This is a genomic window from Acidicapsa dinghuensis (assembly GCF_025685685.1).
In the GTDB taxonomy this organism is placed as follows: domain Bacteria; phylum Acidobacteriota; class Terriglobia; order Terriglobales; family Acidobacteriaceae; genus Acidicapsa; species Acidicapsa dinghuensis.
On sequence record NZ_JAGSYH010000007.1, the window covers coordinates 230,687 to 288,357 of the forward strand.

Sequence of the window (57,671 nt, forward strand, 5' to 3'; positions counted from 1 at the left end):
AACTGACCCAAAGTGATCCTTACAGGGACCTTACAAATGCTAGACATTCCCTTTCCTTAATCTCGCGAACCACCCCGGCAAGATACTCTAAAACAAGATTGCGGCCACAGGCGTCGACGCTTGGAAAATCGTTTTGCCGCCGGATCGCTCAATCCACAAACGGAGGACACAATGAAGCATTTCGCGATCGCGGGGCTGTGCTTGGCCATGGCTTCTAGCGCCGCATTGGCGCAGGTCAACGCCGGAGAACAGAAGTCCGATCCCAACCTGCCTTTCACTGTTACCCAGATCACGACCCTGAAGCTCCCATGGAGAATCGCATTCCTCCCCGACGGCCGCATGCTCATCACCGAAAAGGTCGGCGGCCTTGAGCTTGTCACGCAGCAGGGAGCTCAAACCCCCGTGGCCAACGTCCCCGCCGTTCTCTGGAGAGGCCAGGGCGGCATGCTCGGCGTCTACCTCTCCCCGCACTACGCCGAGGACCATAACATCTACCTCACCTATTCCGAGCCCGGTGAGCCTGGCGGATCGAGCCTCGCCCTCGCCCGGGCCGAGTTGAAGATCGGCAACGGCACAGCCAGCCTGGAAAACCTCAAGGTCATCTGGCGCGACGGCGAGCGTGGCGAAGGCGGCCAATTCGGCGCAGCTGTAGCCTTCTCTCCCGACGGCAAGTATCTCTACCTCAGCTCTGGCGACCGTCAGCGCATGACCCCTGCTCAGGACCCCAATCAGCCTCTCGGCAAAATTCTCCGCCTTACTCTCGATGGCAAACCAGCCCCGGGCAATCCCATGGCCGGCAAAGTCGGCGCAGCTACCGTGCCCGTCATTGATCCGCCCGAGGACACCGAGAAGGCTAAAACACAGCCCGTCATTCGCACCTACTCCTTCCCCGGCCCGAACCTGACGCCTTCGGAAACATGGGCGAGCGGCTTCCGCACTCCCTACGGTCTGGCCTTCGCGCCTGACGGACGCCTCTGGGAGCTCGAGCACGGACCGCGTGGCGGCGATGAGCTCAATCTCATCAAGCCCGGCAAGAATTACGGCTGGCCGCTCGTCTCCTACGGACACAACTACAACGGCGTTCCCATCCCCTCGCCCGAAACGCGCCCTGACCTCACCGAGCCCGTCATCTACTGGGTTCCCGTCATCGCGCCCGGCAACCTCATGTTCTACAAAGGCTCGATGTTCCGGCAGTGGGACGGCTCAGCCATCGCCAGCGGCCTCGCATCCAAAGCCCTCATCCGCATCGTCTTCGACGGCAAAGGCGGAGCGCGAACAGCCGAGCGTTGGGACGTAGGCCACAGAGTCCGAGACATCGAAGTAGCACCTGATGGAGCACTCTGGATGATCGAAGACGCAAACCCCGGCGGTCTCTTCCGCATCACGCCACTTGGCATGGCCGTCTCGGCGCCAATGGCGGCTGCTTCCGCTCAACCCGCAACACCCGCTGCGGCAGCGCCCAGTGGCTCAGATAGCGACCACGCCAAGAGCATCATTGCCAACAACAACTGCCTCCTCTGCCATCGCGTCGGAAAAGAAGGCGGAGACATCGGCCCATCGCTCAACGGAGTAGGCACCCGCCGCACCGAGGAGCAGATTCGCGCAGCAATCCTCACTCCCCCGGCAAAAACGAGCACCGGCACTGCCAACCCCATGCCGCCCATGAAGGGTAAGCTCTCAGACGAAGACCTGAACGCCCTCGTCAACTACCTTCGCTCCCTCCCCGCTCAGCCCTGAGCACCGTCACACTATAGCGGGCATCTCGCCGGTGAAACATCCATCAGCGAGATGCCCACTTCATTAGATCCGGCATCCGCACTCACCGCCTTCATCGAACAATCCCTCCTGTCTATCACGGGGCGCTAAGATCACTGCGCCATCTCATACACATACAATCCAAGTAGTCCCATAGGACACCGAAATGAGGCGCGTCCTCCACGAGGAGTCCTGCCGCAAATCATAGGAGAAGCAACTTGAGCAGTGAGTCAAAAAGCAGTTTAGGCACCAGTCGCCGTTCCTTTCTAAAATCCTCAGGTTTCGCCGCCGCAGCGGTCATGACGCCTGCTGCGATCACCCTCGAAGCTGAGGGACCAACGGTCACGCAGCACGCATCCACCAAAGACGAGCGGCTCGCAAGCCCCGTCACGCTGGTAAGCATTCTCCAGGGCACCGACTCAACTCCCGCGTTCTCCCGTGGCAACACTCTGCCCATCGCCGCCCGTCCCTTCGGCATGGCGCACTGGACCCTCCAGTCCACGCCCAACACGCCATGGATGTTCCAGCCCGGCCAGCGCCGTATTCAGGGCTTCCGCTCCACGCATCAGTTGAGCCCATGGCTGAGCGACTACGGCCAGGCCACATTTCTGCCCATCTGCGGCGCACCCAATCTCGACTACGGGGCGCGCGCCACTTCCTATCGCCCGGAAGACTCCGTCCTTTCGCCCCACACCATGGCGATCAAGCTGCTGCGTTACGGCATTGACGCCGAACTCGTCCCCACCGAACGCGGCGCACTCATCCACGCCAGCTACAGCAAGTCTGAAACACCGGGCTTCGTCTTCGACGTACCCGGCGACAATCCGCCCATGCCGGAGCCCGACGCATCGCAGCGAATCATCCATTTCCGCTCCACAGCAAACTCCGGCGGCGTGCCAGACGACTTCGCCTGCTACTACGTTCTGCACTTCTCCGAGCCGTGGACAGCTTTGGAACACAAAGATCAGAAGCACTATCACACCACGCACGTGAGCTTTGCCGATAGCGTCCGCTCTATCGATGTGCGCATCGCAACCTCGTTCATCTCCTTCGAGCAGGCCGAGCGAAACCTGCAGATTGAACTCGGCAACAAATCCGCCGCCGATCTGCGCGCCGAGGCAGAAAAGGTGTGGAACGACAATCTGAAGCGCATCGAGATTGAAGGCGCCACCGAGACGCAACAACGCACTTTCTACTCCTGCCTCTATCGCACGCTCTTGTTTCCGCGCATCTGGCATGAGCCAGACGCAAGCGGAGCCATGCAGCACCGCAGCCCATACAACGGCAAAGTCGTCCCAGGCGTCATGTATGCCGACCACGGCTATTGGGATCTCTATCGCGCCTGGTATCCGATGATGACCATTCTCTTCCCCGAGCGCCTCGGAGAGATCCTGCAGGCCTGGGTCAACGCCTACCAGGAAGGCGGATGGCTGCCTCAGTTCCCTTGCCCCGGCTATCGCGCCTGCATGACCGGCAGCCTCATCGATTCGCTCTTCGGCGAAGCAGCCGTCAAAGGCATCAAGGGCTTTGATATGGCCACAGCCTACGAGGGACTGCATAAGCATGCCACGCAGCCCGGCAATCCAGACGCGGGCTACGGACGCCGCGGCATCGAGGAGTATCTCAAGCTCGGCTACGATCCCGCCGACAAAGTCGATCAGGCAGCCGCCGAAACCGTCGACGCAGCCTACGGCGACTACTGCATCGCGCAGGTTGCCAAGGCCCTCGGCAAAAACGACGACTACACCATGTTCATGAAGCGCTCTCAAAACTGGCGCAACATCTTCGATCCATCGGTAAATTTCTTCCGCGGCAAAAAATCGGACGGCAGCTATCTCGAACCCTTCAACCCCATCCGCTGGGGAGACCCCTACGTCGAAGGCTCAGCCTATCAGCATCGTTACGATGCGCCCCACGCCATGCCCGAACTGATTGAGGCCATGGGCGGCAAAGACAAAGTCGTCGCCGAGCTGGAAAAGTCGATCAAGATGTTTCCTGACTTCGACACCGGAGCCTACGGAGCCGAGATCCACGAGATGGCCGAGATGGCCGCCGTCGACTTCGGCCAGTACGGGCACAACAACCAACCCTCGCATCACATCCTCTACGTCTTCACCGTCGCAGGCCGCCAGGACCTCACCGCCCACTGGACCAAACGCGTGATGGACGAGCTCTACACTCCAGATCTCTTCGCCGGCGATGAAGACACCGGCTCCATGGCCGCCTGGTACATTCTCAGCTCGCTCGGCTTCTATTCACTTTGCCCCAGCAAACCGGAATACATGCTCGGAGCCCCGCTCTTCCAGCGAGCCACCGTCCATCTGCCCAACAACAAAACCCTCGTAGTAGAAAACGCCTACAAAGGCGGAGCCACAATCCACACCTCGCTCAACGGCAAACCACTGTCAGAAGGCAAAGTTCAGCACAACGAACTGATAGCAGGCGGCCACCTTCGCTTCGCCTGAACCTCAAGAGCCGCAACCGCGCATCTCGACGGGGAAACGTCCTGACGGGATGCGCAGTTTCCGGACGATTGCCCATTGTCTTTCGAGTTATTAGCGCAGTGCCTCCCCGGCTTCAACAGGCCATCGAATCATCTTCCTTCTCTGCTACAACGACAGAATGCGTACTGCCCTCTTCTGCCTGCTCCTGCTCATATCCTTCAACCCCCAATCAGTCTTTGCTGAGACAAACCCAGCGTGGACAACTCCAATCACTCCCTTCCGCATTGCTGACAACCTCTACTACGTCGGAAGCGAGGACCTCGCCAGCTACCTCGTCGTCACGCCAAAAGGAAATATCCTCATCAACGCAAACCTCGCCAGTTCACCGCCGCAAATCCGTGCAAGCGTTGAGAAGCTAGGTTTTCACTGGAGCGATACTCGCATTCTGCTGAACAGCCAGGCTCACTACGATCATGTGGGCGGCGCGGCAGAAGTGGTTCACGAGACTCACGCAAAGAACATGGTGATGGACGGCGACGTAAGCGTAATCGAAACCGGCGCACGAACAGACTTCTTATCGCCCTCTCCCAACATCGTTCGATACGGTCCTGTTCACGTGGACCGCGTTCTCCATGACGGAGACACCGTAAGCCTTGGAGGCGTAACACTGATCGCCCATAAAACCGCCGGCCATACGCGCGGCTGCACTACATGGACAATGCGCTCACACCTGCCCGGTGAGCCAGCAGGAACAATGCGGAATATCGTTATTGTGGGAGGCGTAGGCTTTTGGTCGGAGTATCACTTCGTCGCTACCTCCGCCCATCCCGTTAGCTACCCCGGCATCGTTCAGGACTTCCAGCATACGTTTTCGGAGTTGCGCGCTTTGCCTTGCGATGTATTTCTGGGAGCCCACGGCGGATACTTCGATATGCTCACCAAACTTAAGCGCTACCCGCAGACTGGTCCCCGCGTCTTTCTCGACCCGGCTGGTTATAAGGAGTTTGTCGCCGACGCTCAAGAGACTTTCAGGAAAGCTTTAAACAAACAGGAGTAGTTCCCTTCCATCTCCTGCCAGAATGATTACTTAAAGGCTTTACTTCAGGCGATTCGTGCCCCCAGTGTGATACTCTTCGCTGGTTCGAGCAGACCCTCTCGGGAGCACACCGTCATGTCAAAAAAGCTATCCCTGCTCATCGTCTTCGTAGCCCTTTCTTCGCTTGCCACTCCCCTTATCGCACAGTCCGACTACCCATTCCGTAATTCGAGTCTCCCTACCGAGCAGCGCATCACGAACCTGCTCAGCCTGCTCACCCTTCAGGAAAAAATCGACCTCATGTCCGGCGCACCCAAAGTGCCGCGCCTCGGCATTGCCTTCACCGGCCAGGTCGAGGGCCTCCACGGTCTCGCCCTCGGCGGCCCCGGCCATTGGGAGGGCAAAGGCAAGCAGCCACTGCCCACCACCACATTCCCGCAGGAACGCGGCCTCGGCAACACGTGGGACCCGGCTCTCATGCAAAAGATCGGCGCGCTCGAAGGCTACGAAGCCCGCTACTACTATCAGCGCCCCGTCGACAACCGCGGCGGCCTCGTTGTTCGCGCCCCTAACGTCGATCTCGCGCGCGACCCGCGTTGGGGACGCAGCGAAGAGTCAATGGGCGAAGACCCCTACCTCGTCGGCACCATGACCGTCGCCTTCCAGCACGGACTGCAAGGCCCCGATCCCGATCACTGGCAGGCAGCCTCGCTCATGAAGCATTTCCTCGCCAACGAGAACGAAGACACACGCGACTCCAGTTCCTCCGACTTCAGCGAGCGCCTCTTCCGCGAATACTACTCAGTCCCCTTCCGCATGGGCTTTGAACAAGGCGGCTCACGCGGCGTCATGGCCGCTTACAACTCATGGAACGGCGTTCCCATGATGATCAACCCCGTCCTCAAGGACGTCATGATCAAGGAGTGGCACAACGACGGCATCATCTGCACCGACGGCGGCGCGCTCGGCCTCCTCATCACCGCGCACAAGAGCTTTCCTGACAAGGAGCACGGCTCCGCTGCCGCAATCAAGGCCGGCATCAACTACTTCCTCGACACCTACAAGCCCGACCTGACCAAAGCCGTCACCGACGGCCTCGTCACCGAATCCGACATCGACTCCGTCCTGCGCGGCTGGCTGCGCGTCCTCGTCAAGCTCGGCGAATTCGACGCCACCTACAACGCATCCGGCCCAGCCACACCCGGCGCAAATGATCCTTACGGCCACATCGGCCGCGATAACACCCAGCCTCCGTACGAGCGCGACTCATCGAAACAACTAGCCCGCCAAGCTACCGATGAATCCGTAGTCCTTCTCAAGAACGACAACCACACCCTCCCTCTCGACTCCGCAAAGCTCAAGACCATCGCCGTCATCGGCCCCTACGCTGATGATGTTCTCCTCGACTGGTACAGCGGCACACCGCCCTATGGCGTCACTCCACTGCAAGGCATCCGCGAAACCGCACCCAATGCCAAGGTCACTTTCGACAAAGGTGCAGACCCAGCCGCGGCAGCCGCACTCGCGAAGCAGGCAGATCTCGCCATAGTCATTGTCGGCAACCATCCCTACTGCAACGCCACCCGCTGGAAGCAATGCGACACCCCCAGCAATGGCCGCGAAGCCGTCGATCGCAAGACCATCGTCCTCGAACAGGAAGACCTCGTAAAGCAGGTCTACGCCGCCAACCCGCACACCATCGAAGTCCTGATCTCCAGCTTCCCCTACGCCATCGTCTGGAGCCAGCAGCACCTGCCCGCCATCGTCCACCTCACCCAGAACAGCCAGGAACTGGGCCACGGCCTGGCCGACGTCCTCTTCGGCAACTACTCACCCGCAGGCCGCCTCGCCCAGACATGGCCCACCGGCGACGATCAGATCCTGCCCATCATGGACTACGACATCACGCACGGCCGTACCTACATGTACTCCAAGCTCAAGCCGCTCTACCCCTTCGGATACGGCCTTAGCTACACCAACTTCAACTACCAGCCATTGCAATCAAGCTCCAAAGAAATGCCCGCCGACGGCCAGGTCGAGATCACCATCCCCGTCAAAAACACCGGATCACGTGACAGCGATGAAGTCGTCCAGCTCTATGTCCAGCACATGCACTCAGCCGTCATACGCCCGCAGCTTGAGCTCGTCGGCTTCGAACGCATCCACATCGCCGCAGGCCAAACCGGCACGGCCCAGCTAACCGTCAAAGCCCGCGACCTCGCCTATTGGGATGAAATCCGCCACGCCTGGCGCGTAGAGAAAGAGCCCATCAAGCTCCTCGCCGGCGGCTCCTCCGATGCACTCCCCGTCTCCACGCAGATCAACATCACCACCACGCACGAATACAAACCATAACCCGCATCAAGAGATCTAAATGCCACGGGACGCGAAAACCCTTCAGATACAGGAAACCTCAGGAAACGCCAGAAGATCCAATTGATAACTGGAGCGGCCCATGGAAGAGCAACAGATACAAGAATCCTTGAATGCGCATTGGCAAGCATCAGCAGCCGGCGATGTAAACACAGAGCATGATATCTACGATGACGATGCTATCTGTGACTATCCCCAGTCAGGCGAGCGTATCTTCGGACGAAACAATTTGCAGGCCCTGCGAAGTCATCACCCCGGCAAGCCCTCAGGTTTCAACATCAGACGAATGCTGGGAAGAGGCGATCTTTGGATCACCGAATACACCATCGACTATAAAGGGCAGCCAGCATACACAGTGAGCATCATGGAGTTTCGCAACGGTAAGGTCGTGCACGAGACATAATATTTCTCCGATCCCTTCAAAGCCCCAGCCTGGCGAAGCCAATGGGTTCGGAAGGTCGAATAGCAGTCTCGCAAACCAGCGGGGGACAAGGCACGCGCTACCAATAGCGGCGGATCTGGTCTTGGATTATCCATCGCAAGGCGCGCCGTGCTTTTGCATCGTGGTGAAATCCGCGCAGAGAATGCCTCTCCCGGACTTCTGGTAAGTATCACGATTCCGCTAAATCCGATTCCCGCTCAAGATTAAAGAAGCCGCATAACCGAGTAGTGCGCAATATGAACACACATTATGATGCGGGGTCATCCATCATCCTATGAAAGAGAGTGAGACGATGGAGAAGCCTACCGAGAATCAAGTCAACCGCGACTTAAGTGAGTCTGACAGAGTGCCCGTCAAACTCAACGATGCAGTCTCAGGAGAATTCCTGACCGAAACGTTAGAGTACGACGGTGGGCGGCAGGTCACGGTGTACTATCCACCGGCTACTCCGGAAGGGATCGTCTTCGCAGGAGACGGTCAGCGAATTGCCAGGTGGGGCCAGCTGCTCGAGCGGGCTAAGCTACCGCCCACGATGATCGTCGGTGTCCATGGGCTCGTCGATGAGACACTACGTCTGCACGAGTACTCACCAGGCTTTGAGCAAGAGCGGTTCGCGGCACACGAGAAGTTTTTCGTCGACGATGTTCGCCAATGGACGAAGTCGCGGTTTGGCCTTGAACTGCCCGCTGAGCGCACCGCTGTCCTCGGCGTCTCCGCAGGTGGAGAATTAGCCCTCGCTCTCGGGATTCGGCATCCACAGGTTTATGGTGCAATCTTTTGCGCATCTCCAGGCGCCGGCTACAAACCACCCGCTGTTATACCGGGTCCACTCCCCCGCTCGTACCTCCTGGCTGGCACACAAGAGCCGTTCTTCCTTGAAAACGCAGCCAAGTGGGCGGAGGCATTGCGCGTTGCCGGCGCGGATGTGGTCATGAAAGAGCGAGCTGGATCGCACGGCGGCGCATTCTGGAGAGAAGAATTTCCGCTCATGGTGGCGTGGGCATTCGGATGATGAGCCGATATCGTAAACACGACTGACGCACAAAAACCATGCACTTACCGGTACGGAGCTTACTGGTACGGAGTTGGAACTGACAAGCCGGCTTGCGTGAAGTGATGAGTGATCTCATGTGGCAGATTGCCGTAAATCAAAAACTTCAAATTGACCCACTATCCATAGCAGCCCATCAAAACGCTCGCAAGATGCACAAAGCAAACTCAAGAATTCTTAAGTTTCGGCCTCGGACATCTCGTCTCTAGTTGTCCTCAGAGGGCCGGTGATATCGGCCAATCGGGGGCCAAGTGGCGGGCTTTAGTGTCGAGTGACGGACATCACAGATAAAGTCTCTCTTCATTGCTTAAATGGACTCAACACAGCAATCAAAGATGGTTTTCGTCAGAGGCTCTGGGGAGCAGACACCACACCTGCTCGGCTACCAGCTGATCACTTCTGCAACCCCGTATCCCACCTAAGATTTCTTAAGATTAAAGACGCTCGGCAGCGGGTCGCCTCTAACAGCAGGCTGTTGCCCATAGAGTTAAAGACGGTGTCGTTCTGCTGGGATTCAAGATCAATGGACTACTGATTTTGATCCACCCGGAAAGGCTACGTTGACGGCCTCTTCAAACAAACTCCCAGCAACGGCTCGCCCAGCTCGTTCTCTGCCTTCGTGATGACCGTCTTTCTTTTGTCGAAGCCGCGCCCCACAACCCCACAAAATGACAAGCGAACAGATCACCTGATCGATTACCCCTGCGGGCGTGTCTTGCATCTAAAAGAAAGACGCGAAAGGAGGATAAGACTCCATGATCGCTATTGGATTTCTCGCAATATCTCTGATCTTTCTCATGATTTTCTTCGTGGCGAAGCGGCGAGTTAAGCAGTGACTTTTGAGTTGCAGAGAAAAGTAATCGTCGCAACTCATGCGCACGTTTGAACCAAGCTCGCCAAACCAGACGTGTGCAGATCAGGAACGGCTTGACCTTCCGCGGCAGCCTGAACAAAATCGCAAGAAAGCGATCAGTCGCTGCGCTCCAGATGTTTGAATTCAAATTGTTTTGGAAAGAATTAGTAAGCTATGGTGCGCCCGGAGAGATTCGAACTCCCGACCCTCAGATTCGTAGTCTGATGCTCTATCCAGCTGAGCTACAGGCGCACAACGTTGCATTGCGCAACCATTTAAGAATACCAAGAATCGCGTCCTAAGGCAACGCGTCTTCAGGCCTTCGCAGGCTCTGCAGCCGCTTCCACCGGTGGCGGAGGCGGCACGAGCGGCAACTCCTCCACCACATGCAGACCCGAACGCCGCACCAGCCCTGTCACCGTAGCCGCAGTCAGCCGCGTCGCATCGTACTCCATGCGCAGCGTCTTCGCTTCGCGGTCAAATTCCATGCGGCGAATCCCATAAACCTCGCGTGCATTGCCCAGTGCAAACACCGCCGATTCCGACGGCTCACCCTCATAACGGTACAGAATTTCCAGCTGCGTCATAGCTCGATGATACCAATCCTTCTATCCAAGTGTTTTCAGATACCGCAAAATCTCCGGATCGGTCCAATCCGTTGCTCCAATGAACCGCCGCCGGATGTAGCCATTGCGGTCAACCACAAAGGTCTCCGGCCACCCCGTCACCTCAAACTTCGTCGCAGCCGATTCTTTCGGATCCCACACCGTCTGAAAATCCATGCCATGGGCTTTCACAAACTGCCGGTAGTCGTGCTCCTCTTCATCAATATTCACAGCCAGAATCGGATATTCCGGGTGCTCATGATGAAACGCCTCCAGCGATGGCAGCTCTTCAATGCAAGGCGGGCAGTGGCTCCACCAGAAATTCACAATCACCACCTTGCCGCGGTACGCACCAAGATGAATCGAGCTCGTATTATCCGTGACCGTAAAATCCGGCGCGGGCTTGCCGATCTCCTGCGGATGACTGCCCCGGTCGCAGCCTGAGCCAAGCATCGCCAGACCAAGAGCTGAAGTGACAAACAGCGTTTTGAATTTCCACGGCCCCACATACCTATAATACGGAGCGGGAGCCGTCACGCGATGATCGAGGCCACAATCGAGACAGAATCACAACCGCAGGCCCTCATCGAGCTCTCCGTCATCGTCCCCGCCCGCAATGAAGAAGACTGCATCGGCGCCTGCCTCGAATCCCTCGTCTCCCAATCCAGCGAATTCTTCTCCCTCGGCCGCGACTGGGAAATCCTCGTCGTCGATGACGGTTCCACGGATCGCACCCGCTCCATTGCCCGCAGCTTTGCAGGCGTCACCATCCTCGACCCCTTCAAGCTCGAAGCTGGCTGGACCGGCAAAGCCAACGCCTGCTGGACCGGCGCACAACAAGCCCGCGGCCAGTGGCTCCTCTTCACCGACGCCGACACTATCCACGAGCCCGGCAACCTCCGCCGAGCTATCCATGAGGCCGAAAAATACAACGTCGGCGCACTCTCTTACTCGCCCAAACAGCTCGTCTCCGGCTTCTGGCAGCGCGCGCTCATGCCGCTTGTCTTCTGCGAACTCGCCCTCGCCTACCCGCCAGAAAAAGTCTCCAACCCCGCCGTGCGCATCGCCGCCGCCAACGGCCAGTTCTTCCTCTTCAAGCGTGAGGCCTACAAGGCCCTCGGCGGCCACGCCTCCGTCAAATCCGAAGTCCTCGAAGACGTCGAGCTCGCCTTCCTCGCCAAGCGCCGCAAAGTCGGCCTGCGCTTCCGTTATGCCGCCGATGCTCTTTCCACGCGCATGTACCGCTCCACCGCCGCCATGATCGAGGGCTGGACCAAAAACCTCGCCCTCCTCTTCGGCAATGCGCTCATCCTCGCCATGTGGCGTCTGCTCGATATCGCGTTGCTCCTCGGCCTTCCATTCCTCGCCTGGCAGTTCCGCGACTACGGCGTGCAGCACGTCCCCTTCTTCACCGCCGGAGTATTGCTGATCCTTATCTGGCTGCGCACCCTATGGCGCTTCTACGCCCGCGTCGCGAAATCCAACTTCCCCGCCGCCGATTGCGCATTATCCCCAATCGCCCTACCGCTCTTCGCCATTCTTCTCTATCGAAGCTGGTTCCAAAACAGCATCCTCCACCGCGTTACCTGGAAAGGCCGCGAATACAGCACGAGATAACCCTCGATCCGGCACACAGGAAAAGCGAATAGGGCAGACGCTATTCCGCACGAAGCGCCTCGGTCGGATCAATGGATGCGGCGCGGTGGGCAGGCAGAAAGCTGGCAAGCAGCGCGGAGACAGCCAGTGTTGCCGCCACGGTCAACAGCGTTCCCACATCTCCTCGGCTCACTCCAAAAAGCATGCTGCGAAGAAGACTCGTTGCGGGCAACGAGCAGACCATCCCGCCGGCGATTCCAAAAAGCGCAAGCCATCCAGCTTCTTTCAAAACAAGCCTGTAAACAGCAGACCTCTGCGCCCCCAACGCCATGCGCACTCCAATCTCACGCCTGCGCTGGCTCACGGAGTAAGAAATCACACCGTAGACGCCCACTGTTCCAAGCAGCAGCGCCAGCGATGCAAACCCTGCCACCACCCATGCTGCGGCACGATGCAGATAAGCCGTTTGTGAGTTGTCGATCCTGTCGGCCATCGTCTCTGCTTCATCCGCAATCAAACCGCGATCGATTTGATGAAGCGCCTGAATCATGGAAGGAAGCACAGCTCTCTCGGATTGAGAGGTGCGAACAGAGACATAAAACTCATTGGTTGGGATTTGATTGAAGGGACTATAGACCGCCGCAGTAGATTTCAGATCCAGCGCCCCATCCTTCAGATCATCGACAACTCCGACAATCTCCAGAGGATGTTCTTTGTCGTACTGATCGATGATGTATTTCCCCAGCGGATCTTCATCGGGAAATACCTGCTTTGCCATCGTCCGGTTGATGATCGCCACCCGCTGCTTGGAGCCATCGTCCGCCTCAGTGAAATACCTGCCCGCCACAAGCCGCACCTTCAATGTCTCGAAATATCCCGCACCCACCATTTGATCTACCGCTTCATCGCCCAACCCGGTATAGCTTCGGCCTTTGACATGAAAGTGAGCCAACATGTGTTTGTATCTCTCTCCGCTTGCGAGGTTCAGCTCGCCAGAGACACCAGTAGAAGTTACGCCCGGCAGCGTCGACATCGCGGCTACGACTTGCCTCTCCAATGCGATGTTGCGTTTATCGTCCTGCCATGGTCCGGGGCTCGTCACATGCACCATCGCGAGATGATCGGCGGCAATACCCATATCGACATGCAGCAGGCGATAGAGGCTCTTAGTCAGCAAACCCGCCCCTACCAGCAACACCACCGTGATCGCCAGCTCCAGCGCCACTAGATTCGCGCCAAGTCTGCGCCAGCCTCTGCCGGCGGAAGATCGGCCACCCTCTGCAAGATCCTTCTGCATATCCGAACGCAGCAAATACAAAGCCGGACCAGCAGAGCAAAGCATCCCTCCAGCAATCGAAGCCATCGCAGCAAAGATCAGCAGATGCGAGTTAAATCCAAGCCCTTGTAAATACGGCATCTGGTGCAGCAGATTAGCCGGAATCGCCCCTGCAAGAACCTTGATCGCAGTGGCCGTCAGCAACATCCCCAGCGCCCAACCCGAAGCAGCGAGCAGAAAGCCTTCCACCACAAATTGCCGCACAAGACGGACGCGAGAAGCCCCAAGCGCGCCTCGAACCGCCATCTCCCGCCGCCGGCTCTCCGCTCTCACCAGCAGCAGGCTCGAAATATTTACGAACCCGATAAGGGTCAGAAGCCCCGCACCCCCAAGCAGCGCAATGAGAATCGGCCGGATATCCCCAAGAATGGCGTCCGAGAGCGGAATCATCACTGCGCTTCGGTCCTTGTTGTATTGCGGAAATTCCACCGCGATCTGCCGCGCAATCGATGTCAGGTTATCCAGCGCCGACGCGGCTGAGACTCCATCCTTGAGCCGCGCCACGCCGTAGTAAGGAAAGCATCCGTGATTGTCATCGCAAAGGCCGCGCAGCAGTATCCAGAATTCGGCCTGCCCAACGGGCGCAAAATGAAATCCCGGTGGCATCACCCCCACAACGAGAAAAGGGTCTCCATTCAGCGAAACCGTCGAGCCGAGGATGTTCTGGTTAGCGCCGAACCGCCTCTGCCAGCTTTCGTAGCTTAGAATGACGACACGCGGCGCACTCGGCAAGTCTTCTCCATGGCGAAAGTCACGGCCGAGCAAGGGCGCAATGCCCAGAGTGCTGAAAAATCCATCGCTGATAATGGCGCCTGAAACCTCTTCCGGGCTCGCACCACCGTCAAGCCTGAAACGATCGGGCCTATACACATCCAGCGTGCTGAAGACACGATTGCGTTCCTTCCATGCGTGATAGTCATAATCGGACAAGTGGTATCGTTCGCCGACTGGAATACGCTCATACAACGCTACGAGCCTGGACGGATCGCGATAAGGCAGCGGCTTCACCAGCACTGCGTCGACGAACGCAAAGATTGCAGCACTTGAGCCAATGGCCAGGGCGAACACCGCAACAACAGTGAAGGTAAAGCTGGGGTGTCTGCGCAATTGACGCGCTGCAAATCGCAAATCCTGTACAAGATCCTGGGCCAGGTGTGCTCCGTTGACCTCGCGTCCCTGGGTTCGCACATCTTCCCGGCTCTCGTCATTCGAACTTCGTGATGGCTCGCGTCGATCAGTCAAAGTGTGTGTCCCCCGTGGCCCAGACAGCCTCGTAGTCTATGCAGATGGACAGCTTACCTGACGTCGGTTTGAAAATCGGGTATGAAAACAATAAAACCACAGACAGTATCCTCAGGTGACAACTGGAGCGGTCTTGATATCCCTCCAGCAGCGCTCAAGGAGACACTGTCTGCGAATCCTGCAAGCAAGATCCTGCTATATCGAAGCTGGTTCCAGAACAGCATCCTCCACCGCGTCACCTGGAAAGGCCGCGAATACAGCACAAGATAACTTAAGTTTGCTTTGCGCATTGCTGGAAGCAAACCGCCATCTGTTCCAGGCATCTATCGATAAACACGGATGACGCCAACCTTTTTACGCAGCCAAAAATACTGTGACGCGTCAATCTCGATGTAAATAAGGTGTATTTGTTTCGTTGCCTTGCAAGCTCCGGTATAAGTGCGGTTTATTACCCGATCCATCAGAACATTCGCCGCACACGCCCACTGCTTGAGGTGGTGAATGATCTTAGGCCGCACCGCGTTTACAGCTTTCGTGTCTCTTCTGCCGCTGGCAACTCAACCAACTCCCGCGCAAACGGTGGCCACTCCGCCCTACCAGATCTACGCGGGCTATGTGTGGCAGTCCAACTACTTCAACGGCTTGCCCGGAGCGCACAACGGCATGAACGGATGGCAGGCAGGCGTTGGATTTCCCGCCTGGCACAATCTTCGTCCGCGGGTCGAGTTTTCCCGCTTCACAGGCACCAATCTCGGTGCTAACGAAGAGGTTTTCTCCGTCATGGGCGGCGGGCAATACGAGCATGCTGTCGGACGCGAACGCCTCTTCGTCGACGCCATGTTCGGAGATCTCGGGATGAATCGCTACTGGGGACCGCAAGGCGACCCCGGCGAATCCGCTTCATTCACCACTTCACTCGGTGGCGGCGTCGATACGCCTATCGATCACCATTTCGCCATTCGCGTAGAAGCAGACTGGCGCAACGAAAATCTGGCCCTGATTAAAGCTGTCAATTCCACCACGCCCTATAGAGTTCCCGGCCTGCCCCAAAACTTCGCGCTCATCTCCACCAGCCTCGTCTGGATGCCCAAAGAGGCCTCAACACGCGGCGCCTCACAAGGCAATTTCAGTCACGCGCCTGTCGAGCAGGAGTTGATCACGGAGAGTCTGAATTCCTTCGGCCACTTCCATATCTTCGCGAACTCATGGTGGAGCAACCTCAACGTCGCCGGCCTGGAATATGACCGCCATTCCTGGGGTTACGTTGCCGGAGCGCGCATGGACTACGTCGCCGAAATACTCCCGGTAGTCATCCTTCGCCAGCCATCCGTGACAGACCTCTATGGCAACGTCAGAAGTGGCGCCAATCGCACCGCGGTTCCGGGCCTCGGCCTGTCTCCTATCGGCCTTCGCATGATGTGGCTCGACCAGCACGCCGTTAAGCCCTATTACGAAATCAAAGGCGGCATGATCGGCTTCACAAAGAAATCCCTCTCAGACTATGCCTCCTATGAGAACTTCAGCCTCCAGCAAAGCCTCGGCGCTCAAGTTCGCCTCACAAACCAGTGGGACATGCGCGCCTCGATAAGCTTCTTCCATTTCTCCAACGCCTTTGTCGTTCCAATCAACCCCGGAATCGACGAAATGGCATGGAGCGCCGGACTGAGCTACAAGTTCAAAAAACAATCCACCACAGGCGAATAATCGACAGATATCCGCATCTCCTGAATCTGCCGCAGGCTTCATTCCGCGATGCGGTTGAACTTTTCCCCTTTCGGGACTACATTCGTGCCCCTGCGTTCTCGACGCAGGCACCCGATGTCAGATGGGCACGGGCCTATTCACTCCTAAACGTTACCTTTGGTGAGGTTAGGAAGCGTCCCCTCAAAGCGGATTAACCGCTCATACGGAAGAACCGCAGAATTTAGCACAAAAGTGTTAAATATTTCACAAGAAAGTAACCGATACTTACATTACCAATACTTAACAGGGGGCATCCATGGATCATGCAGCCATGCTCGCCGGCGCGTATGACTACCGCCTCGTCACTGTCTCAGTTATCATCGCGCTGCTTGCGGCTTATGCCGCTCTCGACCTCGCCGGCCGCGTCACAGCTTCTCGAGGCTTCGCGCGGTCTCTCTGGCTTGTCGGAGGAGCATTTGCGCTAGGGCTCGGCATCTGGTCGATGCACTATATCGGCATGGAAGCCTTTCTGCTTCCGGTCCCTGTTCTCTATGACGTGCCCACCGTTTTCCTTTCCATGTTTGCTGCGGTTGCGGCATCCGGCATTGCGCTTTTTATAGTAAGCCGCAGCAAGATGAGCATTTTAACCGCCGCCATCGGCAGCATTTTCATGGGTTCGGGAATTGCGGCCATGCACTATGTGGGCATGGAGGCGATGCGGCTTCCAGCAATGTGCCACTACAACCTCAAGATCGTCACTCTTTCCGTTGTCCTGGCGATCGTCATCTCCTTTGTCGCGTTGTTGCTTACGTTTTCGACTCGCGAGCAGGCCGAATCCATCAGTTGGCGCAAATCGATCTGCGCAGTGATCATGGGACTGGCCATTCCCGTTATGCACTACGTAGGCATGGCCGCGGTCAGCTTCACAGCCATGCCGCTCGATCCTAACAGTCTCAATCACGCAATCAGCATCTCCTCTCTCGGCCTCGCCGGCATCGGTTGCGTCACAGCGTTCATTCTCATTTTCGTTTACATCTCCGCCATGCTGGACCGAAAGCTATCGCTGAACGCAATGCAGTTGGAGCTCGCTGAACAGCGTCATCACCTTGATCTCGAACGTGAACGCGCGCACAACGCGGAATTCCGCACCAAAGCGAAGAGCGAGTTCCTCGCCAACATGAGCCATGAGATCCGAACGCCGTTGAATGGAATTATCGGAATGACGGATCTGGCGCTGGAGACCGAGCTCACGCGCGAACAGCGGGATTACCTCCAGACGGTAAAGCTCTCTGCCGATTCGCTGCTCGGGGTCATCAATGACATTCTCGATTTCTCCAAAATCGAAGCCGGTAAAGTCGATCTCGAACAAGTGGACTTTGATCTCTATGAGTGCGTCGAAGGCGCGCTCAAAACTGTCGCTTTGCGGGCAGATGAGAAAGGCCTTGAGCTTCTCTGCGAGATCTCTCCTCAAGTACCTGCATTCCTTGCTGGTGATCCAAACCGCCTCCGCCAAATCATCCTCAATCTCATTGGCAACGCCGTGAAATTTACCGAGAAGGGTGAGGTGGCCATAAAAGTTCACGCCGAACTTATTGAAGACCGGGCATGCACGCTTCATTTCACAGTGAGCGATACAGGCATCGGCATCGCAGCGGAGAAGCTTGATTCTATCTTCGAATCCTTCAGCCAGGCCGATACATCGACGACGCGCGAGTTCGGCGGCACAGGCCTTGGACTCACAATCTCACGCCGGCTGTTGCAAATGATGGGTGGCAAGATCTGGGCTGAGAGCACGCCCGGCAAAGGATCACGCTTTCACTTCACAGCCCGCTTCGGAACCGCAGAAACATCCTCCACCGCGAGGCTAATCTCGACCGCTTCGTCGATTCTTGTCGGCGTCAAGGTTCTCATCGTGGACGACAACCGCACCAATCGCCGCATCCTGGAAGGCCTGGTGACGCATTGGGGCATGATTCCCACGGCCGCTTCAGATGGCGAAGAGGCGCTCAACCTGTATGCGGCCGCCGATGCGTCAGGCAGCCCGTTCAGCCTGATCCTCACCGACATGCACATGCCAAAGATGGATGGCTTCGGCCTCGTGGAGCGTCTCAGAAACAAGTCCGGCATATCTTCCTCCACGATCATGATGCTTACCTCGGGCGGTCAACGCGGCGACGCTCAGCGCTGCGGAGAGCTGGGAATTTCGGCTTATCTTCTTAAACCAATCCGGCAATCGGAACTGCGCGAGGCAGTAGCCCGTGTTCTTTCGGCGCATGAAGCAAAAGAGGTTTCCCCGGTGATTACTCGCTATTCGCTCCGCGAAATGATTCAGGAAAATAAGTCGCTTAAAATCCTGCTCGCAGAAGACAACCTCGTCAATCAGAAGCTTGCCGGCCGGCTTCTGGAGAAGCGCAATCATTTCGTGACCATCGTCGGCAATGGCAAAGAAGCTCTCGCTGCGCTGGAAAAAGACCATTTCGATCTCGTTCTCATGGATGTGCAGATGCCCGAGATGGATGGGCTTGAAGCCACCAAAGCACTTCGCGAACGGGAGCAGGCCACCGGCATTCGTCAGCCCATCGTCGCCATGACCGCTCTCGCCATGAATGGAGACAAGGAGCGCTGTATCGAGGCAGGTATGGACGGTTATATATCCAAACCGATCCGTCCTCAGGAACTCGATGAGGTCCTGGATAGCTATCTCGCTCTGAAAGTTGCGGAGCCAGCGCAGGATGAGTCTTCGCCCGCTACGAATAACTCAATCGATGTCGCGCAGTTGCTCGATCGTCTCGACGGCGACCTGACGCTTCTGGCCGAACTCGTGGCTCTCTTCCGCGACGAGTTTCCAGGCAACCTGCGCACGGCACAGCAAGCCATCGATCGACACGATGCCAATGGCGTACGCAGCGTCGGCCACGCCTTCAAAGGCGCGCTCGCCAACCTTTCCGCTATGGAAGCCTCCATGCTCGCCAGCGAGCTTGAGTCTATCGGCAAATCCCTTGACCTGACTGCGGCGCAGGCGACACTCGATCGGCTCGCACAAGAAATGAACAATGTGATGAGGAACTTGGAAGCCCTCTGCTCGACACACGCACAATGAAGATACTTATCGCAGAAGACGACCCGCTTTCCAGCCTGCTGATGCAGCGCACGCTGGAGAAATTTGGCTATGAAGTAGTGCTCGCGGAAGATGGCCACGCGGCTATTGAAATCCTGTCGCAGCCAGACGGTCCACGCCTCGCTCTCATCGATTGGATGATGCCGAAGCTTGACGGTCTTGAACTGTGCCGCGAAGTGCGAAGCGCCCAGCGCGAAGGCGCTTACATTTATATCCTCCTGCTCACGTCAAGACAGGATGCCGAGGATGTTGTCGCCGGACTCGAAGCCGGTGCGGACGACTACATCACCAAACCTTTCCATCCGGCAGTCCTCCGGGCGCGCCTCCATACAGGACGCCGCATTCTTTCGCTCGAAGAGACGCTTGTCCAGGCACGCGAAGAGATGCGATTCAAGGCCACACACGACGCACTCACATCTCTTTGGAACCGTGGATCGATTCTGTCCGTGGCCCGCAACGAGCTCCGGCGCTGTGAGCGGGAAACTCGACCGTTCTCAGTCCTGCTCTGTGACATAGATCACTTCAAGCAGGTCAACGACAACTACGGACATCTTGCCGGCGACATTGTTCTGGAAGAGGTAGGAAGACGGCTCGTCTCTTCCGTTCGAGATTACGATGCGGTTGGGCGCTATGGCGGTGAGGAGTTCCTGATCGTTCTGAGTAATTGCGACGAGAACAGTCTCAGGGCCCGCGCCGAAAACATTCGTTCAGCCATCGCATCGATGTCGATTCAAGCAGCCAATGCCGAGCTCTCAGTCACCATCAGCATCGGTGCGATAACATATTCCAGCTCACAGCCCGATGTTCCTTTGGAATCGATACTCGCTCAGGCAGACGCCGCACTCTACTGTGCCAAAGCGGAGGGTCGCGATCGCGCGATATTTGCGGCTCCTTTGATCGAGGCATGAAGTTCACTCGATGCTGCCGACTGTTTGAATCGTCATGTCGGCTCGATGGAGATATGCCCTACCGGACTTAGATTTCCGTTTCGAGAGCTGGCTGCTTCCCCTGTACTCAAGGTAGCGAGATCCGGTAGAGGTTACGGTGCACCACAGTGTTGACCCATGCATAGCGTTCGGGATCTCTACCCGGCACAAGAATCGCGCGATTCACTGACGTGGCTCCCTTGATGACGCCTGGTCCAGCCAGTGGTGGAATTCCCGTCGAAGGAATATCCGACAACTCTTCGGCTGGTCCGACGGGAATCGCCAGACTGCGACCGGGGCTCGTGAGTGACGGCTCGTCGACGGGGACAAACAAGAATCTCCCGTCCGTTGACCATCGCGGAACGCAATAGTCCACACAAAGCCGATGCGGCTTTCCACCATTGAGAGGAATTGCCGCAACTTCAGGACCACTGCCTCCCGGCACGTCGGGCAACGAGACAACAGCCCATTCACGATTTGGTGAAATGCCTTGAAGTCCCAGGATCGGATAAGCGAAGGCCCTTGAACGGTGAGATCCATCGGGATCGATCTGTCCGATATAGTTCTTGTTGCCTTCGGCATACTGGAACAGAATCTGCCCCTTGATCCCGAAATGGGGAGAGCGCACGCCGGAAATATCCACTCTGGTTACAGGCAAGCTTCGGTCCAGAGGAGCCAGCCACAACTGGCTCGGCTGGCCCGGCACAGCGGTTGTGTAGACTACCTGTTTTCCGTCAGACGATAGATCGAAGGCCGTCATGGCCACTCCGGAAAATACCGCTTCACTCTGACCCGATTCGACAACAGTGCGCCATAGTTCCGCGTTCGAATTGCCTCTACGCCGCAACAGGTAATAGAGGACACTGGCATCCTGATTAAAAACAGGCGGCGAAAGCCTGCCCTCAATTTCCCCCTCGGAAGAAAGTGGACGTTCCCCTGTCTTGTCATGGATCCAGATAGAACTTTCATGCACCCCAGCGGAAGTAATGAGTGCTCTCCCCGCCGGTTCCACAGCGATGCCATTCTCTTCCGTCGGCCCAAAAGTGACTTGCTCAGGATCGCCTTGAGGGAAACGCTGCCGCCAGATGTGACTTTGACCTTGCAACGACGCGGTGAAATACATCCAGTTGCCATCGGGAGACCATCCCGCTGCACTACATGAACCTGCAGGCCCAACCGGTACCGGCGGTGACTGAGCCTCCAGATCAACCAGCTTGCACTGCGCCCACTCACCGTTTCCGTTCATCTCTACGACTAATGCACGGCGGCGATCGGGAGACGGGAACGAGTAATGGGCCATACCCCGCTCATGCGCTGGAAAATAAATTTCGCGCAGACCCGAACGCGTTACCGTTGCGGTAACCACTCCCATGTGAATTCCCGAGCGAATCTCAGAAAAGAGTAGTCGCTGTTGATCGAGCCACACCAGACCCGCGGCGTTATCCAGCAGAAGATGAGGCTCGCCTCCCAGAGTCGATACTTCGACAGTAGAAAACGTTGATCCTTCCAGAACCGTGTAAGCAATCTCCGATCCGTCTGGTGAGAATGCAAGTCCATACTTAGGTCTGGAATCGTCTGTCACCCGCCTGGCCTCCCCAGCCGGCAGCATCTTCACATAGATCTGATCGGTGGAAAGAAACCCATTGCCACCGCGAATGAACGCCACCATGCGCCCATCCGGCGATAAAGCCGGGGCTATTGCCGAATCCGTGAAATCAGTGAGTTGTGTGTACTGGATCTCTGGTGAGTGCAGCCGCGGCCACAGTGCTATGGCGGCGATTGCGAGGATGGCGCAAATTACCACCCCACCGGCGCAGACAGTAAACAGCAACCATCGTGACTGCCGGGGTTCCTCCGCTGCCGGGTTGGGTAATGAAGCCGGGAGATCCTGCGCCTGCTCACTTGTTGTATCTGCCACCGGGTTCCGGATATCTTCTGCCGCATGAACTGGCGCAATAAAGCGATACCCGACTCGTGGAATCGTCTCGATGTAGCGGGGAGAAGCGGCTGAATCGCCAAGCGCATCGCGAAGCTTCTGAACGGATTTATTGAGTCCATGATCGAAATCGACGAAAACATCTGAGGACCAGAGACGCTGCCTTAGTTCTTCGCGCGTGACGATTTCGCCGGCGCGCTCCAGGAGCAGCGATAAGACCTGAATCGGTTGTTGCGGCAACCGGATCTTCATACCGTTCTTTGTAAGCTGCGAGCTTCTGAGATCGAGCTCGAAGAGGCCGAAACGGATGAGGCTTTCAGTGTGTGAAATGGTCACTCAATACCCCGTTGACGGTGAAAACCGAGTCTAGCATTGGCTTCCGTCGCGCGCATCTCTCTTTTCAGCCGGGTCAAACGGCAAGGGACGGATCTTTCTATCCCATTGCGGCGAAAGGAATTGCTTGGGGAGAAACAATCCACCCCGGAGGTATTGTTTCCAGTTTGGGAGTGGTGGAAACTCAACCCGCTTTGCTCGCCCATTGCGAGGAAAGGGAGAAGAAATGATGAACCCACTCATGAAGATCGTAAGACGGCTCCAGTCCAGGACGCCGTTTGCCGGCGGAGTCTACGGCAGCGCCCTGGCGCTTTCGTCGATTGCGGTACTGCTGTTCGGCGCGACGAGCGCCCATGCCGCCTGCGGGCTGACAACCCCAGGCCCGATAAATCCCATCGTGCTTCCGATGCTTGCTCACGCAGATAACGATCAGGACGGACGCTTTGCCCCTCCCAGTCACGAAGACTCAATCGTCGGCCTCTGGCATGTGATCTACACTGCGGGCGGCAGCACGTTCAACGAAACCCTCGACCAGTGGCACAGTGACGGCACCGAGTTTGAGAATGCCTGGCTGCCACCCGATACGGGCAATATCTGCTTCGGCGTCTGGAAGGATATTGGAGCGCGAACCGTGCGCCTACACCACATAGGATGGGTCTTTACTCCCGGCAGCATCCCTCCTACGGCCAGCGGTACCTTCACGCTCGACGAAACAAATACCGTCTCCCGCGACGGCAAAACCTACACCGGTACATTCACATTCAAGACCTTCAATATCGACGGATCACCTACAGGCGTGGAGGTAATGGGTACGATCGCAGCTACGCGGATCACGGTCGATTGAGAATAGCCATCTAAAGCCATTTTGCGGGCTCGTGACCAGCCTGGGGTTCTTCACTCGAATTGCACGTCAAGAGAAGTGAAGAACCTTCTTTGTATCTGGAACTCGTTTTTCTGGGATTGTGGTTTCCGGCGTCCGATTGACCGTTGCCCCTGGGGCCCAAGTCTGTACTCCACGCCATTTCGTCATACAGGAATTACTTGGCACGAGGCTGCGTCAAAGCCCAAATCGGGCAGTAGCCAGACTGCGCTTCCTGAATCTCCCACTTTTGGAAAGCATCTCATCCGCGTGGCATCCTAAATAAGAAGGACCATCGCGAATGATTCTCCTAACCCGCCGGGCCACATTCTCAGCCTCCCACTACTACTGGAATCCGAATTGGTCCGAAGAGAAGAATTTTGAAGTCTTCGGCAAGTGCGCCAACCGCAACGGTCACGGCCACAACTACACCCTTGAGGTCACCGTCTCAGGCACTCCAGACCCCATCACCGGCTTCGTCGTCGATCTCAAGTGGCTCAAAGACGTTATTGAAGACCACGTCCTCTCCGTCTACGACCATCGCCATCTCAATCACGAAGTCCCCGAATTCGAGACAGCTATACCCACCACGGAAAACATGGCCGTCTTCATCTGGAAACGCCTCGAGCTGCCTGTAGCCTCGGCAGGCGGCGCAAAGTTGAGCCGCATCCGCATCTACGAGACCCCCGACATCTTTGCCGAATATCGCGGTGAACTGGACGCCACCAGGGGAGCCGCAGGATGATCGCTTACTTCACGCGCGCCTATACCTTCAGCGCCAGCCATCGCCTGCATACCGATGCGCTCTCGTCCGGGGCCAACCGCACCACTTATGGCAAGTGCAATAACCCCTATGGCCACGGCCACAACTACCGCGTCGAAGTCACCGTCGCCGGCCCCATCGATTCCGAGACCGGCATGGTCATCAACATGGCGACCCTCGATTCCATCGTGCGAACGAAAATCCTCGACCGCTTCGACCACATGAACCTCAACCTCGATCCACTCTTTGCCTCGCAGGTCTCCACAACCGAAAATCTGACCATTGAGATTTTCAACATACTTTTCGACGCGCTCAAACCAGCCCGTCTCCATCGGATTCGCATTGAGGAAACCGAAAACAACTTCTTCGAATACACCGGAAGCTGACGTTTATTGCGCAACGTCGCGCAAGGATTGCACAATGCGCAGCACCGATTGCGCATCGTTGAACGTCGATTGCACTTTGTGTGACACGGATTGCGCAACGAAAACCAGGTCTTGACATCGAATGACCTGTAGAGAGCGCCCTGTGGAGCATCACAACCGTTCATACTGGATATAAGGACCGCCACATGCCCCGACCCGTAGTCGTCAGCAAGACCGCCAAGCAAGCCACCGCAATGCAGAACCTAGCCCCTGAAACAGACGCGGGTGCAGGTCTGGCCGCTTATTCCACGCAGGACCTCTATCGCGAGTTGCTCGGCCGCTTCCATGAAGATCCCAATCGCGACGGTTTGCTGTCCACTCCCAAGCGGGTCGAGAGGGCCATGGCGGACCTCACCCGCGGCTACGACATGAACCCGACCGAAATCCTGCGCGGAGCGCTCTTCGACGTCGATTACGACGAGATGGTCATCGTCAAGGACGTCGAGATTTACTCCCTCTGCGAGCACCACATGTTGCCCTTCTTTGGACGAGCGCACGTAGCCTATATTCCAAATGGCAAGGTTATTGGTTTGAGCAAGATACCACGCTTAATTGAAGTATTTACTCGCCGCCTCCAGGTCCAGGAACGGATCACCACGCAGGTAGCCGACGCCATCCAGGAGGCGATCAACCCACGCGGAGTTGGCGTCGTCATCGAGGCGCGGCATCTCTGCATGATGATGCGCGGCATCGAGAAGCAGCAGTCCTCCACCGTCACCTCAGCCATGCTCGGTGTCTTCCGTGAGCAGCAGACCCGGTCGGAGTTCCTCTCGCTCGTTCGCCAGCATCACTCCGGCAATCTCTGACTCTCATAGGAAGGCAAACCTTCAAGCACGCCCACACTGGGTATTTAATTCATTTAGATCCATACGCTTGCGCCCAAATATCTTATTTTTCGCTTCACGCCAGCGCGGCTTCTTTTCCTCTTCTTAACCCGCTAAACTCAAGGAAGTGAACGGGCTATTAATCATCGATAAACCCGGCGGCATGACCTCCCATGACGTCGTCAACCGCGTACGCCGCATCGCTGGCGAGCAATCCGTCGGCCACCTGGGTACGCTCGACCCCATGGCCACCGGAGTGCTCCCTCTGCTCCTTGGCCGCTTCACGCGCCTCGCCCAGTTTTTCTCTACCGCAGACAAAACCTACACAGGACATATCCGCTTCGGCTTCGCCACCGATACCTACGACGCCGAGGGCCAACCGCAGGGCATCGCCGTCACACCATCGCTGACACTCGATCAGCTCCGCGTTGCTGCAGCCCCGTTCCATGGCGAAATCGAGCAGATGCCGCCCGCCTTTTCAGCCAAAAAGATCGGCGGCAAGCCAGCTTACAAACTAGCCCGCGAAGGCAAACCAGTTGAGCTGAAGCCCAAAACCATACAGATTCACGAATTCGAAATCACCGGCCTCGATGACGATACAGCTTCCTTCCGCATCCAGGTCAGCGCCGGGGGCTACATCCGCTCAGTTGCGCACGAACTAGGCCAAGCCCTCGGCTGCGGAGCCCACCTCAACTCCCTGCGCCGCACCCAGGCTGGCGCATTCACCATTGCCCAGGCCCACACCCTCGACGCCGTTGCGTCCTCCAACGCCGAGCAGTTCCTTATTCATCCGAGAAAGCTGCTGCCCGAGATGCCCAGCGTCTGTGGCGACGCCATCGCGGTGGGCAAGCTCCGCAACGGCGCACAGGCCAACCTGCCCGAGTACTCCGACGCCGAACAGATCAAGGTCTTCGACGGTCAGCGCGATCTGGTAGCCATCGCCCGCCGCATTGCAGGAACGCTCTTCCAGCCCACCGTGGTCCTGGGCTAACAGTACAGCCAAAAGCCAAAGAGCCGCACTGGGCATCCCCAATGCGACTTCTTTGAACAACTTACAGCCAAAACTTCTAGTATAGCCGGAACCTGACCTCGACGCTGACCATCACCGGCACCGCCTTCCCGGTTTTCTGATCGATCGACGGCTTGAACTTGTACTGCTTCACCGCCTCGACCGCCTTCTCATCCAGCCCCATACCCAGCGTGCGACTGACATGCACGTTCTGCGGATTTCCCTGTGCATCCACGATCAGCGTAACGACCACAGTGCCTTCGTACTTCGCGCGCCGCGCCTCATCCGAGAACTCAGCCTCGACGGAGTGAATCAGTTGCGGAGCGGTTACGCCATCGCCGATGCGCCGCAATCCACCGCCAACGTTGCCGCCAGTTCCCGGCCCGAAGCCGTTGCCATTACCACTGCCAAGACCGCCGTTGCTGCCGCTTCCCATGCCACCGCCAGATCCTGAGCCGGCGGACGCCAACGTCACATTTGGCGAGTTCGTCGCGCCCACCAGAGGCAGCGTCGGATTATCCGGCAGCTTGATGTTCTGCTGCACATCGATCGCAGCTGCAATCGGAATCTTCGGTTTATCCAGCTGCACCGGCGTAGGCGGCACAATCGGATTCTTCTCGATCTTCGGCAGGTGTCCCTTGTTTACCGGCACCACATCATGCGCGCCGCCACCACCGCCGCCACCAATTTTGCCCGCCTTCGGCGTTGTCGGCTTCCATGCGGAGATGTCGATGTTGCCCAGTGTTACCGTCTTCACTACCGGAGCAATCTGGTTGCGGAAAGCAAAGAGCAGCAGCGCCAGAATTCCGAGATTGATACCTGCGGAAATTGCGAACGACAGCGGGCTTCGCTTCACCGCCATCGGGTCCGCGACGGCAATAGGCGTACTAGTCAGCTCGAGAGGCGGCAGTTTGGTTGGAAAAAAGACGTCGTGGACGCTCTCGAAGAGATCTTTCCAGATTGGCTTTTCTTCAAAAGCCTTTCCTAGAAATGCATCCAGCTCGTGTCCAGTCTCAGCTGGAGAAGCGCTCGTAGCGTCGCCTTTTTGGCCGTTCACCGAGCCAGGCGCGCTTGCCTCGGTCTCTGGCTGGTTTAATAGATCGTTTGCCATAGTCTGCCGGTTCGTATTCTCCCCTTCATAACCGGGGCGGCTGAGGTCATCCCAATGGCCTTTTGGCCGGTACTCTGACCCATCTCATCATTATGATGGACCCTGCGCCTCGCTGTCTCGTATTCGAGATCACTTCGGCACACTACTTCTGTTGTACACGGATTGCAAGTACCACATGCCCCGGAATACACCAAACCGGAACAGGCCATTATTCACAATAGACGAGACACGCGGGGTGTAGTTACCGGATTTTCTTTTTCTTCCATTTACACTGAAATTTGGACTCTTTCCATCTGTAATCCGGAGTAGGAATGCCCGCTGTGCCTGAACTCAAGGCGACGCTCACGTTGCCCAAGACCGACTTCCCTATGAAAGCCAACCTGCCTCAGAACGAGCCCACGCGGCTCCAGCGCTGGGCAGAGATGGACATCTACGCCCGTCTCCGCGAAACCTCCAAAGGCCGCCCCAGCTACATTCTTCACGACGGCCCTCCCTATGCGAACGGCCCCATTCACCTCGGCCACGCGCTTAACAAGGGACTTAAAGATTTTGTCGTTAAGTCCAAGACAATGGCGGGTTTCGACTCTCCCTATATTCCCGGATTCGACTGCCACGGCCTGCCCATCGAGATCAAAGTCGATGAACAGTTGGGCCGCAAGAAGCTAGAAATGCCGGCTCCAGCAGTGCTTGAAGCCTGTCGTGCTTACGCACAGAAATATATCGACTTACAGACAAAGCAGTTCGTGCGTCTCGGTGTCTTCGGTCGCTGGGACGACCCGTACAAGACCATGTCGCGCGACTACGAAGCGCGTACGCTCGAAACCTTCTACGGTTTTTTCGAGAAAGGCTTCGTTTACCGCGGACTCAAGCCGGTTTACTGGTGCATCCACGACCGCACCGCCCTCGCCGACGCCGAAATCGAGTACGAGCAGCACACCAGCCCGTCGGTCTACGTGCGCTACAAGCTCACTTCGGACGTCAAAGCGCTAGGTGAAGAAGCTGCTGCAAATCTCTCAGGTCGCGATGTTTACGTCATCATCTGGACGACTACTCCATGGACGCTTCCGGCCTCGCTCGCTGTCGCTTTCCATCCCAACTTCGAGTACGTCGCCTTCACCTCAGGCCAGGAGTCACATGCCCCGGCCTACATCGTGGCCGCTCCTCTCGCAGCGTCAGTCGCTACCGCTTGCCATCTCAGCGAGCCGACCGTGCTCGCCCGCTTCCCCGGTGACCGGCTCGACCGCGCGACATTCCAGCACCCGTTCCTCGATCGCTCCATCCTCGGCGTCAACGCCGAATACGTCACCGCCGACCAGGGCACAGGCGCGGTCCATACCGCCCCCTCGCATGGCGCAGACGACTTCTACACCGGCGTCCGCTATGGCCTCGATCCCACTACCCGCGTCGACAACGCCGGTGTTATCCACGTAGATACCTCGGCGTGGCACGAGCCTCAGCCGCCCGCCTTCGACGGCAAGCGCGTCTTCCAGGCCAACCCGCTCATCATCGAACTGCTCAAGGAGCGCGGCGCACTGCTCGGCAGCGAAAAGATCGAGCACTCGTACCCGCACTGCTGGCGCTGCCACAACCCGGTCATCTTCCGCGCCACCGAGCAGTGGTTCATTGGCATCGACATCCCTGTCCTGCGAGCGGACGGATCGGAAACCACCTTCCGTCAGCTCACCATCGAAGAGATCGCCAAGGTGAAGTGGGATCCGGCCTGGGGCCAGGAGCGCATCACCAACATGATCGCCACCCGCCCCGACTGGTGTATCAGCCGCCAACGCATCTGGGGCGTGCCCATCGCCGTCTTCCTGTGCCAGAAGTGCAACGCGCCCATCGAAGACGCAGCTTTGAACAAGCAAGTCGTCGAGCTCTTTGAGACCAGGGGGGCCGAGGCCTGGCACACCACCTCCGTCGAAGACCTGCTTCCCACCGGCACCGCCTGCAAGAAGTGCCACGCGTCCGGACCAGTCGGCGAAGTCTTCCGCAAGGAGACCGACATCCTCGACGTCTGGTTTGACTCGGGCTCAAGCTGGCACGCCGTTGCCGAGACCGACCGCGACCTGCGCGACGAATACAACAAGCCTGATCGCAAGGTTCTCTACCTCGAAGGCGGCGACCAGCATCGCGGCTGGTTCCATTCTTCCCTGCTGGCCTCGGTCGCACTTCGTGGACGCGCTCCATACAGCCATGTCGCCACCGCCGGATGGACGCTTGACGAGCTGGGCCGCGCCATGTCCAAGTCGCTCGGCAACGGCGTCGATCCCGTTGAGGTCGCCGAAAAGATGGGCGGCGAAATCATCCGTCTCTGGGTTGCCTCGGTCGACTTCCGCGAAGACATGGCCGCCAGCGACAACCTGATGAAGCGCTGCGCCGAAATCTACCGCAAGCTGCGCAACACCTTCCGCTTTCTACTCGGCAATCTCAGCGGATTTGACCCCGTCGCGCATCAGGTCGCAACCGCCGATCTGGAACCGCTCGACCGCTACATGCTGGCCCGCACCCGCGAGCTGACAGAACAGGTACTGCGCTGGTACGAAGCCTTCGAGTTCCACCGCATCTATCACGCCGTCAACGAATTCTGCATCGCCGACCTGAGCGCCTTCTATCTGGATGTGCTCAAGGACCGCATGTACACCTTCGCTCCTTCGTCGCGTGAGCGGCGCTCGGCCCAGACCGTGCTATGGAAGATCACCGAAGCGCTCGTCCGCCTCGTCGCTCCCATCCTCAGCTTCACAGCTGATGAGGTTTGGGATTACCTGCCCAAAGTCGAAGGCCGAGAAGCCAGCGTGCATCTTGCGCTCTTCCCCAAGCCTGAGGAAATCTACGCGGATGATCCTGCACCGATCCTCGCCGAGTGGAAGCATATCTTCGCGGTCCGCGATGCAGTCTTGCTAGTTCTCGAAGAGGCTCGCCAAGAGAAGCACATTGGCAAAGGACTTGAAGCCGACATAGAGATCGGTGCCGAAGGTGAGCTGCTTGCCCTGCTGCGGAAATATGAAGGCGGCCTCAAAGAAGTCTTTAATGTCTCTGCCGTCCGCATTCTGGATGGCGTGGAGCTTCGGGTAATTGCCCTTCCAGCAGCAGGCCACAAATGCGCCCGCTGTTGGAACTTCATGCCCGAAGTCGCAAACTACGGCGCATGGGCTGACGTCTGCACCCGCTGCCACAACGCGCTCAAGGCTATGGGCATCGAGCCGCCGACCGAGGCCGATGAGGCCGGCGCATGACCGAGACCTCACCCTCCACACCCCACACTCCATACACGGGAATGCACTCGCGTTCCCGCCTTCCCTGGCTTCTGCTCATCTCCGTTGTAGTCCTCGCGCTCGACCGCTGGACGAAGATATGGGTGGCTGCGCACATCGAGCTAGGTCACGCCATCACTGTCATCCCGCATGTCTTCCGCATCTCTCACGTGCTCAATGACGGCGCAGCCTTCTCGCTCTTCTCCGAGTCAGCCTCGCCCGAGCATGTGCGCTACGGCCTGATCGCTTTCTCAACGCTTGCGGCGCTCGCAGTACTCATCGTGCTCATCCGCATCGGCCGCCGCTTCACGCTGACCACCATCGCGCTTGCGCTGGTGCTGGGCGGAGCCATCGGCAACGACTACGACCGCATCCGCTTCGCCTACGTCGTTGACTTCCTCGAAGTCCATATCATCCACTACCACTGGCCCGACTTCAACGTCGCCGATTCAGCCATCGTCATTGGCGCCTGCCTGCTGCTCCTCGACAGCCTGCTGCCGAAGAAGCATGAGCAGCGCCCGGCGGAGTCCACGCCAGCCGCTGAATAAGTCCTGATCTGCAAGAAAAAGGCCGCGGGAGTGAATTGCTCCGGCGGCCCTTTTTATGCCTTCGTTGTTTGCTCTTCAGAACTGAAAAAACGTCTCAATATTGATCGTCCGGTCCGGAGATCCCGCGCCGAACATCGATGACAGCGAAGTAGACTGCCCAAACAGCGGGGACCCCAGCACCCCCACCGGCGCTGCGAGGTTGCGATGGTTCAACACATTGTTGGAAGCCACGGCAAAACCCCACGTGTACCTGCGCTGAATCTCCTTTTTCACCGGCTTGGCCGGAGCCTTCGCATCCTTGGCTGGTGCCGGAGCGGGAGGAGCGGGGTCCGGCACTACCGGGCCAAAGTTGAAGGTGCGGTTTACGCGAAGGTTGGCGATAAAGAGGCTCGGCCCTTTGCCGTAGTCAATGGGAATGATCTTCTGTCCGGCGATCGGGGCCGCATCAAACGTTCCCCACTTCGTCGCATACACGCTCGAACGCGTAAGGTCGGTAGCAAATGCAGGCCGGTCGTTAAAGATGGTGTCGCCATTCAGGTCTTGTCCGACTGTGATGTTGAACGGCGCACCCGACTGGTAGACGATAAACGGATTGATCCCGAACCGCCACGGCAGCCGCGTAAATCCACCGAGAAACAGACGCTGCCGGTAATCGTACGAGGCGCGCCCGTAGTCGTCATGCAGATCGTATCCGTTCGACGGAAACGAGCTTACACCCGAAGTATTCGCCTCGGCCTTGCTCAGCATGTAGTAGCCAAAGAGTCCCGCATGCTTCGTGTGCAGATTGCCATTCACCGCCAGCCGATTGCGTCCCGAGGCTCCCTCTGACTCAAATTCGTAGATGTTCTCGTCAGTCCCCATCGGCCTCGTTCCGCTCTCCGGATCGCTCGGGTCATACGTACCCGGCAGAGGCGCGTTGATATTGCGTGTCAGGAAGAGATGCTCGCCATGCGACCACATATACGTCGCCGACACCGATGCTAACTTCCCGATCGGCTTATCAATGCCGATTCCTCCCATCATCGTGTATGGAGCGCGCAATTCCGGATTGATCTGGTAGATCGTTGGCGCGCCCGCAGAGCTTGCGGCGCAGTTTCCTGTCAGTCCCGTGCATGTACCAGGAAAGAATTGCGGGTTGTTCACCACCGCTTCTGTCTGCGTCACGCCATTCTGCCGCTCCGCCTGCAGAATGTTTGCCGACGGAAACCGTTGGTAAAACCATCCGAACCCCGTGCGGATTACCGCACGCGGAGGCTTATTCTTTTCACCCGGAATCGCCCATGCCACACCCACACGCGGGCCAAAATCGGCATGATCGTGTATTTGCGTTTGCGACTCGAAGCGCAGTCCATAACTTAGAGTCACGTCCTTCGTAACTTTCCAGTTGTCCTCGCCATATGCTCCCAGATCAATCATCGAAGCTACGATACCGGCGTTGCCAAAGCTCTGTATGTATTGGCTTGCCCCTCCACCCGCGGCGAAGATCTGATCCCATGTCGGACAGTTTTGCGGTGTCTGCTGGCAAATGTTCAACGCCTGCTCGGTGATCTGGTACGCGGCTATGGATGCAAACGTAAACTGCCCATTGAAATTTGCTGTCGAGTAATTTGAGTCACGGACGCCGCGCAGCCGGGCTCCCATGTTCAGGTCGTGCTTGCCCACATCCATCTGCAGGTAGTCCTGAAACTCGTAGTGATCCTGGTTATCCTTCGTCAGCCCTGCAACATTGCCGCCGCCGGTGAACCCTCCCTGCACATTCACGGCAACATCGGTTGATACAGGCGTCGAGTTGTTGCGATCTCGCATGTACTGAAAGCGCGTCTCATTCACCACGTGCGCGCCATACGTCTGTGTATCGCTGAACTGCAGCACCTGTTCCGTGTTATCGATATTCAGCCCCTGCGAGGCCAGCGCAAACTGCCCCACGCCGCTGTTGGTCTGCGTGTTGCGCCCCAACTGATATCGCAGGCTGATCGTCTGCCGCTCGCCCCACTGCCAGTCCACGCGCGGAAAAAGATACAGCTCGGTCGTCGGCGTCGAGATCGACTGCACGAGGCTCTGCTGCTGCAAAGTGGTGGTGTCCAGGGTCACCGCATTCACAATCGCCTGATTCACCGAGTTCTGCCCATACGCACCCGTGAAAAACGATGCCTTCTTATTGATCGGACCATTCAAGTCGCCATCGAAGAGGAACAAGTGATACGCAGGCTGAAAGTTTACAAACGGATTCTGCGCATTCCACGGCGAGTCATTCCCGCGCATCCACACGTCGCCATGCAGCTTGTCTGTGCCGGGTTTGGTAAATATCTCAATGCGCCCGTATCCTAACTGGTCATACTGCGCCGAGTAAGGATTCTGATTGATCCGTATCTCGCGAATCGACGACTTAGGCGGTAGCTTACCCGCTGTAAATCCATCCACATAAAACTGCGTTCCTGACTCAGGATCTGACCCCGCAATCGCCTGCAACTGCTGCGTCATCTCGTCCGAGTCTTCCGAGAGCGAATCGAGCGCCGCGCCCTTGATTACAATTGCCGAACCGTTATTCTCGGGGCTGGCATCAGTCTCCGTGCCCGATACCTCAACCTGCTGTTGCTGCACTTCGATTGCAAGCGCCAGTATCACCTGCTGCACTTTACCCGCGGCCACCACGAGAACTTTGCTGGCTTTGCTGAACCCAAGCGATTCAGCTTCGACGGTGTACTTGCCTGGTGCGAGTCCCGGCACAGTAAACCGCCCCATCTCATCCGCTGTAACGGTCACAGGAGCGGCGCCGTCGCGCGTGATCGTCACTTTGGCGCCTGGAACCAGCGCGCCTTCCTGATCGGTTATGGTTCCGCTGATCGTTCCGGCCGTGGACGCCACGGCAGACGAATTATCGTCCGCAAAAACTGTTTCACTCCAGATGGCCCCGCAACATGGCACAACAGCCAGCCACAACCCAAGCAACACTCGAGCCCATAAACGCATAACAGAGCATTCCAATCCTAGCCCGCTACAGACGCACAGCAACACGCGCATCTGCCTCGCAGGAAAATGGCACAGCAAATCTGCACTACAGCTACTATCCGCAGCCAATAAATTGAAATTACCGTTGAAAAGTCAGGGCCAGACAAACGGCCCAGAGGGGAAAAGACGCGACGCTTACAGCACACCGCAGACAACGAGCGATCCACCCGTGCTGACTATCAGACGCAGCAACAGCAAAAACCGCTCCACCATCGAACTAAGTTAGTAACAGAAACTTTCTCCCATGCTTTTCGCATCCGAAACAATCTTCAGTAACCATCGCGATAGGAATTCATTTTCGGGCTTACAATCGATCCATTCTTGCCAAACCGGCTGTTTTTCATGGATTCATGCATCGCCTGGGTACCAATCACCCGGTCACTAATTGGTCGCTCATGCAAACGAACATGCTATTCGCAGCAGAACCGGAGCAGGGCAAAAATAATAAATATGTAGCTTTTACCCCAGAGCCGCATGCCGTTTGAGCATCACCATGGGAGGCACCATGCAGTTGCAGCAAGATCCGATCGAGCCATTCGCGTCCTTTGAATCCCTCGAAATCTCCATCGCGAAAGGCCCGGCTGGTCCCGAGAGCGTTCTCCACTCCATCTCGGGGCTTGACGTACGCGAGGCCATCCTCGAAGACATCGCGCTCAAGATCATCTATCTCTCCGGGCCATTTACGCTGCTCGATCTCGCTGCCCATGCGCGTATCAGCTTCGACGCCGCCGAGCAGCTCTTCTCCCGCCTGCGCGGCAAGGTGCTCTGCTCCGTCACCGGTATGGTGGGCAACGTACCCGAAATCGCCATCACCAGCCAGGGACGCACCCGCGCCCTCGAACTCCTTGCCCAGTGCCAGTACGCCGGCCCCATGCCAGTCTCGCTTGAGAGCTACGTCGCCCAGGTGCGCAGACAGGGCTTCAACAATCTGAGAATTCATGCTGCCGATGTCGAGCGCGCCTTCGCCGATCTCGTCTTTGACCAGCACACCCTCAACCAGTTCGGCACCGCCCTCAACTCCGGCGCGCCTATCTTCCTTTACGGCCCCCCGGGAGCAGGCAAATCCGCCGCCGCCGAACGCCTTTCCCGTGCCCTTTCCGAGGACGAAGTCTATATCCCGCATGCCATCGAAATCGACGGCCAGATCATCACCGTCTTCGACCCCGTTCTACATCACCCCGTCGACCAATCAGCCACCACCCCGCGCCGCTCCACCAACCGCGACGAGCGCTGGGTCCGCTGCAAGCGTCCGCATGTCCTCGTCGGCGGCGAGCTCACCATCGAGATGCTCGACCTGCAATACAACCCCGCCGCCAGATACTACACCGGCCCCGCACAGATGAAGGCCAACAACGGCGTCCTCATCATCGACGATTTCGGCCGCCAGCGTATCGCCCCGGAAGACCTGCTCAACCGGTGGGTCGTGCCTCTGGACCGACGCATCGAGTTCCTCACGCTCGCCGGCGGACGCAAGATTGAAATTCCCTTCGAGATGCTCGTCGTCTTCGCGACCAATCGCGACCCAGCCACCATTCTCGACGCAGCCTTCCTCCGCCGCATTCAGACCAAGATCCACCTCGGGGAAATCTCTGCCGGACACTTCCACCGCATCTTCGATCAGGTGGCTGGCAACCTCAATCTTCGTGCTACTCCCGAAGTAGTGGATGAGATCATCCACCTCATCCGCCACTGCTATCACCAGGAACTCCGCGCCTGCCAGCCCCGTGACTTGATTAATCAAGTATGCTGGGCCGCGAGATACGAAGACCGCGAGCCGGTGCTGGACCTCACCACTCTGACCCGCGCTGCCGAAAGCTATTTCCTGCCTTCGCACTGAGTGTGATATTCCGGGCCTCAGTGCGAGGCATCTCAGAGTGGATATGCTTTCGTGCGCGGCTTCAGCGCGCTGGCTTTATGCGCTCTGCCGAAGATGCTCTGCCTTCACGTCATTAGCGGTAAAGAGCGCAAAGAATGGAGCGCCTTCCGCTGCTGCTTCGACGGCTGGGCGGCCGTTGGCCTCCTGCCGCTCGACCAAACAGACAACCGCGGCGATGGTCATGCCGGCTTCGCGGGCTGCCTCAATAGCGTTGATGGTTGATCCACCGGTAGTGCAGACGTCATCCACGATAACGACGCGTGCGCCTTCGCGGCAGAATCCTTCAATACGCCGGCCAGTGCCGTGTGTTTTCTCCGCCTTGCGCACCAGAAAACCGTGCAGCAGCGGAGCATCGGGTTGCTGTTGAGCCCGCCACGCGCTTGCCGTCGCCACGTTGCAGACGATGGGATCAGCGCCCATGGTGAGACCACCAACAGCGTCAGCTTCGATGCTGTGCTCTTCCAGCAGCTCCAGCACTGCGTGCCCCGTGAGCCTGCCGCCCTCGGCATGAAGCGTAGTGGTACGGCAGTCGATGTAGTAGTCGCTCTTTGCGCCGGATGCAAGCGTGAATTGGCCGAGGCGGAAGCTGATGCTGGCAAGTAGAGAGAGTAACTTATCTTTGTAAGAGGGGACGCTCAAGTTGGCAGGCACACTCGTCATAGCCTCAGTCTAACAACGAACATGCGTGCATTTCTGATTCACCTGACGGTTGCACGTGAACTCGGCGCAAGAGTGTAGCCCTTGGGTAATTCATCCCCCTGCGCAGGCGTATTCATTGTTTTTCGATTGAGTATTTCGAGAGCTTTTTCGATCTTCTCACCGCTTGGCGGCTGCCTGCGGGAAGCCCATTCATCGTGCTCCAACACGGCCAGTTTCTCGGCTAGAACAACGTTGATGAATTGATTTAAGGACACGCCTTCTCTATGCGAGTATTCCTCTGCGGCTCTTCGCACCGAAGGCATCAGCCTTAGTGGAAACTTTGAAGTTATCGCTTTTTTCTGAGCCATCTCAATATCCTTCCTTCCGAATTGCGAGAAGCAATTGCTGAGGTGTCATGACTTCGATCCCAAAATCCGGCGCTGCTTCGCGAAAATGCTTTGTGTTTGCTGTGACGATGGCGTTTGCATGTCCGCTGATAGCCAGATCCAAAATCATGTCATCATCGGCATCCTGAGAGAGTGGTCGGAGACGGAACCTGACATTCACTGGCTCCGCGACGGCTTCGAGCATATCCAGAATCAATGCTGTCTCCTCTTCGGTCTTTCCAGACACCATAAGATGTTGTTGTCTCATGGCCACTGCCCTGTATTCGCAAGCGAGCTTGTAATCTATGAGAGTTATGAAGCGCTGAAACAAAGCCAGCCGCACTACTTCGGCAGACGCCCCATTAGCTGATCGAAGAGCCGCTACCAGGACGGAAGTATCAACGACGATCCGCACAGTTCATGATATCACCCGCGACATCATTTCGTGCGCTATTTCAAGACCGCACCAAAACAAACTGGGCCAGTGAGTTAAGCTCACTGGCCCAGTTTGCACGAGCTTGTTCAGGCTTACTGCTGCGCCGTCTGCGGCATCAGGTTAAGCGGCTGGGTCAGGGTAAAGAGCACCACTGCTCCGGGCTCAAGCGTGGCCTGTGGATGATCGACGAGCAGGTGTGTGGTCACGACGCCTGCGCCGATTCCGCTGCCTACCAGCGCGCCGACAGGGCCGCCTACAACTGCACCGGTCACCGCGCCAGTGCCGACCACGGCGCCGTATTCAATCCCATCCTTTTTCGCGCGCGAGCCAGCGTTGATAGTACCTTCCGATCCGACGCGCGTCTTCGAGCCCGGCGTTCCAGTCACCTCGGCGCGGAGTTGATAGCGTGTGCCATCGGGGAGCACTACGGCCTCGGGCTGCAGGCGGAAGCTGCCATGGCCGCCGAGGTGATCTCCGGAGGAGACAGTGGCGATGCGGCCCTCGATTTCAGAACCAGCAGGAATTAACACCTTTCCGCCCTCAAGCACATCGGTTGCGACTTTGCCGCGGAAGGGCTGGTTGCGTTGCGACTCGGTCGAAGAAATTCGATCGATCAGTCGAACACGGATGGTCGCCCCTTCCAAAATCTCGCCTGGAGGCGCGGCAAGCGGATGAACGATGTCCCCATCGGGATCTGAGTAGGCCGTACGTGTAGTCACAGTAGGCTGATCTGGCATCGGCTGTGCCGGTTGATAATCCGTCGCGGCGGGCTGAGGCGGCGGCTCGGGCGCTGGAGCGAGTGTTACCGGCTTCGCTGGCGAAGGCTTCGGCAATGGCTGAGGCGTGTCATCAGTCGTTGTAATCGCATCACCGGGCGGTGTCGAAACTCCCTGATATTGCCCCTGTTGCCCGCTGCCGGATTGACCTGACTGCTGCGCCATGGCAACACCCGCCATGGACAACGAAGCGCACACAATCATCGAAGCAATTGGAAAAGTGCGTATAACCATTGTCTCCTCCTTTGTAGCGCGGCCCATTTATCCAAATGGGCGGGGAAACCCTTGCTACTTTTGACACTGATTTCCTACGAATGTCGCGAAAAAATATACTCGGCGTGCATTCAACCGGCAATTTTTCACTTTTTAGCTTAGCCGCAGTCCATGCTTCATTCAGCGAAACTTTGGTCAGCATCTGCGCGGGAGTGCCGCATAAAGCACGAATCTCTTTCAGCAATGTTGGCAAACGTCCGGGAATGGACAACCTGGAACGAACAATTCGAAACGACAACTTCAGGTTCCAGGCCTTGCTCAAGGGCGCGATCATGGCCAGCGTCACAATTCTGCGACCCTCCGTTTGTTAGACTACCCAAGGCAATAATCTGCAAATTGCAAGAGGATTTAAGCATCGATGGCGCACTTTCTTACAACGATTCAGAGCCTTGCAGGCCAGGCTCTTGCCGTCGACCGCCGACCAAAATTGAAAGATCGCCTACAGCATCACATTGCGAGGACTGATATGACTGAAATTGCTGCTATTCGCGCCCGCGAAATTTTGGATTCGCGTGGCAACCCGACTGTGGAAGCTGACGTGATTTTGGAAAGCGGCGCGCTCGGCCGCGCTGCGGTGCCCTCGGGCGCCTCGACCGGCGAGCACGAGGCCGTGGAGCTACGCGACGGAGATAAGTCGCACTATCTGGGCAAAGGCGTACTGCAGGCTGTTGAAAACGTCGAGACTATCATCGCTACTGAGCTTGAGGGCTTTGACGCTGCCAACCAGCGCTTGCTGGACTACACCATGATTCAGCTCGACGGGACGGCGAACAAGTCGAAGCTGGGTGCGAACGCGATCCTCGCCGTTTCTATGGCCGCTGCCCGCGCTGTGGCGCAGACGCTGGAGATTCCCTTGTACCGCTATCTTGGCGGAGCGAACGCGAGCATCTTGCCTACGCCAATGATGAACGTACTGAACGGTGGCGCGCATGCCGACTCCAGCGTGGACTTTCAAGAGTTCATGGTGATGCCGGTCGGAGCCGAGCGCTTTTCCGACGCTCTGCGCTGGGGTGCGGAGGTATTCCACACGCTCAAAGGCGTGCTCAAAAAGAAGGGCTACTCGACTGCCGTGGGCGATGAGGGTGGTTTTGCTCCATCTCTGACCTCAAACACCGAGGCTATCGACGTGATTCTGGAGGCGATTACGCTTGCAGGCTACAAGCCGGGCGAGCAGATCGCTATTGCACTTGATCCTGCGTCGAGCGAGTTCTACGACAAGGACAAGGGCAAGTATGTCTTCAAGAAGAGCGACAAGCGTGAGCTTTCGAGCGAAGAGATGGTGGACTTCTATGCGGACTGGGTGCGACAGTTCCCTATCGTTTCGCTGGAAGACGGCCTTGCGGAAGACGACTGGGACGGTTGGAGCATCCTCACGGACAAGCTCGGCAGCAAGATCCAGCTTGTCGGCGACGATCTCTTCGTAACCAATGTGAAGCGTCTGCAGCGCGGCATCGAAGAGGGTGTCGGCAACTCGATCCTGATCAAGCTCAACCAGATCGGGACTGTGACTGAAACATTCGAGGCGATCGAGCTTGGCCGCCGCTATGGCTACACGAGTATCATCAGCCATCGCTCGGGCGAGACCGAAGATACCTTCATCGCGGATTTTGCAGTGGCGACCGGCGCCGGGCAGATCAAGACCGGTTCGGCGAGCCGCACGGATCGCATTGCGAAGTACAACCAGCTTCTCCGCATCGAGGAAGAACTTGGCCAGGGAGCCACGTTCCTCGGGCTGGAGAGCTTGAACTATAACGAGTAGTTTGCTTCGTACTCAATAACGGCGGGTGCCCAGGTCTTGCTTCTGAGGCCTGGGACCATGTTCTTGTTTTCCTCTTTGTCATTCCCGAAGGAAATCTGCTTCTCACTAATTAAAGTCAACCATCGAACTAACTCCGTTAGCCTCATAAACTGCCAGCTCCACTAAAAGGAATCATCGTGCCTACCGTGAAACGCCCGCTCGTATTGACTATTCTGGATGGATGGGGTTATTCGCCGAAGACGGACGCCAATGCCATTGCGCTGGCGCGCAAGCCTACGTATGACAATCTGCTTGCTGAGTATCCAAACACTCTGATTCGCGCGGCCGAGCACTTTGTGGGACTGCCCGATGGGCAGATGGGCAACAGCGAGGTTGGGCATCTGAATCTTGGCGCGGGACGCGTGGTGCAGATGGACATTACGCGCATCGATCAGATGATCGCCGAGGACAAATTCACGAGCGACTCGGCGATTGTTAAGGCTATGCATCGCGCGCGTGAGGGCGAGCGGCAGCTTCACATCATCGGACTGGTTTCCGATGGCGGCGTGCATTCACACCAGGAGCATCTCTATGCGCTGCTGCGCGCGGCGAAAGCGCATGGTGTGAATCGTGTGTTTGTACATGCTTTTTTGGATGGGCGCGATACGCTCCCTACCTCCGGTGCGGGCTATCTTGAAAAGCTGTTGAAGAAGATGCACGAATACGGCCTGGGCAAGCTGGCGAGCGTGAGCGGGCGCTACTACGCGATGGATCGCGACCGCAAGTGGGACCGTGAGCGCAAAGCCTTCACCGCGATGTGCTTTTCCAAAGCGGAGGGTGGCTGGACCAGCGATCCAGTGGGACACCTGAAGAACTGTTACAACAACGGTGTCACGGATGAGTTCACGATTCCTTATGTGGTGGCGGATTCGGCGGGCAAGCCGCATGGCGTAATCCGCGATGAAGATGTGGTGATCAACTTCAATTTCCGTGCGGATCGTGCGCGGCAGATTACGCGTGTACTGGCGCGTGAGAGCGGCCTGAACCAGGCTGGTGGCCGCAATCTTGATTCGTCGGAGTCACTGGACGAGATCATTCCGCGCAGCGAGATTCCCAAAGGCCTCTATTACCTTTGCATGACGCAGTACGACAAGGCGTATTCACTGCCGATGGTGATTCTGCCGCAGTCGATGGACAACATCCTGGCAAACATTCTCGGCGGTGCCCAGCTTCGGAACCTGCGTGTGGCAGAGACGGAGAAGTATGCGCATGTGACCTACTTCTTCAACGGCGGCGTGGAGACACCGTTCCCTGGCGAAGATAGAACTCTTATTCCCTCGCAGAAAGTTGCCACTTACGATCTCGCTCCCGAAATGTCTGCCGAAGGCATCGGCGACACTATCGTCAAGGCGATTCATGACACCGCCTTCGACCTCATCATCGCCAACTTTGCCAATGCAGACATGGTGGGCCATAGCGGCAAGCTTGAACCAACGATCAAGGCTGTCGAATGCGTGGATGCGCAGCTTACGCGCATTTACAAGGCGCTGCGCGAAAAAGGTGGAAGCTGGCTGATCACCGCAGATCATGGCAATGCCGAGCAGATGATCGATCCAGTTACCGGCGGCCCGCACACTGCGCACACTACCAATCCGGTGCCGCTGATCTATATCGGGGAAGAGGCCAACAGATTCACTCTGCGGCCTGATGGCAGTCTGCGCGACATCAGCCCCATGCTGATTGATTTACTTGGGCTGCATGCTCCAAAGGAAATGACAGGGCATGATCTACGGGTACCGGTCACTGCTTAGCGGTAGGAGTATGCTGGCAGAACAACGTTCGGATAGCTTCCATCGTTAATGAAGTTGCGCAACAGTCCTCAAGGAAGAACTATTGCTCACTTCACCAATCCCAGCGGAATCACCACACTCCGAATCCTCGTCCGGTGCCAGGTGTAGGTCGCAAGTAAATCGCCGTTACGCAGTTGTATCAGTGCAGGATAGGAAAACTCCGCACCAGATTCGTTTTCAAGAACACGGAACTGGCGGAAGTGAATGCCGTCCTGTGACACAGCGAGAGCCAGCGGCGATCGGCCTTCGGTGACAGGGTTGTAGATGAGCACATAGCGCCCATCCCGCAGATGCACAATATCGATGCCGGAGTTGGGATTCGGCAGATCGAGCGCGCGCGTCGTGCTCCAGGTAATGCCGGCGTCGTACGAGTCGGAGACGCAGATGCGCCCGATATTACTCGACGAGCGCGCATAGAAGCGCAGGTGATTCCCCGCTACCTGCACAACTGTGGGCTGAATCAGTCCGGTGGTCTGCTCGGGATCGACGTTGCCGATCTCGTTGTTCGATCCATTGAGCGGCGAGCCGGCGAGTGCGCGAATTGCATCGCCAGGCAAAGTGTATGGGCCGTGTTTTTCGAAGTGAAGCCCGTTGTCTGTGCTGCGCTCGATCCACGCAGCCCACGCATGATAGCTCTCAACGGATGAGCCGCTGACTACCGTGCCATCCGCCATCACCAGCGGCTTGGCGCGAATCGGCCCGAGGATACCGGCGGGCAGATGCTCGGGTTTCGACCAGGTAACTCCATCGTTCACCGATACCATGCGTGCGCCCGTCCATTCGGCCACCACAGGACCGAATTTGTAGTAAAGCCACAACCGGCCATCGCGCGTATAAAAAAAGACTGGATTCCAGGCTGCAATCTTCGGCTCGCGCACCAGTAAGAATGGCGCACCCCAGCCAGACTTCGTGTGACGCGCACCCCAGATCGCTACGTCTGGTTTCCCTTCACCTGAGCCACCAAACCATGCCGCCAGCCAATCCCCATTGCGTAGTTCTACCACGGTGGAGGCGTGGCAACTGGCAAAGGGTGCACTGGTAAAGATAGGCTCAGGCTGAGGCAATGCGTCATGGTTGATGGCACGCGCGGTGCAAGATGCAGTCAGCATAAAGCAGACGAGGAAGAGGCAGCGGAAAATCACTCTTTCAATCTAACGGCTCATGACGCCGGATGAGTAAGAGATATTCGTGCGCCATTCCTGCTACTTCTCACCAGCTCTGTCAGATGCCGGTGCTTCGCGGGTCACTTCTTTCGCTGGCTTATCTTCGCGTAGTCCTTTGAAGGCTGCCTGACGCACGAGATTATCAGCAGTCCATGTTGCGAATGATATCTGCGCGACCAGCCTTGGCGTCACCCAGTGCGCACCGCGCCTGTCCGGCGCTGGCTCAGGCGCAAACGGAGAGGAATCGCGGCGCAGTTTCTCAAGCTGGTCACGCAGACTTTTGTGCGTTGCCTGTGTAAAGCCCGTGCCGCTGCGCCCGGCATAAATTAGTTTGTCCGTCTTGCCTCGCTTGTAGTAGCCGAGCAGCAGCGCGCCGATACCATAGCTGCCGTTGGAAGGCAGTGTGAAGCCGCCGATAACCAGTTCCTGCTCGCGATAGCACTTGATCTTGAGCCACGCTGAGCTGCGGCCTTTTACGTAGACTCCATCGGCGCGTTTGCTGATGATGCCCTCCGCACCGATCTTGCATGCATGTTCGAAGACACGCTCTCCATCCGACTCAAGGTGCTCACTGAGGCGCACAGTCGTGGGTGGCCGCAATGCAAGCAATGCGGCAAGATACTGTTTACGCTCAAGCAATGAGAGATTACGCAGCGAGTGTCCATTGACATGCAGCATGTCAAAGACGAAATACGTAAGCTCCTGGGCGCTGCCTTCCTGAAAAGCCGCCTGCAGAGCAGCGAAACTGCTCAAACCACTGGGTAGCAGCGCAACCACTTCCCCATCGAGAATGGCGCTCTCAGCAGGAAGTTCAGCTACCACCTCGGCAATCGGCCTCATACGGTGTGTCCAGTCCAGGCTGTTGCGCGTAAGCAGGCGCACTTGGTGCTGTGCTGAGTCAATGTGTGCCTGGATGCGATATCCATCAAGCTTCAACTCATGAATCCAACCACTGCTTGCTGGAGGCTCGCTTACCTGCACTGCGAGTTGCGGAGGCAGGAATGATGGCATCGCCTCATGTGGCAACTTATGCAGGTCAGGATGAAAGATTGCGGTCGATCGTGTAACCGGCTTCCGTATTCGAGCCATCGGATATCAGGCCGACTTGCGCGAACGTGATGCGCGTTTTGCGGACTTAACCAAAGCAATTCCGTGAGATTTGCTCTCGCTCCTGCGAGCCTTGGCAGGAGGTTTTTTCTCTGTTACGCTGCGGCGCAACGCATCCATCAGATTGACCGCCCTGGTCGATGCAGGTCGCTCCTCTTTTGGCAATGGCTTGTGTTTTAGCTTGGCATCGATCAACGCTCGCAACGCCACTTCGTATTCGTCCTTAAATCGAGACGGATTAAACTTTGCGGTCTTACGCTGGATGAGCTCTTTCGCGAGCGACAACTGTTCGGCGTCGACACTTACCTTCTTGATCTCGCCGAAATATTGCATCGCGTCGCGCAGTTCGGCCCCGTAGCGCATCGTGTAGCCCATAAGCCCGGCAAGCGATTCATCACTAGGCACTGCAACGGCCATCAAGTGCTCACGACCGCCAAAGGCAATCTTGCCCAGCCCAACCTTGCCAGTCTGCTGCAAGGCTTTGCGAACGACCGCGAAAGCCTCTGCCTGAGCATCATCTTCTGGAAGAATGAAATAGGGTCGTTCCAACATCGCCGGATCCAGCTCCTGCATGGCCACAAATTGCGCAATCTCCAAGGTTTGTTTCGAGGGAATGCGCACTTTCTCGAGCTCATCCGGCTCAAGCGCGACGTATTTGCCTTTGCTATATTCGTAACCCTTGACGATCTCATCTTTCTCGATCGGCTCACCGTCGCTGCCGGTTACATTCCGGTGATGGACCCGCTCACCAGACTTGCGATGAATTTGATGAAATCGGATTTCGCTCTTCGCCTCAGTTGCCGGAAAGATCTTGATGCCAAACGAGACGAGCGATATCTGCAACCTGCCTGACCAAAAGGGACGCGCCACGGCTAACCCCCAGTAACTGCTGAGATTCCCCGATCAGGTACGGAGATGCCTGTCAGATTAGCCATAAAAATGCGGGAGCCCCGAGCGGGGAGGGCTCGGGGCTCATCTGGGGGTGAATCACTCTCTGGCTTCGGATACTACGATGCGGGCAGTTTGAAACTAGTTGCCCGAACCCTGTGGATTCGGCTGCGGTGTCGCATCCGACGAGTTAGAAAGAACCTGTATGTCGACGCGACGGTTCTTGGCGCGGCCTTCGCGGGTGGTGTTATCCGCCACTTCCTTATCCTTGCCGATGCCGATCAGATAGAAGCGGTGGGCAGGAATGTTGTACTTGGAGGCCAGGTACTGGACGACCGTATCGGCACGACGCTGGCTGAGCCCATAGTTGTATTCGGCGCTGCCGGTGGAGTCGGTACCGCCGGTTACCTCAATGATGTAGTTCTTGCTGGAGGCGATGGTCTGGCCAAAGCTGTCGAGCTGGGCCTTGTCGTCCTTGGTCAGGTTCGACTTGTCAAAGCCAAATGTCACCGACATGTTGTTGATAGACTTGTAGTTGTCCAATCCAGCGACCACGTCGGAAAGCTTGTCGGCGCGATTTACTGCGTCATTGGCAGCAGTCTGAGCCTGGCCAGCAGCGGTCGTGGCGCCCTGGGCGTTCTGAGTTGCCTGGTCGGCAGCGCCTTGCGCCTTGGTGATGCCGGCTTGAGCGCGATCATCCGTGTCGTGAATGGCGCGATTGTTGGCGGCTGTCTTGTCGTTCAACTGGTTCGTTTGATCAATGAGGGGCGCAGTTTGCGTACGGACATAGTTCTTCGTGGCGCAGCCGGAGAGAAGCGTGATGGCGACGGCCAGAACTGAATAGTTCAAAGACTTCATGGGTTGCATCGTTTGGCTTCCTTTCGATGATCTTATTTTGATGCTGCGCCCCTCTCGTAGCAGGAAGCGCGGATATCGTTCGCTTATGTTGGAAGCAACTTGATCACCAAATGATGCTTAGAACCTATCTATTTGAAAATAAGTAGATTAACTCTCTAAAATAAGCCTCTTTCGTCGTCCGATCTGTGTAATTTTTACATAGCATGGAAATGCTTACTGTGTACCGACGCTCCGGTGGGCGTGACAGTAACTGGCAGCGGTCAAAGCGAGAAGATCGCTACACTAAAAAGAGCGGCCTGCTTCTCTGACCCGCTCTGATCAACGCTGTAAGCCCCCAATGGATCTCTACGAAAAAATACGGACTTTGCCCACCCAGCCTGGGGTGTACCTGTACAAGAACGCCGAGGGGCAGGTGATCTATGTGGGCAAGGCGCGCAATCTGCGGTCGCGGGTGCGCAGCTACCTGCTGGAAGCAAACCAGGCCAACGCCAAAACCGGGACTCTGATGCGCGAGGCCGTGGATGTCGAATACATCCTGGTAGCCAACGAGATGGAGGCGCTGGCGCTTGAGAACAACCTGATCAAGCAGAAGAAGCCACGCTTTAACATCCTGCTGCGGGATGACAAGACCTATCCCTACGTGAAGCTGACGCTGGCGGACCGGTATCCGAAAGTTTTCGTGACGCGGCGGCTCAGGAAGGACGGATCGGCGTATTACGGTCCGTATTTTCCGGGAAATCTGGCATATCGCGTGGCGGAGGTGATTCACCGCAGCTTCCTGATTCCAAGCTGCAAGGTGGATCTGTCGCGGTATCATCCGCGAGCCTGCCTGCAGTACTACATCCACCGCTGCCTCGGTCCGTGCGTCGAAGGGCTGACAACTCCGGAAGCGTACGCGCTGGCGGTGAAGGATGCGCAGATGTTTTTGGAGGGCCGCCACGCAGAGCTGGAGAAGTCGCTCGAAGAACGCATGCTCGCAGCCGCCGAAGCCGAGCAGTTCGAGCTGGCAGCGCGGTATCGCGATCTGATCTCCACTGTGCACCAGATCGAAGAGAAGCAGCGGATCGCCAAAGCTGAGTCCGACGATGTAGACGTCTTCGGCTATCACTACGAAGCAGATGCACTTGCCGTGAATCTCTTCCACATCCGCAATGGAAAGATCGTCGACCGTCGCGAGATGTTCTGGGAAGAGCTGCCGGAGTTTATGAATCCAATCGAGGACGACGAGGAGACCGCCGTTGCCTCACCGGAAACCTCTTTAATCGAACAGGCTTTCAATGCCGGCCAGTTCTTCTCGGCGTTACTGAAGCAGGTTTACATCGATCAGCAATATGTGCCGAAGACGATTCTGACGCCGGTGGACTTTGCCGACCGAGAAGCTCTGGGAAAGCTGCTGGCCGAAAAAGCAGGCCACCGCATCGAGCTCGCTGCTCCGCAGCGCGGAGACAAGCGATCTCTGATCGATCTTGCCGGACAGAATGCGAAGCAATCGTATATTCAGCGCTTCCGCGTGCTGGAGCCTTCACGCAAGGCGATACAGGAGGCCCTAGCCGATGTGTTGATGCTGCCGGAGCTGCCCAAGCGCATCGAGTGCTTCGACATCTCGCATATTCAGGGAGCGGAGACCGTGGCGTCGATGGTCGTGTGGGAAGACGGCGAGATGAAGAAGTCCGCCTATCGCAAGTTCCAGGTAAAGACTGTCGTAGGCGTGGATGACTTTGCATCGATGCGCGAGATTGTGCTGCGGCGATACAAGCGTGTCAAAGAGGAAAACGGCACAATGCCGTCGCTGGTACTCATCGATGGTGGACTCGGTCAGTTGCACGCAGCAGCCGATGCACTCGAAGAGCTCGGATTCACTTCACAGCCACTCGCGTCCATCGCAAAGCGGGAAGAAGTGATTTACGTCTATGGCAGCGAAGACGATCCCGTAGTGCTCGATCGAAGATCGCCGGTGCTACATGTCGTGCAGAAGATTCGCGATGAGAGCCATCGCTTTGCCATTGGCTACCACCGCAAGCGCAGAGAGATGCGTGATCGTGATTCGGAATTGCTTACTATTCCTGGCGTCGGCGCGCAGACGAGGCAGCGGCTGCTGACACACTTTGGGAGCCTTCGCGACGTGCAGCAGGCTACAGTGGAGTCGCTGGCTGCGGTGGTAAATAGGAAAACGGCTGAGGCGGTTTGGAGTTATTTTCATCCGAAGCCGAAGACCAACGAACAAATTGTTACACTGAAAATGTAGGTTTATACGTCATCAAGGCTGCAGATATTGAGACAGAGCTATACCTGGCAGAATCTTAACCTTCCATATTTGCTGAGGTAATAAGAATATGCTGACACAGCCAGTGGCTGCAGAAGTAGCTTTGCGTACGGGGCACTCTCAGCCGGTCAAAATTCACGCTCTCACGACGGTGCGATTTTTTGCGGCGTTATATGTGGTCCTATTCCATCTACGAGGACACGATCCCAGTGGATTTCTTTTCGGGGTTCTTTCTCTGGGATATGTTGCACCGTATTTTTTCTTCGCATTATCAGGCTACATACTTTCAGTTGTATATCTGCGGGATAACGAAGCTGTCGACGCGCGGCGGTTTTTTGTAGCTCGATTTGCTCGGATTTACCCTTTATATATACTCTGCCTCTTGCTGGATCTCCCATTCGCGATTCTGGGACGTGTAGCCGCATATGGCCTGCCGCTGGCCAGCCTGCGATCTGTGGTTTTGTTCCTGCGTAGCGCGGTTATGATGCAGATGCTGGCACCACTTAACAATGCACTGAACATACCAAGCTGGACTATAGCAGTGGAAGCTGTCTTCTATCTCAGTTTTCCTTGGCTTGGTCCATGGCTTTGGAAATTGGGGAAACGAGGAGCGCTATTTGCAATGCCGATCTTGTTCCTAGCGGGTACTGGACTGGATAGGATCATTGTTCGGGGCCGCGGTGAGACGCTGCCGTCTATTTACGGCATGGTTGCGTTTCTTTGTGTGTTCGCTTCCGGAATGGCGCTGGCACGATGGCAGGCACTTGATCGGCGAGAGGCCGGACGTTTCACGCGGGGTAAGGGAGCATGGTTGGGATTGCCGGTGGCTCTGACGATCTTCCTTGTGGTAGTTGCGATAAGAGATTGGTTGAAGACTCAATATTTGAGTCCCGCCTATCTACTGTTGCCAGCGTTTCTGCTGTTGCTATGGAGCCTTACAGAGGATCGAACTTTTGTTACGGGATGGATGAAAGCTAAGTGGCTTGTTGTGTTAGGAGAAGCCAGTTATGCTCTTTATCTGCTGCAGCATCCAGTTGGGAACATGTTCAAATTAGCAATGAGCCTCAAGCTGCCATGGGAACAGGTCATCTATGTTTGTGTCTGCATTGGGCTAAGTTTGTTAAGCTTCTATTTCTTTGAAACGCCTAGCCGCAAATGGCTGCTTCGATGGCTCAATACCCGCCCGAAAGAGAGCATGGAGAAGGCTTCCTTGGCACAGTAAGAATTGTTAGTGGAACAAACTAGCCGATGTGTTGATGTTGCCGGAGCTGCCGAAGCGCATCGAGTGCTTCGACATCTCGCATATTCAGGGAGCGGAGACCGTGGCGTCGATGGTCGTGTGGGAAGACGGTGAGATGAAGAAGTCCGCCTATCGCAAGTTCCAGGTGAAGACTGTCGTAGGCGTGGATGGCTTTGCATCGATGCGCGAGATTGTGCTGCGGCGATATAAGCGCGTCAAAGAGGAAAACGGCACAATGCCGTCGCTGGTACTCATCGATGGTGGACTCGGTCAGTTGCACGCAGCAGCCGATGCACTCGAAGAGCTCGGATTCACTTCACAGCCACTCGCGTCCATCGCAAAGCGGGAAGAAGTGATTTACGTCTATGGCAGCGANGCGAAGACGATCCCGTAGTGCTCGATCGAAGATCGCCGGTGCTACATGTCGTGCAGAAGATTCGCGATGAGAGCCATCGCTTTGCCATTGGCTACCACCGCAAGCGCAGAGAGATGCGTGATCGTGATTCGGAATTGCTTACTATTCCTGGCGTCGGCGCGCAGACAAGGCAGCGGCTGCTGACGCACTTTGGCAGCCTGCGCGACGTGCGCGAGGCTACGGTGGAGTCGCTAGCCGCGATGGTGAGCAGCAAAACGGCGGAGGCGATCTGGCAGCGTTTTCACGAAAATTCGAAGCTATAGGTCGGAATCGGGATCGATGAATACCGCCACTCGCTCACCATTTATGAAAGGCCCCTCCTGCTAAAGTTAAGAGGCGGCAGCTCCTGATCGGAGCGAGGTGCCCATGTCGAATCAAAGGCCTTCTCTTGAGAGCAAACCAAATGATACAGGCGTTGCCGAAACCCATTCAGCGCGCAGAAAAGATTCATGCTCTAACGTCGTTGCGCTTCTTTGCGGCCTTCTATGTTGTCCTTTATCACGCAAATATTCTTGGACTTAAAGAGAGCAGACCGGGATCGTTCGCAGAACGATTCGTCTCTTTTGGTTATATCTCTGTAAGCTTTTTCTTTCTGCTTTCAGGCTACATCCTGGCTGTAGTCTATCTTCGAGATTCCGCGCAGGTGCGCAAGAAGCCCTTTTACATGGCGCGGTTTGCACGGATATATCCGCTTTTTCTGGTGACGCTTATCCTCGACACTCCGCAGGTCTTGCTTGAACGAGTTTCTGCGCAAGGATGGATGCGTGCCACCTTACACACGGGCGCCACCTTCGCTGCTCATCTGTTGATGCTTCAAGCTTGGCTGCCCAAGCTGCACGGCATCGATCAACCGAACTGGTCGCTATCAGTTGAGACCGTTTTCTATCTCATTTTTCCCTTTATTGGAGTTGCGCTCTGGAGGCTCAAGGGATCGCAACTGTGGTTCGTTGCGGCAATGTTGTGGCTGCTGAATCAGATTATTATCGTGGTTGTGGCACCACACATCGCGGAGACAACTTTCCGGTTTCATCCGCTGCCACAGATAAGCACCTTTGCGCTCGGCATTCTTCTAGCGCGCTGGCAATTTCTGAACAAACAAGCCGTCGGCAATCTTTCAGAGCGCGATGGCGCCGCCATCACAGCCCTTCTCTTTGCGCTGGGCACGTTTGCTGCGTTGATTTGCTGGGGAGAACGGTTGCCTCTTGTAAATCTAAATGCGGGGCTTCTTTTTCCTGTTTTTGCTCTGTTGATCTGGTCTTGTTCAGGGAGCCACAGTCTGCCCGCGCGGCTCTTGAGCGCCAAGTGGCTTGTGGTTTTGGGCGAAGCGAGCTTTGGGCTCTACTTGATCCATGTCCCGATTCTTCATCTCTTCCTGTGGCTGAGATGGGGACACTCCTGGTCAATGTTCGCACTGTATCTGGCGACGTGTATCGGGCTCAGCGTGTTAAGTTTCTATTTCGTCGAAGGGCCCTCGCGAAGGTGGATTCTCAATCGGTTCCGGACGCGTCCGCGAGAGACCATGGAAATGGCTTCCGACGCACAGTAAGAGAGTCGCTTGCTTTGGGCTCAAATGCGTACTTCACAGAATGCGTGGCGAAGTCGGTGCCTCAAAGCCGACAAGAGCACCGGACTTCCTGAACTCCCTGGAGAGAACTATTCAGATGGAAGTCCGAAGCAGGTATTGAGGTAGTCGAGATTTCTTCTTCCACAGTAATACTCAGCCGCTCTGCGAGCCTCGTCCCCATCCAGCTGGAACTTCAGAATATAGCGAATGGCATCCGCGATGAACGAAATCTCGGTAGAAGTTACGCAATGACCGAGCTTGAATTTTGAGAGCATATTTATCGTGCTGCTTCCACTGGGGCAGTGCGCAAGGATAGGCTTTACCGCCATCAGGTAGGTGCTCATCTTCGTGGGCTGGCTGGTCTGGCGGAAGATGCGGTGGCGCGGATTGAAAGAATACATCGAGTAGACGAAGGCGGTCCGCTGCAGGCGGCGGATGACTTCGTCCTCGGGCGTGTTGCCGGCGTTTTCAACGATGTCTGGAAACTGCTGCTGCGCCGCCGCCATGGCAGGCGAGACACCATAGTTGGTGAGGCGGAATTGGATGCCGTCGCTGGCGGAGATGGCTTGCAAGGCTCTCAGGAAGGCGAAGACCTCCTCAGAGCTGTAAGCACTGCCGACGTGGCCAATGTGGATTGTCCTGCCATCGCCGGTATCCGCTTTGGCAGCTTGCGGCGCGGGAAGCTGCAGGTTATGGATGTAGCGGTAAACGACGCCCGAGTCCACGCCGATGCGGCGTTTGTAGTAATCGCTCATGGAGTCGCAGACGGTGTCGACGGTGTGCGCGCGGCGCAGCAACTCCGTGTTGCGCCGGTCCATCAGCGAAGCGAACGCGCGATAGCGGGCGGACTTGATCGCCAGGCCGGCGGGATCGTCGTGGACGGAAACATGCAGATGGGGAATGCCGGAGTCGAGCAGTTTCTTGCCGACGAGTATGCCTTCGTTCATGGCATTGACCCAGACGATATCCGGAGACCAGGCGCGAATCGCCTGCACATAGCGATCGATCTGCGGGTGACTCTGCAGAGCGAAGAGGCGCAATGTGTTCACAGCGTCGTTTCCGAGCGAGCCGCCCATCATCCTGGGGCCAAGGAGAGTAGACGACGGCGTATCGACAGGCGATGCGGCGAGATAAAACCAGTGGATTTCGGCGTTTTTCAGATGCGGTAGAATGCTGCGGAAGATCACGCCGCCGCCGCCAGTGGTGGGGCTGAAAGGCGTAAACAGAGCGACTTTTACTTGTGTCATCAGGTCTCCAGGCAAAGAGAACTGCATGGGCAACGGACCCGGGAGTGCTTGCGTCCGTTGCCTCGCACCAGCCAGTTGCTAGTTTGCCACCGCGACGCGATCTTCCCAGGATGCGTAAATCTCCTGGAAGATGTCATCCAGAGACTTGGTAATATCCCACAAGGGATAGTGCGTCTTCATTTTGCTTAAATCGCTGATATAGCAGATGTGATCGCCTGAGCGGTTCTGATCGACGTACTCGTAGATCATCTTCTTGCTCGATAGCGCCTCGATGCGGCTGAAAGCTTCGATGATCGAGCAGCTATTGTTGCGGCCTCCGCCAATGTTGTAAACCTCACCTGCGCGCGGTGACTCAATGAATGCTGCGATAAAGCGGGCTACATCGTAAGAGTGGATGTTGTCGCGAACCTGCTTGCCCTTGTAGCCAAAGACGTTGTACTTGGTCTCGGTCAAGTTGCACTTGATGAGGTAGCTGAGGAATCCGTGGAGTTCCACTCCCGAGTGGCTGGGCCCGGTAAGGCAACCGCCGCGGAGAGCGCAAGTGGGCAATCCGAAGTAACGGCCATACTCCTGCACCATGACATCGGCTGCAACCTTGGAGGCTCCGAAGATGGAGTGCTTGGACTGGTCTATGCGGAAGGTTTCGCGAATACCGGTATAGTCCGCCGGATCGGCGTAATCCCAGCGAGTATCGAGTTCAACCAAAGGCAGTTCGTTGGGCGCGTCGCCGTAGACCTTGTTGGTGGAGAGAGAGGCAAATGGCGACTCGGGAACGGCCTGACGCGCAGCCTCAAGCAGGTTGAGCGTGCCGACGGCATTGGTATCAAAGTCTGCAAACGGAATGGACGCCGCGAGGTCGTGACTGGGCTGTGCCGCAGCATGAACGATGGCATCGGGCTTCACTTCCTTGAGAACATCGAGAATGCCCTGGCGGTCACGAATGTCGAGTTCGTGATGATGAAAGTCCTTGATTTTGCCGGCAAGACGATGCTGATTCCAGCGAGTGTCTCCCTTAGGGCCGAAAAAGGTGGCGCGCTGATTGTTATCGATGCCGTGGATCTGCCATCCGCTGTTTGCGAAATATAGGCAAACCTCCGAACCGATAAGCCCAGATGAGCCTGTAACGAGAAGTTTTTTCACAGTTTTCGCCTCTCCATCGATGCCGAGTGCTGGGATCAGTCTAACGTATGAAGACATCGAGGCTGGTTTCGAAGCGACACATACATGCCGTGATATGAAACGAATTGACATGTAGCAACTTTTATATTGCATACTGATACGAATTTCGAGTTCTAAGCGCTCTTCTGCATTCCATCTTGCAGTGGAGCGGACGAAAGAGGCAGTTTACTTCGCTTTCTTTTCAAACGGCTGCTTCACCGTGATGCGAGGGCGGCTCTCTGCCTGAAGCTGCTTTGACACAGCTTCCACTTCCTTGAAAACGCGAAGGAAGTTTCCGCCGAGAATCTTTCGGCAGTCCTCAGCCGAATAACCGCGAGCCATGAGAGCCTCAGTGATCTTTGGCAGATCGGCTGCAGAGTTGATGCCTTCCGGAAGCTGGCCATCGACACCGTCAAAGTCCGATCCAAGCCCAACATGGTCGATACCTGCGACCTTGGCAATGTGGTCAATCTGATCGATGAGATCGCTCAGCGGCGGACGCGGAATCCGGTCGGCGTATTCGCGATCCAGCTTGGAGATATCCGAGTAAGTGACCTCTTTCCCCTCGGCCTTGAACTTATCCTTTAGCGCCTGCTCGGCCTTCTTGACCTCGTCGCGCTGGACCAGCTGCGCATCGCGGTACTTCTGCGAAACAAACGCAGAGTAGAAATTGACCATAACGACGCCGCCCTTGCTGTCCGGTCCCCCGCCGTAATTGGCTACGGCGCGGAGCATGTCATCTGTCATGTTGCGCGGAGCATCGCAGAGTGCACGTGCGCCCGAATGCGAAGCAATTACCGGAGCGCGTGTAATGACAAGCGTGCGATAGAAAGTCTTGTCGCTGACATGCGAAATATCCACGATCATGCCGAGACGGTTCATCTCGTAGACAACATCCTTGCCGAACTCGCTGAGACCCTCTTTGGTATGCGGAACGCTGGCATTTTTGTCGTCGCCGGAAGAATCAGCCCAGCCATTCGAGTTGGACCACGTCAGCGTCATGTAACGAACGCCAAGGTCGTAATACATACGCAGTAGTCCGAGCGAGTCCTCGATGGAGTGCCCGCCTTCGATGCCCATCAGCATGGCGTATTTGTGCTCGTGATGCGCCTGCTCAATGCCCTCAGCTGAGGTGACCAGCTTGATCTGATCCGGATACTTCGCCGCCTGCTCGTGGACCGCATCGATCAGCTCGAGGGTGCGGCGTGCGAAGTGGTCCTTATAGAGAGTGGGCTCGACCCAAATAGACATGAACGAAGCGCCAAGATTGCCCTTGTGGATGGCGTCAAGATTGACCTGGCCATCGCCAAGCGGATCACCAAGATTCCAGTGATCGTCGAGGAAACGCTGCGGTGTGTCTTCATGCGTGTCGATCACGATGGCGCTGCGATGCACCTGATCGGGCGTAAGCTTGGCTTTGGCTTCGGGCTTTGAGGGAGCGGTCTGGGCAAGGGTCATGGTCGATACAAGGAAGGCGGCGGCAAGATTGTAGTGAGTTTTCATGAGGATGATTTAGGTGGAGCGCTATGGGTGGGATTGTAGCAGGATCGATTGCAGATCATGCCGGAACAAAATACAGCCCAACGACAGTAATGTCGTCATTCTGACCGAAGCGTTGCGCGGTCTGTGCGATGTATCGCGGCGACTCGTGACTGACCTGCTGCGTACGTTCAAAACCAAAGAGCTCGCCCTTGGGGTCCGTAGCTTCAACAACGCCATCCGACAGAAAGATGAGACGGTCACCATGCTTAAGCTGCAAGGTGGCCTGCTCATATTCAACATTAGGAATGACGCCAAGTGGCAGACACGGCGAAAGCTCAAGTTCTCTTCCATCGCGGTAGGGGCTAAGGTGCCCTGCATTGGCTATGACCATCCTGCCGTCTGGATAGATGCGCGCACAGAGGCAGGTAGCAAAGCCCGCAACGGCGTTCGTGCCGGACTTGCCGGACGGCTCCAGAACGTTGCCCAGCATGACCTGGTTGAGATGAGCGAGAATCGTTGCAGGATCATTAGAAAGCTCGTTGCGAAGCGCTCCGACAAGCGTGCTGGCACTCATCGCAGCCTGCAGCCCCTTGCCGCTGACGTCGCCCACAACGATAAGCATCGAGTCATCTTTGAGCGGCAGCACCTGAAAGAAATCACCGCCGACACCACTGACGGGCAGATAGGCGCTTTCGAGCAGGAAATTACGATTCGACGGCAGCTGAGTTGGAATCAGCAGTGCTTGCACGCTACGCGCGGCTTCAATTTCAGCCGAGGAGCGCTGCTCATCCTGGCTGACGCGAATAAAGCGGTAAAAGATGACCGAAATCAGGCTGCCGAGAAATACAAGATCCGTGACCGTGCTGACACTGTATTGAATGGGGCCGAGATGAAAGTTAGGAGTGGCGTAACTCTCCGGAATCCATTTCCACGAAGCGGCGACTCCAAGCAGCGTGTCGATGGAGTCAACCACCGCCGCGAGAATAAATGGCACCAACATTACGCCGGTCTCTGAACGACCTTTGCGCCAGGCGCGGAATAGCATCAGTACGACCAGCGCGCAGAACACAATTTCTATCAGATACCCGAGATAACCACTCACCCGGTACAGTTGGAAGTCGGAAGCCAGCGGTAGCAACAGCGCACCTATCTGGATGATGCGTACAAATCGGCGAGTCGCATTCCCGGTAAAGCGAAGAACAAACTCAAGCGTCGAGGCAAAGAAGAACCAGACCGTCCATGGCTGAAGCAGGTCATAGACCCGTAATGGCACCCATGCAAGTGCAAACGCCGCCTCCAGCGATCCGCGCACGGTAATGGAGAGGCAGAGAATACATAGCCAGAGATATTCCGAGTGATGACGCTGCGCGATGTACAAAGTGGCCGCTACCAGTGCCACGCAGAAAAAAAGAAAACCCGCGATAATCTTGGCGGCAATGTTCTGGTCCCAATGGCGCGCTTTAGCCAGCAAGTAGCTTTCCTGGATATGATCCGGACCGCCAATCGTCACCTGATTCACGAGACCATGGACAACGGAACCGCTGACCCAGGATCGAATCGCGATGAGAATGGTGCCGTCTGGCTGTGGCTTGGGAAGCGTATTGATGAACGGGCCCGTGAGGTATTCCATGTGGCTTGCCATGCCTCGGGTTTGGCCCGTTTCCACACCGTTTACGAAGACCTCAAGCTGGCCTACGCTATATGGAGTGACAAGCAGGGCAAGCTGCGTCTCGGCAGCCTTGGAGTTGGGCTGAAGCTGGATGCGGATTCGGTACCAGGCATAT

At 56.8% G+C, this 57,671-nt stretch carries 44 protein-coding genes, 1 tRNA gene and 1 pseudogene (1 of these 46 cut by a window edge); 27 read left to right on the top strand and 19 right to left on the bottom strand.

Features of this window, described 5'->3' with window-relative positions:
* Positions 1-171 precede the first annotated feature (171 nt).
* From OHL22_RS20485 to OHL22_RS20510, 7 genes are all read left to right on the top strand, one after another.
* Positions 172-1,737 carry a PQQ-dependent sugar dehydrogenase gene (locus OHL22_RS20485; RefSeq protein ID WP_263341470.1) on the top strand — a complete coding sequence of 522 codons (1,566 nt, stop codon included), beginning with the start codon at positions 172-174 and terminating at the stop codon, positions 1,735-1,737.
* A gap of 317 nt (positions 1,738-2,054) precedes the next feature.
* Positions 2,055-4,220: a GH92 family glycosyl hydrolase gene (locus tag OHL22_RS20490; protein WP_263341471.1), complete on the top strand. Its 2,166-nt coding sequence runs from the start codon at positions 2,055-2,057 to the stop codon at positions 4,218-4,220.
* A 157-nt stretch (positions 4,221-4,377) separates the two neighbouring features.
* Positions 4,378-5,256 (top strand): subclass B3 metallo-beta-lactamase, encoded by an 879-nt coding sequence (gene bla / locus OHL22_RS20495; protein WP_263341472.1) that lies wholly within the window; start codon positions 4,378-4,380, stop codon positions 5,254-5,256.
* A 114-nt stretch (positions 5,257-5,370) separates the two neighbouring features.
* On the top strand, positions 5,371-7,590 hold the full coding sequence (locus OHL22_RS20500) for a glycoside hydrolase family 3 C-terminal domain-containing protein (protein ID WP_263341473.1): 2,220 nt from the start codon (positions 5,371-5,373) through the stop codon (positions 7,588-7,590).
* A 100-nt stretch (positions 7,591-7,690) separates the two neighbouring features.
* On the top strand, positions 7,691-8,011 hold the full coding sequence (locus tag OHL22_RS20505; RefSeq protein ID WP_263341474.1) for a nuclear transport factor 2 family protein: 321 nt from the start codon (positions 7,691-7,693) through the stop codon (positions 8,009-8,011).
* 147 nt (positions 8,012-8,158) lie between these two features.
* Positions 8,159-8,257 (top strand): ATP-binding protein, encoded by a 99-nt coding sequence (locus OHL22_RS25145; RefSeq protein ID WP_377819616.1) that lies wholly within the window; start codon positions 8,159-8,161, stop codon positions 8,255-8,257.
* An 85-nt stretch (positions 8,258-8,342) separates the two neighbouring features.
* Complete coding sequence (locus tag OHL22_RS20510) at positions 8,343-9,062, top strand: alpha/beta hydrolase (protein ID WP_263341475.1); 720 nt, start codon at positions 8,343-8,345, stop codon at positions 9,060-9,062.
* 1,067 nt (positions 9,063-10,129) lie between these two features.
* Here OHL22_RS20510 and OHL22_RS20515 read toward each other — a convergent pair.
* The 3 genes from OHL22_RS20515 to OHL22_RS20525 form a co-directional block, all read right to left on the bottom strand.
* Positions 10,130-10,206: transfer RNA gene (locus OHL22_RS20515), tRNA-Arg, on the bottom strand.
* Between the two features lie 62 nt (positions 10,207-10,268).
* Entirely contained in the window at positions 10,269-10,541 is a 273-nt protein-coding gene (locus tag OHL22_RS20520; RefSeq protein ID WP_263341477.1) for a hypothetical protein, read from the bottom strand.
* 21 nt (positions 10,542-10,562) lie between these two features.
* The gene (locus OHL22_RS20525; protein ID WP_263341479.1) at positions 10,563-11,096 is read right to left on the bottom strand and encodes a TlpA family protein disulfide reductase; all 534 of its coding nucleotides are present in this window, start codon (positions 11,094-11,096) and stop codon (positions 10,563-10,565) included.
* 3 nt (positions 11,097-11,099) lie between these two features.
* Here OHL22_RS20525 and OHL22_RS20530 point away from each other — a divergent pair, with 3 nt between their 5' ends.
* Positions 11,100-12,176 (top strand): glycosyltransferase, encoded by a 1,077-nt coding sequence (locus OHL22_RS20530; RefSeq protein WP_263341480.1) that lies wholly within the window; start codon positions 11,100-11,102, stop codon positions 12,174-12,176.
* A 40-nt stretch (positions 12,177-12,216) separates the two neighbouring features.
* Here OHL22_RS20530 and OHL22_RS20535 read toward each other — a convergent pair whose 3' ends face one another.
* On the bottom strand, positions 12,217-14,733 hold the full coding sequence (locus OHL22_RS20535; protein WP_263341481.1) for an ABC transporter permease: 2,517 nt from the start codon (positions 14,731-14,733) through the stop codon (positions 12,217-12,219).
* A gap of 81 nt (positions 14,734-14,814) precedes the next feature.
* On the opposite strand from OHL22_RS20535, the gene OHL22_RS20540 reads away from it, so the two are divergent.
* From OHL22_RS20540 to OHL22_RS20555, 4 genes are all read left to right on the top strand, one after another.
* Entirely contained in the window at positions 14,815-15,003 is a 189-nt protein-coding gene (locus OHL22_RS20540) for a hypothetical protein (RefSeq protein WP_263341482.1), read from the top strand.
* A 231-nt stretch (positions 15,004-15,234) separates the two neighbouring features.
* Positions 15,235-16,437 carry an acyloxyacyl hydrolase gene (locus OHL22_RS20545; RefSeq protein ID WP_263341483.1) on the top strand — a complete coding sequence of 401 codons (1,203 nt, stop codon included), beginning with the start codon at positions 15,235-15,237 and terminating at the stop codon, positions 16,435-16,437.
* A 295-nt stretch (positions 16,438-16,732) separates the two neighbouring features.
* Entirely contained in the window at positions 16,733-19,516 is a 2,784-nt protein-coding gene (locus OHL22_RS20550) for a response regulator (protein WP_263341484.1), read from the top strand.
* Positions 19,513-20,442: a GGDEF domain-containing protein gene (locus OHL22_RS20555; protein ID WP_263341486.1), complete on the top strand. Its 930-nt coding sequence runs from the start codon at positions 19,513-19,515 to the stop codon at positions 20,440-20,442. Before OHL22_RS20550 ends, OHL22_RS20555 begins: the two co-directional genes overlap by 4 nt.
* Before the next feature lie 106 nt (positions 20,443-20,548).
* Here OHL22_RS20555 and OHL22_RS20560 read toward each other — a convergent pair whose 3' ends face one another.
* Positions 20,549-22,732 carry a winged helix-turn-helix domain-containing protein gene (locus tag OHL22_RS20560; RefSeq protein WP_263341488.1) on the bottom strand — a complete coding sequence of 728 codons (2,184 nt, stop codon included), beginning with the start codon at positions 22,730-22,732 and terminating at the stop codon, positions 20,549-20,551.
* 238 nt (positions 22,733-22,970) lie between these two features.
* On the opposite strand from OHL22_RS20560, the gene OHL22_RS20565 reads away from it, so the two are divergent.
* The 5 genes from OHL22_RS20565 to truB all read left to right on the top strand — a co-directional run bounded on the left by OHL22_RS20565 (position 22,971) and on the right by truB (position 26,591).
* The gene (locus OHL22_RS20565; protein WP_263341490.1) at positions 22,971-23,573 is read left to right on the top strand and encodes a hypothetical protein; all 603 of its coding nucleotides are present in this window, start codon (positions 22,971-22,973) and stop codon (positions 23,571-23,573) included.
* 316 nt (positions 23,574-23,889) lie between these two features.
* Positions 23,890-24,333, top strand: coding sequence for a 6-pyruvoyl trahydropterin synthase family protein (locus OHL22_RS20570; protein WP_263341492.1), 444 nt, complete (start codon positions 23,890-23,892; stop codon positions 24,331-24,333).
* Entirely contained in the window at positions 24,330-24,737 is a 408-nt protein-coding gene (locus tag OHL22_RS20575) for a 6-carboxytetrahydropterin synthase (RefSeq protein WP_263341493.1), read from the top strand. The genes OHL22_RS20570 and OHL22_RS20575 overlap by 4 nt, the downstream gene beginning before the upstream one ends.
* Before the next feature lie 233 nt (positions 24,738-24,970).
* A complete protein-coding gene (folE, locus tag OHL22_RS20580) occupies positions 24,971-25,582 on the top strand; it encodes a GTP cyclohydrolase I FolE (RefSeq protein ID WP_263341621.1) in 612 nt (203 codons plus the stop codon).
* A gap of 145 nt (positions 25,583-25,727) precedes the next feature.
* On the top strand, positions 25,728-26,591 hold the full coding sequence (truB, locus tag OHL22_RS20585; RefSeq protein WP_263341495.1) for a tRNA pseudouridine(55) synthase TruB: 864 nt from the start codon (positions 25,728-25,730) through the stop codon (positions 26,589-26,591).
* Positions 26,592-26,667: 76 nt separating this feature from the next.
* Here truB and OHL22_RS20590 read toward each other — a convergent pair whose 3' ends face one another.
* The gene (locus OHL22_RS20590; protein ID WP_263341497.1) at positions 26,668-27,720 is read right to left on the bottom strand and encodes an energy transducer TonB; all 1,053 of its coding nucleotides are present in this window, start codon (positions 27,718-27,720) and stop codon (positions 26,668-26,670) included.
* Positions 27,721-28,031: 311 nt separating this feature from the next.
* On the opposite strand from OHL22_RS20590, the gene ileS reads away from it, so the two are divergent.
* Both ileS and lspA read left to right on the top strand, forming a co-directional pair.
* Entirely contained in the window at positions 28,032-30,953 is a 2,922-nt protein-coding gene (gene ileS, locus OHL22_RS20595) for an isoleucine--tRNA ligase (RefSeq protein WP_263341498.1), read from the top strand.
* Positions 30,950-31,519 (top strand): signal peptidase II, encoded by a 570-nt coding sequence (lspA, locus tag OHL22_RS20600; RefSeq protein WP_317890913.1) that lies wholly within the window; start codon positions 30,950-30,952, stop codon positions 31,517-31,519. The genes ileS and lspA overlap by 4 nt, the downstream gene beginning before the upstream one ends.
* A gap of 75 nt (positions 31,520-31,594) precedes the next feature.
* Here lspA and OHL22_RS20605 read toward each other — a convergent pair whose 3' ends face one another.
* A complete protein-coding gene (locus tag OHL22_RS20605) occupies positions 31,595-34,489 on the bottom strand; it encodes a TonB-dependent receptor (protein ID WP_263341500.1) in 2,895 nt (964 codons plus the stop codon).
* Between the two features lie 544 nt (positions 34,490-35,033).
* Here OHL22_RS20605 and OHL22_RS20610 point away from each other — a divergent pair.
* Complete coding sequence (locus tag OHL22_RS20610) at positions 35,034-36,365, top strand: ATP-binding protein (RefSeq protein WP_263341502.1); 1,332 nt, start codon at positions 35,034-35,036, stop codon at positions 36,363-36,365.
* Between the two features lie 75 nt (positions 36,366-36,440).
* Here the strand turns inward: OHL22_RS20610 and pyrE are convergent, their stop codons facing one another.
* The 4 genes from pyrE to OHL22_RS20630 all read right to left on the bottom strand — a co-directional run bounded on the left by pyrE (position 36,441) and on the right by OHL22_RS20630 (position 38,875).
* A complete protein-coding gene (pyrE, locus tag OHL22_RS20615; protein WP_263341504.1) occupies positions 36,441-37,055 on the bottom strand; it encodes an orotate phosphoribosyltransferase in 615 nt (204 codons plus the stop codon).
* 47 nt (positions 37,056-37,102) lie between these two features.
* A complete protein-coding gene (locus OHL22_RS20620) occupies positions 37,103-37,411 on the bottom strand; it encodes a toxin-antitoxin system HicB family antitoxin (protein WP_263341506.1) in 309 nt (102 codons plus the stop codon).
* Between the two features lies 1 nt (position 37,412).
* Positions 37,413-37,844, bottom strand: a complete 432-nt coding sequence (locus tag OHL22_RS20625) for a putative toxin-antitoxin system toxin component, PIN family (RefSeq protein ID WP_263341508.1) — start codon at positions 37,842-37,844, stop codon at positions 37,413-37,415.
* A 113-nt stretch (positions 37,845-37,957) separates the two neighbouring features.
* A complete protein-coding gene (locus OHL22_RS20630) occupies positions 37,958-38,875 on the bottom strand; it encodes a hypothetical protein (protein WP_263341510.1) in 918 nt (305 codons plus the stop codon).
* Positions 38,876-39,380: 505 nt separating this feature from the next.
* Between OHL22_RS20630 and eno the strand changes: the two genes are divergently transcribed.
* A complete protein-coding gene (eno, locus tag OHL22_RS20635) occupies positions 39,381-40,673 on the top strand; it encodes a phosphopyruvate hydratase (protein ID WP_263341511.1) in 1,293 nt (430 codons plus the stop codon).
* Positions 40,674-40,858: 185 nt separating this feature from the next.
* Positions 40,859-42,463 carry a 2,3-bisphosphoglycerate-independent phosphoglycerate mutase gene (gene gpmI, locus OHL22_RS20640; RefSeq protein ID WP_263341625.1) on the top strand — a complete coding sequence of 535 codons (1,605 nt, stop codon included), beginning with the start codon at positions 40,859-40,861 and terminating at the stop codon, positions 42,461-42,463.
* 86 nt (positions 42,464-42,549) lie between these two features.
* Here gpmI and OHL22_RS20645 read toward each other — a convergent pair whose 3' ends face one another.
* The 4 genes from OHL22_RS20645 to OHL22_RS20660 all read right to left on the bottom strand — a co-directional run bounded on the left by OHL22_RS20645 (position 42,550) and on the right by OHL22_RS20660 (position 46,518).
* Positions 42,550-43,611, bottom strand: a complete 1,062-nt coding sequence (locus OHL22_RS20645) for a sialidase family protein (RefSeq protein WP_263341513.1) — start codon at positions 43,609-43,611, stop codon at positions 42,550-42,552.
* Positions 43,612-43,704: 93 nt separating this feature from the next.
* A complete protein-coding gene (gene ligD / locus OHL22_RS20650; RefSeq protein ID WP_263341515.1) occupies positions 43,705-44,754 on the bottom strand; it encodes a non-homologous end-joining DNA ligase in 1,050 nt (349 codons plus the stop codon).
* Positions 44,755-44,760: 6 nt separating this feature from the next.
* Entirely contained in the window at positions 44,761-45,642 is an 882-nt protein-coding gene (gene ku / locus OHL22_RS20655; RefSeq protein ID WP_263341517.1) for a non-homologous end joining protein Ku, read from the bottom strand.
* A gap of 159 nt (positions 45,643-45,801) precedes the next feature.
* Positions 45,802-46,518: an OmpA family protein gene (locus OHL22_RS20660; RefSeq protein ID WP_317890914.1), complete on the bottom strand. Its 717-nt coding sequence runs from the start codon at positions 46,516-46,518 to the stop codon at positions 45,802-45,804.
* A gap of 337 nt (positions 46,519-46,855) precedes the next feature.
* Between OHL22_RS20660 and uvrC (OHL22_RS20665) the strand changes: the two genes are divergently transcribed.
* From uvrC (OHL22_RS20665) to OHL22_RS20685, 5 genes and pseudogenes are all read left to right on the top strand, one after another.
* The gene (gene uvrC, locus OHL22_RS20665) at positions 46,856-48,763 is read left to right on the top strand and encodes an excinuclease ABC subunit UvrC (protein WP_263341520.1); all 1,908 of its coding nucleotides are present in this window, start codon (positions 46,856-46,858) and stop codon (positions 48,761-48,763) included.
* Positions 48,764-48,851: 88 nt separating this feature from the next.
* Positions 48,852-50,003, top strand: a complete 1,152-nt coding sequence (locus tag OHL22_RS20670) for an acyltransferase family protein (protein WP_263341522.1) — start codon at positions 48,852-48,854, stop codon at positions 50,001-50,003.
* A gap of 34 nt (positions 50,004-50,037) precedes the next feature.
* Positions 50,038-50,423 (top strand): annotated as a pseudogene (uvrC, locus tag OHL22_RS20675) (excinuclease ABC subunit UvrC); the annotation flags it as partial.
* An 87-nt stretch (positions 50,424-50,510) separates the two neighbouring features.
* Complete coding sequence (locus OHL22_RS20680) at positions 50,511-50,699, top strand: helix-hairpin-helix domain-containing protein (protein ID WP_263341627.1); 189 nt, start codon at positions 50,511-50,513, stop codon at positions 50,697-50,699.
* 152 nt (positions 50,700-50,851) lie between these two features.
* Positions 50,852-51,982, top strand: coding sequence for an acyltransferase family protein (locus OHL22_RS20685; protein WP_263341524.1), 1,131 nt, complete (start codon positions 50,852-50,854; stop codon positions 51,980-51,982).
* Between the two features lie 107 nt (positions 51,983-52,089).
* Here the strand turns inward: OHL22_RS20685 and OHL22_RS20690 are convergent, their stop codons facing one another.
* The 4 genes from OHL22_RS20690 to OHL22_RS20705 all read right to left on the bottom strand — a co-directional run.
* A complete protein-coding gene (locus OHL22_RS20690; RefSeq protein WP_263341525.1) occupies positions 52,090-53,247 on the bottom strand; it encodes a glycosyltransferase family protein in 1,158 nt (385 codons plus the stop codon).
* A gap of 78 nt (positions 53,248-53,325) precedes the next feature.
* Positions 53,326-54,387, bottom strand: coding sequence for an NAD-dependent epimerase/dehydratase family protein (locus OHL22_RS20695; RefSeq protein WP_263341526.1), 1,062 nt, complete (start codon positions 54,385-54,387; stop codon positions 53,326-53,328).
* Between the two features lie 204 nt (positions 54,388-54,591).
* On the bottom strand, positions 54,592-55,908 hold the full coding sequence (locus OHL22_RS20700) for a dipeptidase (RefSeq protein WP_263341527.1): 1,317 nt from the start codon (positions 55,906-55,908) through the stop codon (positions 54,592-54,594).
* A 55-nt stretch (positions 55,909-55,963) separates the two neighbouring features.
* On the bottom strand, positions 55,964-57,671 hold the 3' portion of the coding sequence (locus OHL22_RS20705; RefSeq protein ID WP_263341528.1) for a PP2C family protein-serine/threonine phosphatase. Its footprint extends 296 nt past the window's final position; 1,708 of the gene's 2,004 nt are visible here — the last part of the coding sequence; its start codon lies beyond the right edge, outside the window — the gene reads right to left on this strand; the stop codon is at positions 55,964-55,966.

What these genes read in the sequence shown, in the direction of transcription:
- OHL22_RS20485 (WP_263341470.1), top strand. Translation starts at nt 172, where the DNA reads ATGAAGCATTTCGCGATCGCGGGGCTGTGCTTGGCCATGGCTTCTAGC.
- OHL22_RS20660 (WP_317890914.1), bottom strand. Translation starts at nt 46,518, where the DNA reads ATGAAGTCTTTGAACTATTCAGTTCTGGCCGTCGCCATCACGCTTCTC.
- OHL22_RS20530 (WP_263341480.1), top strand. Translation starts at nt 11,100, where the DNA reads ATGATCGAGGCCACAATCGAGACAGAATCACAACCGCAGGCCCTCATC.
- OHL22_RS20500 (WP_263341473.1), top strand. Translation starts at nt 5,371, where the DNA reads ATGTCAAAAAAGCTATCCCTGCTCATCGTCTTCGTAGCCCTTTCTTCG.
- OHL22_RS20520 (WP_263341477.1), bottom strand. Translation starts at nt 10,541, where the DNA reads ATGACGCAGCTGGAAATTCTGTACCGTTATGAGGGTGAGCCGTCGGAA.
- lspA (WP_317890913.1), top strand. Translation starts at nt 30,950, where the DNA reads ATGACCGAGACCTCACCCTCCACACCCCACACTCCATACACGGGAATG.
- bla (WP_263341472.1), top strand. Translation starts at nt 4,378, where the DNA reads ATGCGTACTGCCCTCTTCTGCCTGCTCCTGCTCATATCCTTCAACCCC.
- OHL22_RS20645 (WP_263341513.1), bottom strand. Translation starts at nt 43,611, where the DNA reads ATGCTGACTGCATCTTGCACCGCGCGTGCCATCAACCATGACGCATTG.
- OHL22_RS20505 (WP_263341474.1), top strand. Translation starts at nt 7,691, where the DNA reads ATGGAAGAGCAACAGATACAAGAATCCTTGAATGCGCATTGGCAAGCA.
- OHL22_RS20510 (WP_263341475.1), top strand. Translation starts at nt 8,343, where the DNA reads ATGGAGAAGCCTACCGAGAATCAAGTCAACCGCGACTTAAGTGAGTCT.
- OHL22_RS20545 (WP_263341483.1), top strand. Translation starts at nt 15,235, where the DNA reads ATGATCTTAGGCCGCACCGCGTTTACAGCTTTCGTGTCTCTTCTGCCG.
- OHL22_RS20630 (WP_263341510.1), bottom strand. Translation starts at nt 38,875, where the DNA reads ATGGTTATACGCACTTTTCCAATTGCTTCGATGATTGTGTGCGCTTCG.
- OHL22_RS20680 (WP_263341627.1), top strand. Translation starts at nt 50,511, where the DNA reads ATGCGTGATCGTGATTCGGAATTGCTTACTATTCCTGGCGTCGGCGCG.
- OHL22_RS20590 (WP_263341497.1), bottom strand. Translation starts at nt 27,720, where the DNA reads ATGGCAAACGATCTATTAAACCAGCCAGAGACCGAGGCAAGCGCGCCT.
- uvrC (WP_263341520.1), top strand. Translation starts at nt 46,856, where the DNA reads ATGGATCTCTACGAAAAAATACGGACTTTGCCCACCCAGCCTGGGGTG.
- OHL22_RS20620 (WP_263341506.1), bottom strand. Translation starts at nt 37,411, where the DNA reads ATGGCTCAGAAAAAAGCGATAACTTCAAAGTTTCCACTAAGGCTGATG.
- OHL22_RS20700 (WP_263341527.1), bottom strand. Translation starts at nt 55,908, where the DNA reads ATGAAAACTCACTACAATCTTGCCGCCGCCTTCCTTGTATCGACCATG.
- OHL22_RS20550 (WP_263341484.1), top strand. Translation starts at nt 16,733, where the DNA reads ATGGATCATGCAGCCATGCTCGCCGGCGCGTATGACTACCGCCTCGTC.
- OHL22_RS20540 (WP_263341482.1), top strand. Translation starts at nt 14,815, where the DNA reads ATGAAAACAATAAAACCACAGACAGTATCCTCAGGTGACAACTGGAGC.
- OHL22_RS20605 (WP_263341500.1), bottom strand. Translation starts at nt 34,489, where the DNA reads ATGCGTTTATGGGCTCGAGTGTTGCTTGGGTTGTGGCTGGCTGTTGTG.
- OHL22_RS20575 (WP_263341493.1), top strand. Translation starts at nt 24,330, where the DNA reads ATGATCGCTTACTTCACGCGCGCCTATACCTTCAGCGCCAGCCATCGC.
- ligD (WP_263341515.1), bottom strand. Translation starts at nt 44,754, where the DNA reads ATGGCTCGAATACGGAAGCCGGTTACACGATCGACCGCAATCTTTCAT.
- OHL22_RS20610 (WP_263341502.1), top strand. Translation starts at nt 35,034, where the DNA reads ATGCAGTTGCAGCAAGATCCGATCGAGCCATTCGCGTCCTTTGAATCC.
- eno (WP_263341511.1), top strand. Translation starts at nt 39,381, where the DNA reads ATGACTGAAATTGCTGCTATTCGCGCCCGCGAAATTTTGGATTCGCGT.
- ileS (WP_263341498.1), top strand. Translation starts at nt 28,032, where the DNA reads ATGCCCGCTGTGCCTGAACTCAAGGCGACGCTCACGTTGCCCAAGACC.
- OHL22_RS20670 (WP_263341522.1), top strand. Translation starts at nt 48,852, where the DNA reads ATGCTGACACAGCCAGTGGCTGCAGAAGTAGCTTTGCGTACGGGGCAC.
- OHL22_RS20690 (WP_263341525.1), bottom strand. Translation starts at nt 53,247, where the DNA reads ATGACACAAGTAAAAGTCGCTCTGTTTACGCCTTTCAGCCCCACCACT.
- OHL22_RS20565 (WP_263341490.1), top strand. Translation starts at nt 22,971, where the DNA reads ATGAAGATCGTAAGACGGCTCCAGTCCAGGACGCCGTTTGCCGGCGGA.
- OHL22_RS20555 (WP_263341486.1), top strand. Translation starts at nt 19,513, where the DNA reads ATGAAGATACTTATCGCAGAAGACGACCCGCTTTCCAGCCTGCTGATG.
- folE (WP_263341621.1), top strand. Translation starts at nt 24,971, where the DNA reads ATGCAGAACCTAGCCCCTGAAACAGACGCGGGTGCAGGTCTGGCCGCT.
- OHL22_RS20570 (WP_263341492.1), top strand. Translation starts at nt 23,890, where the DNA reads ATGATTCTCCTAACCCGCCGGGCCACATTCTCAGCCTCCCACTACTAC.
- OHL22_RS20490 (WP_263341471.1), top strand. Translation starts at nt 2,055, where the DNA reads ATGACGCCTGCTGCGATCACCCTCGAAGCTGAGGGACCAACGGTCACG.